General features: G+C 69.4%; 52 protein-coding genes and 2 pseudogenes (1 of these 54 cut by a window edge). 16 read left to right on the forward strand and 38 right to left on the reverse strand.

What is annotated here, in order from left to right; all coding sequences use genetic code 11:
- Positions 1-131: 131 nt before the first annotated feature.
- Positions 132-800: a GntR family transcriptional regulator gene (locus Q1A87_RS14165; RefSeq protein WP_299652447.1), complete on the reverse strand. Its 669-nt coding sequence runs from the start codon at positions 798-800 to the stop codon at positions 132-134.
- 154 nt (positions 801-954) lie between these two features.
- Between Q1A87_RS14165 and dctP the strand changes: the two genes are divergently transcribed.
- From dctP to Q1A87_RS14200, 7 genes and pseudogenes are all read left to right on the forward strand, one after another.
- Positions 955-1,938: a TRAP transporter substrate-binding protein DctP gene (dctP, locus tag Q1A87_RS14170; RefSeq protein ID WP_299652449.1), complete on the forward strand. Its 984-nt coding sequence runs from the start codon at positions 955-957 to the stop codon at positions 1,936-1,938.
- 60 nt (positions 1,939-1,998) lie between these two features.
- Positions 1,999-2,562: a TRAP transporter small permease subunit gene (locus Q1A87_RS14175; RefSeq protein WP_299652451.1), complete on the forward strand. Its 564-nt coding sequence runs from the start codon at positions 1,999-2,001 to the stop codon at positions 2,560-2,562.
- The gene (locus tag Q1A87_RS14180) at positions 2,562-3,881 is read left to right on the forward strand and encodes a TRAP transporter large permease (RefSeq protein ID WP_299652453.1); all 1,320 of its coding nucleotides are present in this window, start codon (positions 2,562-2,564) and stop codon (positions 3,879-3,881) included. Before Q1A87_RS14175 ends, Q1A87_RS14180 begins: the two co-directional genes overlap by 1 nt.
- A gap of 10 nt (positions 3,882-3,891) precedes the next feature.
- On the forward strand, positions 3,892-5,178 hold the full coding sequence (locus Q1A87_RS14185; RefSeq protein ID WP_299652455.1) for a malonyl-CoA decarboxylase: 1,287 nt from the start codon (positions 3,892-3,894) through the stop codon (positions 5,176-5,178).
- A complete protein-coding gene (locus Q1A87_RS14190) occupies positions 5,171-6,667 on the forward strand; it encodes a malonyl-CoA synthase (RefSeq protein WP_299652457.1) in 1,497 nt (498 codons plus the stop codon). The genes Q1A87_RS14185 and Q1A87_RS14190 overlap by 8 nt, the downstream gene beginning before the upstream one ends.
- Positions 6,668-6,834: 167 nt before the next feature.
- Entirely contained in the window at positions 6,835-8,214 is a 1,380-nt protein-coding gene (locus tag Q1A87_RS14195) for an ISNCY family transposase (RefSeq protein WP_299652459.1), read from the forward strand.
- 187 nt (positions 8,215-8,401) lie between these two features.
- Positions 8,402-8,524: pseudogene (locus Q1A87_RS14200) on the forward strand (helix-turn-helix domain-containing protein); the annotation flags it as partial.
- Between the two features lie 81 nt (positions 8,525-8,605).
- Here the strand turns inward: Q1A87_RS14200 and Q1A87_RS14205 are convergent.
- Positions 8,606-9,256 (reverse strand): annotated as a pseudogene (locus Q1A87_RS14205) (transposase); the annotation flags it as partial.
- 541 nt (positions 9,257-9,797) lie between these two features.
- Here Q1A87_RS14205 and Q1A87_RS14210 point away from each other — a divergent pair.
- Positions 9,798-11,810, forward strand: a complete 2,013-nt coding sequence (locus Q1A87_RS14210) for a methyl-accepting chemotaxis protein (protein ID WP_299652461.1) — start codon at positions 9,798-9,800, stop codon at positions 11,808-11,810.
- A gap of 521 nt (positions 11,811-12,331) precedes the next feature.
- Here Q1A87_RS14210 and Q1A87_RS14215 read toward each other — a convergent pair.
- The 11 genes from Q1A87_RS14215 to repA all read right to left on the reverse strand — a co-directional run bounded on the left by Q1A87_RS14215 (position 12,332) and on the right by repA (position 22,772).
- A complete protein-coding gene (locus tag Q1A87_RS14215) occupies positions 12,332-13,132 on the reverse strand; it encodes a pyridoxamine 5'-phosphate oxidase family protein (protein WP_299652463.1) in 801 nt (266 codons plus the stop codon).
- Positions 13,133-13,234: 102 nt separating this feature from the next.
- Positions 13,235-13,630 carry a type II toxin-antitoxin system VapC family toxin gene (locus tag Q1A87_RS14220; protein WP_299652465.1) on the reverse strand — a complete coding sequence of 132 codons (396 nt, stop codon included), beginning with the start codon at positions 13,628-13,630 and terminating at the stop codon, positions 13,235-13,237.
- Positions 13,630-13,944, reverse strand: coding sequence for an AbrB/MazE/SpoVT family DNA-binding domain-containing protein (locus tag Q1A87_RS14225; protein WP_363323005.1), 315 nt, complete (start codon positions 13,942-13,944; stop codon positions 13,630-13,632). The genes Q1A87_RS14220 and Q1A87_RS14225 overlap by 1 nt, the downstream gene beginning before the upstream one ends.
- A gap of 77 nt (positions 13,945-14,021) precedes the next feature.
- A complete protein-coding gene (locus tag Q1A87_RS14230) occupies positions 14,022-14,933 on the reverse strand; it encodes an SMP-30/gluconolactonase/LRE family protein (protein ID WP_299652468.1) in 912 nt (303 codons plus the stop codon).
- Between the two features lie 3 nt (positions 14,934-14,936).
- Positions 14,937-15,875: an ABC transporter permease gene (locus Q1A87_RS14235; RefSeq protein ID WP_299652470.1), complete on the reverse strand. Its 939-nt coding sequence runs from the start codon at positions 15,873-15,875 to the stop codon at positions 14,937-14,939.
- Positions 15,872-16,795, reverse strand: a complete 924-nt coding sequence (locus tag Q1A87_RS14240; protein WP_299652472.1) for an ABC transporter permease — start codon at positions 16,793-16,795, stop codon at positions 15,872-15,874. Before Q1A87_RS14240 ends, Q1A87_RS14235 begins: the two co-directional genes overlap by 4 nt.
- Positions 16,792-18,285: a sugar ABC transporter ATP-binding protein gene (locus Q1A87_RS14245; RefSeq protein ID WP_299652474.1), complete on the reverse strand. Its 1,494-nt coding sequence runs from the start codon at positions 18,283-18,285 to the stop codon at positions 16,792-16,794. Before Q1A87_RS14245 ends, Q1A87_RS14240 begins: the two co-directional genes overlap by 4 nt.
- Positions 18,286-18,287: 2 nt before the next feature.
- Positions 18,288-19,298 (reverse strand): ABC transporter substrate-binding protein, encoded by a 1,011-nt coding sequence (locus Q1A87_RS14250; protein ID WP_299652476.1) that lies wholly within the window; start codon positions 19,296-19,298, stop codon positions 18,288-18,290.
- A gap of 148 nt (positions 19,299-19,446) precedes the next feature.
- Complete coding sequence (gene repC / locus Q1A87_RS14255) at positions 19,447-20,382, reverse strand: replication initiation protein RepC (protein WP_299652478.1); 936 nt, start codon at positions 20,380-20,382, stop codon at positions 19,447-19,449.
- A 145-nt stretch (positions 20,383-20,527) separates the two neighbouring features.
- Positions 20,528-21,463, reverse strand: a complete 936-nt coding sequence (gene repB / locus Q1A87_RS14260; protein WP_299652480.1) for a plasmid partitioning protein RepB — start codon at positions 21,461-21,463, stop codon at positions 20,528-20,530.
- A 34-nt stretch (positions 21,464-21,497) separates the two neighbouring features.
- Complete coding sequence (gene repA / locus Q1A87_RS14265; protein WP_299652482.1) at positions 21,498-22,772, reverse strand: plasmid partitioning protein RepA; 1,275 nt, start codon at positions 22,770-22,772, stop codon at positions 21,498-21,500.
- A gap of 475 nt (positions 22,773-23,247) precedes the next feature.
- Between repA and Q1A87_RS14270 the strand changes: the two genes are divergently transcribed.
- Positions 23,248-23,616, forward strand: a complete 369-nt coding sequence (locus tag Q1A87_RS14270) for a hypothetical protein (RefSeq protein WP_299652484.1) — start codon at positions 23,248-23,250, stop codon at positions 23,614-23,616.
- Here Q1A87_RS14270 and Q1A87_RS24205 read toward each other — a convergent pair.
- Positions 23,576-24,121, reverse strand: a complete 546-nt coding sequence (locus tag Q1A87_RS24205) for a methyltransferase domain-containing protein (protein ID WP_363323006.1) — start codon at positions 24,119-24,121, stop codon at positions 23,576-23,578. The genes Q1A87_RS14270 and Q1A87_RS24205 overlap by 41 nt on opposite strands.
- 208 nt (positions 24,122-24,329) lie before the next feature.
- Positions 24,330-26,357 (reverse strand): vanadium-dependent haloperoxidase, encoded by a 2,028-nt coding sequence (locus Q1A87_RS14280; RefSeq protein WP_299652488.1) that lies wholly within the window; start codon positions 26,355-26,357, stop codon positions 24,330-24,332.
- A gap of 298 nt (positions 26,358-26,655) precedes the next feature.
- Here Q1A87_RS14280 and Q1A87_RS14285 point away from each other — a divergent pair, with 298 nt between their 5' ends.
- Complete coding sequence (locus tag Q1A87_RS14285; protein ID WP_299652490.1) at positions 26,656-27,555, forward strand: LysR family transcriptional regulator; 900 nt, start codon at positions 26,656-26,658, stop codon at positions 27,553-27,555.
- A gap of 79 nt (positions 27,556-27,634) precedes the next feature.
- On the opposite strand, the gene Q1A87_RS14290 is transcribed toward Q1A87_RS14285, so the two are convergent.
- From Q1A87_RS14290 to Q1A87_RS14320, 7 genes are read right to left on the reverse strand one after another with little or no spacing between them, the layout of a single operon-like run.
- Entirely contained in the window at positions 27,635-28,849 is a 1,215-nt protein-coding gene (locus tag Q1A87_RS14290; protein WP_299652492.1) for a hypothetical protein, read from the reverse strand.
- Entirely contained in the window at positions 28,843-29,496 is a 654-nt protein-coding gene (locus Q1A87_RS14295) for a hypothetical protein (RefSeq protein ID WP_299652494.1), read from the reverse strand. Before Q1A87_RS14295 ends, Q1A87_RS14290 begins: the two co-directional genes overlap by 7 nt.
- On the reverse strand, positions 29,493-30,428 hold the full coding sequence (locus Q1A87_RS14300) for a vWA domain-containing protein (protein WP_299652496.1): 936 nt from the start codon (positions 30,426-30,428) through the stop codon (positions 29,493-29,495). Before Q1A87_RS14300 ends, Q1A87_RS14295 begins: the two co-directional genes overlap by 4 nt.
- Positions 30,425-31,381 (reverse strand): VWA domain-containing protein, encoded by a 957-nt coding sequence (locus tag Q1A87_RS14305; RefSeq protein WP_299652498.1) that lies wholly within the window; start codon positions 31,379-31,381, stop codon positions 30,425-30,427. The genes Q1A87_RS14300 and Q1A87_RS14305 overlap by 4 nt, the downstream gene beginning before the upstream one ends.
- Positions 31,378-31,740: a hypothetical protein gene (locus Q1A87_RS14310; RefSeq protein ID WP_299652500.1), complete on the reverse strand. Its 363-nt coding sequence runs from the start codon at positions 31,738-31,740 to the stop codon at positions 31,378-31,380. The genes Q1A87_RS14305 and Q1A87_RS14310 overlap by 4 nt, the downstream gene beginning before the upstream one ends.
- Positions 31,737-32,585, reverse strand: a complete 849-nt coding sequence (locus Q1A87_RS14315; RefSeq protein WP_299652502.1) for a DUF58 domain-containing protein — start codon at positions 32,583-32,585, stop codon at positions 31,737-31,739. Before Q1A87_RS14315 ends, Q1A87_RS14310 begins: the two co-directional genes overlap by 4 nt.
- Complete coding sequence (locus Q1A87_RS14320) at positions 32,582-33,514, reverse strand: AAA family ATPase (RefSeq protein WP_299652556.1); 933 nt, start codon at positions 33,512-33,514, stop codon at positions 32,582-32,584. The genes Q1A87_RS14315 and Q1A87_RS14320 overlap by 4 nt, the downstream gene beginning before the upstream one ends.
- A gap of 196 nt (positions 33,515-33,710) precedes the next feature.
- On the opposite strand from Q1A87_RS14320, the gene Q1A87_RS14325 reads away from it, so the two are divergent.
- On the forward strand, positions 33,711-35,048 hold the full coding sequence (locus tag Q1A87_RS14325) for a sensor histidine kinase (protein WP_299652504.1): 1,338 nt from the start codon (positions 33,711-33,713) through the stop codon (positions 35,046-35,048).
- The gene (locus tag Q1A87_RS14330; RefSeq protein WP_299652506.1) at positions 35,045-35,695 is read left to right on the forward strand and encodes a response regulator transcription factor; all 651 of its coding nucleotides are present in this window, start codon (positions 35,045-35,047) and stop codon (positions 35,693-35,695) included. Before Q1A87_RS14325 ends, Q1A87_RS14330 begins: the two co-directional genes overlap by 4 nt.
- Positions 35,696-35,803: 108 nt before the next feature.
- On the opposite strand, the gene Q1A87_RS14335 is transcribed toward Q1A87_RS14330, so the two are convergent.
- Entirely contained in the window at positions 35,804-37,396 is a 1,593-nt protein-coding gene (locus tag Q1A87_RS14335; RefSeq protein WP_299652508.1) for a DHA2 family efflux MFS transporter permease subunit, read from the reverse strand.
- Between the two features lie 5 nt (positions 37,397-37,401).
- Positions 37,402-38,559 carry an HlyD family secretion protein gene (locus tag Q1A87_RS14340; RefSeq protein ID WP_299652510.1) on the reverse strand — a complete coding sequence of 386 codons (1,158 nt, stop codon included), beginning with the start codon at positions 38,557-38,559 and terminating at the stop codon, positions 37,402-37,404.
- 123 nt (positions 38,560-38,682) lie between these two features.
- Between Q1A87_RS14340 and Q1A87_RS14345 the strand changes: the two genes are divergently transcribed.
- Positions 38,683-39,342 (forward strand): TetR/AcrR family transcriptional regulator, encoded by a 660-nt coding sequence (locus Q1A87_RS14345; protein ID WP_299652512.1) that lies wholly within the window; start codon positions 38,683-38,685, stop codon positions 39,340-39,342.
- Between the two features lie 74 nt (positions 39,343-39,416).
- Here the strand turns inward: Q1A87_RS14345 and Q1A87_RS14350 are convergent, their stop codons facing one another.
- The 3 genes from Q1A87_RS14350 to Q1A87_RS14360 are packed head-to-tail and all read right to left on the reverse strand — an operon-like array spanning position 39,417 to position 42,870.
- Complete coding sequence (locus tag Q1A87_RS14350; RefSeq protein WP_299652514.1) at positions 39,417-39,749, reverse strand: hypothetical protein; 333 nt, start codon at positions 39,747-39,749, stop codon at positions 39,417-39,419.
- A complete protein-coding gene (gene ctaD / locus Q1A87_RS14355; RefSeq protein WP_299652516.1) occupies positions 39,746-42,226 on the reverse strand; it encodes a cytochrome c oxidase subunit I in 2,481 nt (826 codons plus the stop codon). The genes Q1A87_RS14350 and ctaD overlap by 4 nt, the downstream gene beginning before the upstream one ends.
- Complete coding sequence (locus Q1A87_RS14360; RefSeq protein ID WP_299652518.1) at positions 42,223-42,870, reverse strand: cytochrome B; 648 nt, start codon at positions 42,868-42,870, stop codon at positions 42,223-42,225. Before Q1A87_RS14360 ends, ctaD begins: the two co-directional genes overlap by 4 nt.
- 36 nt (positions 42,871-42,906) lie before the next feature.
- On the opposite strand from Q1A87_RS14360, the gene Q1A87_RS14365 reads away from it, so the two are divergent.
- Positions 42,907-43,422 carry a DUF2231 domain-containing protein gene (locus Q1A87_RS14365; protein ID WP_299652520.1) on the forward strand — a complete coding sequence of 172 codons (516 nt, stop codon included), beginning with the start codon at positions 42,907-42,909 and terminating at the stop codon, positions 43,420-43,422.
- Here Q1A87_RS14365 and Q1A87_RS14370 read toward each other — a convergent pair.
- Both Q1A87_RS14370 and Q1A87_RS14375 read right to left on the reverse strand, forming a co-directional pair.
- Positions 43,389-43,901, reverse strand: coding sequence for a CopD family protein (locus Q1A87_RS14370; RefSeq protein ID WP_299652522.1), 513 nt, complete (start codon positions 43,899-43,901; stop codon positions 43,389-43,391). The two genes, Q1A87_RS14365 and Q1A87_RS14370, sit on opposite strands and share 34 nt — an antisense overlap.
- Positions 43,898-44,596: a cytochrome c oxidase assembly protein gene (locus tag Q1A87_RS14375; RefSeq protein WP_299652524.1), complete on the reverse strand. Its 699-nt coding sequence runs from the start codon at positions 44,594-44,596 to the stop codon at positions 43,898-43,900. The genes Q1A87_RS14370 and Q1A87_RS14375 overlap by 4 nt, the downstream gene beginning before the upstream one ends.
- A 365-nt stretch (positions 44,597-44,961) precedes the next feature.
- Here Q1A87_RS14375 and Q1A87_RS14380 point away from each other — a divergent pair, with 365 nt between their 5' ends.
- A complete protein-coding gene (locus tag Q1A87_RS14380; protein ID WP_299652526.1) occupies positions 44,962-45,486 on the forward strand; it encodes a cell wall hydrolase in 525 nt (174 codons plus the stop codon).
- 197 nt (positions 45,487-45,683) lie between these two features.
- Here Q1A87_RS14380 and ugpC read toward each other — a convergent pair whose 3' ends face one another.
- From ugpC to Q1A87_RS14405, 5 genes are all read right to left on the reverse strand, one after another.
- Positions 45,684-46,769 (reverse strand): sn-glycerol-3-phosphate ABC transporter ATP-binding protein UgpC, encoded by a 1,086-nt coding sequence (gene ugpC / locus Q1A87_RS14385; RefSeq protein WP_299652528.1) that lies wholly within the window; start codon positions 46,767-46,769, stop codon positions 45,684-45,686.
- The gene (locus Q1A87_RS14390; protein WP_299652530.1) at positions 46,766-47,848 is read right to left on the reverse strand and encodes a Gfo/Idh/MocA family oxidoreductase; all 1,083 of its coding nucleotides are present in this window, start codon (positions 47,846-47,848) and stop codon (positions 46,766-46,768) included. The genes ugpC and Q1A87_RS14390 overlap by 4 nt, the downstream gene beginning before the upstream one ends.
- Positions 47,849-47,933: 85 nt before the next feature.
- Entirely contained in the window at positions 47,934-48,809 is an 876-nt protein-coding gene (locus tag Q1A87_RS14395) for a carbohydrate ABC transporter permease (RefSeq protein WP_299652532.1), read from the reverse strand.
- A complete protein-coding gene (locus Q1A87_RS14400) occupies positions 48,802-49,758 on the reverse strand; it encodes a sugar ABC transporter permease (RefSeq protein WP_299652534.1) in 957 nt (318 codons plus the stop codon). Before Q1A87_RS14400 ends, Q1A87_RS14395 begins: the two co-directional genes overlap by 8 nt.
- 34 nt (positions 49,759-49,792) lie before the next feature.
- Positions 49,793-51,079, reverse strand: a complete 1,287-nt coding sequence (locus Q1A87_RS14405) for an ABC transporter substrate-binding protein (protein ID WP_299652536.1) — start codon at positions 51,077-51,079, stop codon at positions 49,793-49,795.
- 233 nt (positions 51,080-51,312) lie between these two features.
- Here Q1A87_RS14405 and Q1A87_RS14410 point away from each other — a divergent pair, with 233 nt between their 5' ends.
- The gene (locus tag Q1A87_RS14410) at positions 51,313-52,563 is read left to right on the forward strand and encodes a Gfo/Idh/MocA family oxidoreductase (RefSeq protein ID WP_299652538.1); all 1,251 of its coding nucleotides are present in this window, start codon (positions 51,313-51,315) and stop codon (positions 52,561-52,563) included.
- Positions 52,564-52,582: 19 nt separating this feature from the next.
- On the opposite strand, the gene Q1A87_RS14415 is transcribed toward Q1A87_RS14410, so the two are convergent.
- The 4 genes in view from Q1A87_RS14415 to Q1A87_RS14430 are tightly spaced (each overlapping or abutting the next) and all read right to left on the reverse strand, a layout consistent with a single transcriptional unit that may run on beyond the window.
- The gene (locus Q1A87_RS14415) at positions 52,583-53,947 is read right to left on the reverse strand and encodes an FGGY-family carbohydrate kinase (RefSeq protein ID WP_299652540.1); all 1,365 of its coding nucleotides are present in this window, start codon (positions 53,945-53,947) and stop codon (positions 52,583-52,585) included.
- Positions 53,944-54,261: an L-rhamnose mutarotase gene (gene rhaM / locus Q1A87_RS14420; protein WP_363323007.1), complete on the reverse strand. Its 318-nt coding sequence runs from the start codon at positions 54,259-54,261 to the stop codon at positions 53,944-53,946. Before rhaM ends, Q1A87_RS14415 begins: the two co-directional genes overlap by 4 nt.
- Entirely contained in the window at positions 54,258-55,259 is a 1,002-nt protein-coding gene (locus Q1A87_RS14425; protein WP_299652542.1) for an ABC transporter permease, read from the reverse strand. The genes rhaM and Q1A87_RS14425 overlap by 4 nt, the downstream gene beginning before the upstream one ends.
- Positions 55,256-55,744, reverse strand: partial view of an ABC transporter permease gene (locus Q1A87_RS14430; protein WP_299652544.1) — the 3' portion only. The gene runs 486 nt beyond the window's last position; 489 of the gene's 975 nt are visible here — the last part of the coding sequence; its start codon lies beyond the right edge, outside the window — the gene reads right to left on this strand; the stop codon is at positions 55,256-55,258. The genes Q1A87_RS14425 and Q1A87_RS14430 overlap by 4 nt, the downstream gene beginning before the upstream one ends.

Below are 55,744 nucleotides of genomic sequence, written 5' to 3' on the forward strand. Positions count from 1 at the left end.
GGGCCGAGATCGAAGCCGTCGTCTGACCTCAACGGGGAAAGGGGACCGCACACCTCAAGCGCAATTGCGCAACAACGACTCGTCGAAGACATCACTTCGGTCGACAATCCATCTTCGACGAACGCCTCGTCTTACCATTCATTACGGTTGAGATGGACCACGAGACTGTGGAATTTCTCTCCTTGCACAGCAACATGGGCCCGCAAGAGCGTAGCGGCCCGGTCGCCGTCGCCCGACTCGATGGCGACAAGGATCGCCGCGTGTTCCGCCCGTGATTCCGCAGGGCGCCCGCGCAGGTGGAGTTGCATCTGCCGGAAGAACATCAGCCGTCGCTGAAGGCGCAATGCTTTCCCGACGAGGAACCTGTTGCCGGAAGCGTCGTAGATGGCTTGGTGAAAGGTCTCGTTCTCGGCGTAATACGCGTTCGGGTCTCCGGCAGGCAGCGCGTTGCCGCAGGCGGTATCGGCTTTGCGAATGGCCTCGACCTGTGACGCGTCGGCACGCCGCGCGGCCAAGCGGCCGCAGGACGCTTCGAGCTCTGCCATGACTTCGAACATCTCCAGGAGTTCGGCCGGTCCGGGCTGGCGCACGAACGTGCCGCGCCGAGGCATCTGAACAACCAGCCCCGTCAGGGCGAGCCGCCCTAGAGCTTCGCGTACGGGGGTGCGGGATACGCCGAACCGTGCCGAAAGCTCGTTCTCATCGAGCCGCACGCCGTTCTCGAATTCCCGCTTCAGAATGGCGATTTCCAGATCGGCCGCGATGCGGTGGGCAGTACTCTGGTCGCCGCGGCTCTGCATGGCGGCAAGATTAGTCTGCCTGTCACTTCCATACAAGCACCCGCCGCTTGCATGCAAAAACGTTGACAGGGCATGCGGTCGTCGTACAGCCTCGCCTCCAGGCCCGGTCACGGGTGGGGAACGCGCTCCGCAACGAGCGCGCAGGGAGGATATCATGAACACTTTAAAGCTGGGCGCGCTCGTCGTGACGGTCGCCGGGATCGGGACGACGGCCACTGCCGAGACGCTGCGTCTCTCGCATCAATGGTCCGAGAACGACGTACGTCATCAGGTGGCACAGGTGATCGCCGACGAGGTCGCCGCGGCCGATGTCGACCTCGACATCCAGATCTACCCCAACCAGACCCTGTTCAAGGCACGCGAGCAGTACACGCCCCTGTCGCGCGGGCAGGTCGACATGATCGTGCTCCCGCTCTCCTACGCGGGCGGACAGCAACCGGCCTACAATCTCACCCTGATGCCGGGACTGGTCCGGAATCTCGATCATGGCGACCGTCTCTCGCATTCGCCCTTCATGGAGCGGATGGAGGAGATCATGGCGGACGACGACGTGATGGTCCTCGTCCATGGTTATCTCGCGGGGGGCTTCGGGTCGAACCAGGGTTGCATCACCGCGCCCGCGGACGTGGAGGGCGTGACCATCCGGGCCGCCGGCAAGGCGTTCGAGCAGATGCTGGCCGGGGCCGGCGCGTCGATCTCCTCCATGGCGTCCTCTGAGATCTATCCGGCGCTGCAGACCGGGGTGCTCGATGCGGCGAACACCTCGTCGGAAAGCTTCGTCAGCTACCGGCTCTACGAACAGCTGGACTGCTACACCCCGGCCGGGGACACCGCGCTATGGTTCATGTACCAGCCCCTCCTGATGAACAAATCGACCTTCGAGGGACTTTCGGAGGAGCAGCAGGCCGCATTGACCGACGCCGCAACGAACGCCGAGGCCTTTTACCTCGAGGAAGGCAAGAAGGGCGACGAGACGGCCACCGAGACCTTCCGCGACGCGGGCGTCGAGATTGCCGAAATGACGCCGGAGGATTTCGATGCCTGGCTCGCCATCGCCCGCGAGACCTCGTTCCCGGCCTTCGTGGAGGAGACGCCCGACGGACAGGCGCTTCTCGATATGGCGTTGGAAGTCGAGTGAGATGCTGAAACTACGGACGACCCCGCCACGATGGCGGGGTTACCCGAACGGAGCATCGCCATGATCGACGCCCGTGCCGAGGCCGACGCACCGCTTGCAATCCGCGCGATCCACGCGGTCTCGACGATCTGCGGCGTGATCGCCGCGGCGATGATCCTGTTCGCCGTGCTGGTCACCTGCCAGATGATCTTCGTGCGGGGCGTGCTCGGCCAATCGACGATCTGGCAGACGGAGGCCGTGATCTACCTCGTGATCGGCGCCACGCTCCTGGGCCTGCCCTATGTCCAGCGCTTGCGGGGCCATGTGGGCGTCGACCTGATCCCCAGCCTCCTCGGCGAAGGCGCGCGCCGGGCTCTGGCGTTGTTCGTGCTCCTCGCCACGATTGCCATGGCTGGGGCCATGGTTTTCTACGGCTGGGAGATGTGGCATCTCGCCTGGTCGCGGAACTGGAAATCCGAATCCGTCTGGGCCTTCCCCCTGTGGATCCCCTATGCCGCGATGCCGCTCGGGTTCCTCCTGTTCCTTCTGCAACTCGCAGCCGATCTCTGGCTTGTGGTGACGGGGCGGGGACAGGTGCTCGCAACCACGGCGCACGGCGTGGACCTCGAGGAGATCGCGGACTGATGGACCCGCTCACCATCGGCGCGCTGGTCGCCGTCTCCACGATCGTCGTGCTCTTCTCCGGCGTCTCCGTCGCCACCGGGCTCCTGCTCGTCGCCACCGGCTTCCTGATCGCCTTCGACGGGATGCGCTCGCTCCCCGCTCTGCCCGAGCTCTTCTTCGCCGAGCTCAACAGCTTCGCGCTCCTGTCCATCCCCATGTTCATCATCATGGGGGCCTCGATCGCCTCCACGCGCGCGGGCGCCGATCTGTACGAGGCGCTGGAACGCTGGTTGACGCGGGTGCCGGGCGGGCTGGTGATCTCGAACCTCGGCGCCTGCGCCCTCTTCGCGGCGATGTCCGGTTCCTCCCCCGCGACATGTGCGGCCATCGGCAAGATGGGTATTCCCGAGATGCGGCGGCGCGGCTATCCCGATGGGGTGGCTGCAGGGTCCATCGCGGCGGGTGGCACGCTGGGCATCCTGATACCACCCTCCGTCACCATGATCGTCTACGGCATCGCGACCGAGACCTCGATCGGCCGCCTGTTCCTCGCGGGTGTCCTTCCGGGCATCCTGCTCGTGGGCCTCTTCATGGCCTGGTCGCTGTTCTCGACCTGGCGCTCGGGCAGCGCAGAGGTGCTGGCGGCGGGCAGCTACTCATGGCGCGAGCGGTTCTCGATCCTGCCCCGTGTGCTGCCCTTCCTCGCCATCATCGTCGGCGTTCTCTTCGCGCTCTACGGCGGCGTCGCCACCCCGTCGGAGACGGCGGCCGTCGGTGCGCTCCTCTGCGTCATCATCGCCGTGGTAATCTACCGGATGTGGAATCCCCGCGATCTCTGGTCCATTCTCAGGGACTCGACGCGCGAAAGCGTGATGATCCTGTTCATCATCGCCGCAGCCGGCGTGTTCTCCTACATGCTCTCCTCGCTCTTCATCACCCAGTCCATCGCCCAGTGGATCGCCGGGCTGGACGTGAACCGCTGGGTGCTGATGGGGATGATCAACGCCTTCCTTTTGGTCGCTGGGTTCTTCCTGCCGCCCGTCGCGGTGATCCTGATGGCGGCGCCGATCCTCTTGCCGGTCATCACGTCGGCCGGGTTCGACCCGATCTGGTTCGCGGTGATACTGACCATCAACATGGAGGTCGGCCTCATCTCGCCGCCCGTGGGGCTCAACCTCTACGTCATCAACGGCATCGCCCCGGACATTTCACTCAGGACGATCCTTCTGGGTTCGTTGCCCTACGTGCTTTGCATGTTCCTAGCCATCCTGCTCCTGTGCATCTTCCCCGGCCTCGCGACCTGGCTTCCGGAAGCGGTCATGGGGCCGGGGATCTATTGAGGACCGGGCCATGAGCCTCTTCGCCGACCTCCTCTCTAACCTCTTCGACCGGCGTCTGCCGGGCCTGCCCCGGCGCCTGGCCGATGCCGAGCGCCGCGACGCGCCGGAACTCGCGCGCGCCTTGATGAAGGCGCCGGGCGAGGACGCGCAGCGCCTTCTCGCGGCGCTGCTCCTCGAACGCTACGACCGGCTCGACGATGCGGAAAAGGTATCCATGTTCCTGCGTCTCGCGCGTGAACTCGACATCGACGCCGAGGCCGTACGCGATAAGCTCGACGCCTACGAGCGCACCCCCGACAAGGACAGCTACCGCGCCTTCGCCACCGCCGCCGAGCCGCGCCGACAGGAGCTGATCCGCCGGGTGAATCGCGTCACCGGCGCGACGGGGCGCATCGTCGCGATCCGTGCCGACCTCCTGCGGCTCGCACGCGGGACGACCGGCGAGGATGCCGACACGCTGGGCGCGCTCGACGAGGATTTCCGGCACCTGTTGTCGAGCTGGTTCAACCGGGGCTTCCTTGTTCTGCGTCCCATCAGCTGGGAGACACCGGCCAACATCCTGGAGAGGATCATTGCCTACGAAGCCGTGCACGAGATCGGATCGTGGGACGGCCTGCGCCGGCGTCTCCAGCCACCCGACCGGCGCTGCTTCGGCTTCTTCCACCCGGCCATGCCCGACGAGCCGCTGATCTTCGTGGAGGTGGCGCTGACGGTCGGCATCCCGGACTCGGTGCAGGCGATCCTCGCAGAAGACCGCGCCGAGATCGCCCCCGAGGACGCCGATACCGCCTGCTTCTACTCCATCTCCAACTGCCAGCCGGGGCTCGCGGGCATCTCCTTCGGCAACTCGCTGATCAAGCAGGTGGTCGCAGACCTTCAGGCCGCGCTGCCGGGACTCAAGACCTTCGTAACCCTGTCGCCGATCCCCTCGCTCATGGATTGGGCGAACGGCGAGGGTCGCGAGCGCGAGGCGCAGGACCCCAAGGCGCTGCGCCGCCTCGCCGCAGATTTTTTACTGAACGCCAAGGGCCGGAGCGGCCAGCCGCGCGACCCGGTGGCCCGCTTCCATCTGGGCAACGGCGCGCTCCTCCACGCGATCCATGCGAGCGCAGACATTTCGGAAAGGGGCATGACGCAGTCGGGCGGCGCGATGGTGAACTATCTCTACGACCTGTCTCGCATCGCCCGGAACCACGAGCGCTTCGCGGAGGCGGGTGAGATCGTCGCCAGCGGCCCGGTGCGCGGACTCCTGGCGGGAAGCGATCGGCAGAAAGGGCGGGGGGACGCGCATGCCTAATCACCTGTGGGCCGCATTGTTCGCGCGACACGAAGGCAGCGACGCGCCGTTCCTTCATCTGCCGGATGGCACGACATGGACGCATGGCGCCTACGTCGCCCGTGCCGCGCGCCTGGCGGCGGTGCTGACGGGCAAAGGCGTCGCGCCCGGCGACCGCGTGGCGGTGCAGGTGGCGAAATCTCCGGATGCCTTGGTCCTTTACGCCGCCTGCGTACGAGCCGGCATCGTGTTCCTACCGCTCAACACCGGCTATACGCCTTCCGAGCTCGACTACTTCGTCTCCGACGCCGACGCGGCGCTGCTCGTCTGCGACCCCGAGACGCTGGATGCGCTTCGACCCGTGGCCGAGGGAGCCGATGCGGGCATTGCCACGCTGGATGCCCTCGTCGCCGAAGCCGAGGGTGCCGAGGTCGCGCCAGTCACGGAACGTCGTGCCGACGATCTCGCGGCGATCCTCTACACGTCCGGGACGACGGGCCGTTCCAAGGGCGCGATGCTGACCCACGCCAATCTCGCCTCCAACGCGGAAGCCCTGTCGGACGCATGGCGGTTCACCGCCGAGGACACGCTGATCCACGCCCTTCCGATCTTTCATACGCACGGTCTCTTCGTCGCGACCAACGTGACCCTGATGGCTGGCGGTGCGCTCATCCTTCAGCCCAAGTTCGATCCGGAGGCGATCCTCGCCGCCATGCCCCGCGCGACCGTGCTGATGGGAGTGCCGACCTTCTACACCCGGCTTCTCGATCAGCCCGACCTTACACGTGATGCGACCCGGGGAATGCGTCTCTTCGTCTCGGGTTCCGCGCCGCTTCTCGCCGAGACTCACCGTCAGTTCGAGTCGCGCACCGGACACCGCATCCTCGAGCGATACGGCATGACCGAGACCAACATGAATGCTTCCAATCCCTATGAGGGCGAGCGGCGACCCGGAACGGTTGGCCCAGCGCTGCCGGGGGTAGAGATCCGCGTGGCCGATGCGGAGGGCCGCCCGGTGTCCGCGGGCGAGGTCGGCACCGTGGAGGTGCGCGGCCCCAACGTGTTCTGTGGCTACTGGCGGATGCCCGACAAGACCGCCGAGGAGATGCGCCCGGACGGGTTCTTCATCACCGGCGATCTCGGCACCCTGTCGGAAGACGGATATCTCGCCATCGTGGGGCGGGCCAAGGATCTCGTGATCTCGGGCGGCTACAACATCTATCCAAAGGAGATCGAGATGCTCCTGGACGAAATACCGGGCATTCTCGAATCCGCGGTGATCGGCGTACCGCACCCCGACATGGGCGAAGGTCTGGTCGGCGTCTTGGTCCCCGAACCCGGAGCCACAATCGACTCCGATGCAGTCATGCGCGCGCTCGACGGCCGCATCGCCCGTTTCAAGCAGCCGCGCCAGCTTGAAACTGTCGAAGAACTACCCCGCAACACCATGGGCAAGGTCCAGAAGGATGTCCTGCGAGGACGCTTCGAGAATGCCTTCAAAACAGATTGACCAGTTGTTTCTCCGCAAATCGCGTAGCACTTTGCGGATCTAACCGTGCATAACTAACATAAGAACGCTTCGGCTTGTCGGGACGTGTAGCCGCAAAGCTAAACTGTCACCCGTGAGCAAATCAGAAGTGTCACTCTGCCCTGTTTGGAACGGGGATGGTGGATGGCATGGGATGGGTGACGATGAGCGAGCGCGAGTTGCGGCGCGTGGAGGTTCTGGCTCAGCTGGATGATGGGCGGATCGATGCGACGTCGGCAGCGCACGTCTTGGCGGTGAGCCGGCGGCAGGTGTTCCGGCTCCTCAAACGGTTCCGCGAGGAAGGTCCTTCGGCGCTGGCTCATCGTGCTCGCGGCCGTGTGCCCAACAACCGGATCGGCGACGCGGTCCGCGAGGTGGCGCTGGACTTGGTCCGGGAGAAGTACTCGGATTTCGGCCCGACGCTGGCGGCAGAGACGCTGACGGAGCGGCACGACCTGCGGGTTTCGCGCGAGACGCTGCGGCGATGGATGGTTGAGGATGGACTGTGGCTGACGCGCAAGGAGCGCCGCCGCTTCCATAGGTCCCGCCTGCGCCGCGAGAGCTTGGGCGAACTTGTGCAGATTGACGGCTCCGACCACCGCTGGTTCGAGGACCGCGCACCGGCCTGCACGCTTCTGGTGTTCGTGGACGACGCGACGAGCCGGCTGATGGAGCTGCGCTTCGTGCCGTCCGAGACGACGTTCGCCTACTTCGCGGCGCTGGAGGGTTACCTCGCCGCGCATGGCCGTCCCGTGGCGTTCTACTCCGACAAGCACAGTGTGTTCCGCGTCGGGCGCCGCGCCCCGAAGACCGGTCACGGGATCACCCAGTTCGGCCGCGCGCTGGAGGAGCTGGGCGTCGAGATCATCTGCGCCGACAGCAGCCAGGCGAAGGGCCGCGTCGAGCGCGCGAACCGCACGCTGCAGGACCGACTGGTGAAGGAGCTCCGCTTGGAGGGGATCTCGGACATGGCGGCGGGCAATGCGTTCCTTCCGGGCTTCTTGGAGCGCTACAATCGCCGCTTCGCCAAGACACCCTACCGACCTGACGATCTGCATCGCCCCCTCAACGTCGGCCCGGACCGGTTGCGGGCGATCCTGTGCCTGCGCGAGCATCGCTATGTCGGTGCGCAGCTGTCGTTCCGCTTCGAGCGCAACCGGGTGATCCTCGACGAAACCGAGGTCACGCGCGGACTGGCAGGCAAGTATGTCGAGACGCTGGTCTTCCCCGACGGCGGATTCGAGGTCCGCTGGAACGGGATGGTCCTGTCCTACCGGGTGTTCTCCGAGGACCAGCAGCGCGTCACGCAGGCATCGATCGTGGCCAACAAGAACCTCTCCGCCGTGCTCGAGCACATCAAGGCCGAGCAAGAGAAGGCGAAGCCGACCAGACAGCCCGTGCAACGGACGCGCTACACACCGAACGGTCGGCGAAACGACGGCTGGAACTCGCTGGCGGCGCGCAAGAAGAAGGCGGATGCGACGACGAAAGCCGGCGCCCGCGGGGCCGGGCGAACCTCCGATCCTTGACGTCTCCGGTCCGCCCGGCCCCGCCCCCGAACGGCTCGCCTGACCCCCCTACTGGTGACGCTCCTGCTTTGCAGACCCAGTGACACTTCTGGATGGTTGCAACAGGACGGGTCTGTGGGCGCTACTTCCAACTGCGACTTTCCTTCGATGACAATGCTTTGTCAGATGGAAAGAGATGGAAATGGGCATGAGATACACGCAACTGAGCGTCGAGGAACGGCGGAAGATCGAGCGCTGGCGATCGGCGAAGATCTCCTGTGACGTGATGGCGCGCGTGTTGGGTCGGCACCGCAGCACGATCTTTCGCGAGCTTGGGCGCAATCATTTCCAGGACTACGATTTCCCGAAGGTCGCGGGATACTTCGCGATGGCGGCGCAACCCGGGCGCTGTTGGCCTGGCGTTGCGCCTGGGCGGGATGATCGTGTCGGCGCCGCGGGCGGCGATGGCGTCGCGGCAGGCCCGACCGTCACAGGCGCCGTCCACTGCCCGGCAGGGTCATGCGAAGCATGATCCCGAGAGGGGACGAGCAGGTGCAGCGGCCCGCCCGAGCCGCGGTAGGGCAACTGGACGGCCAGCGTCTTCTGGCGTCGACACAGCGTCGAGACAGCGTCGAGACTGAGGAGGATCAGCGAGCCTTCCAGTGGAAGGATCGCCCGACGAAGGGCACCGGCCGGTCGAGCCCCGCCAGTCGCAGCAGGCTCGCCACGAAGCCCGTCGTCTGCCTGAGCGGCAGGCCGAACAGAACCTTCACAGTCAGGCACGCCTGGATCGCGTTCGTCGGGGAAACGGTCCACTGGACCGTTTCCTGACCCTCCTCACCGCTGTAGACCGGCTGCGCGCCGCGCTTGCCGGACGGCGCCGCATGCCAAGGTCTCGAGGGGTCGAGGGGTCGAGGGGTCGAGGGGTCGAACCAACCTTTCGTGACATTGCTGCGCAATGCACTGTCGGTCAGCGGACGGTCAGCGACCCACGCTCCCGCAGCAAGGCATTGTAAGACGACCAGTTCAGGGTGAGGTAGCGGCTGGACGCGGGCTTGGACACGCCGCCCAGCTATGTCGCCGAACTCACGATGTGAATCCCGGGGCCGGCTTCGTGCAACAACGCCTCCGCCGACAACTGAGAGCGCACACGACGCGCGGGTTCGGTGTGACGCCATCTCAAGCCAGGGCGCCGAAACGCCACGGCATTCCTTCAGTCCAGTGACAGTCGCGCTTTCCTCCGCCCCGGTGCGATGCCCGGACCTTCGGCCGCCGGGGCGCCGAACTCGAGGTTCGTATCGCCATCCTTAACGGATAGACGATGCGCGGCACTCCAATTCGCCACACACCGGCCAACCGGCTGACGAGGGCGATAGCAGGATTTGGCCTCCCAAGCCTTGGCTCGACAAGGCTGCCCTCAGCTCGAACGCCACTCCGAGAGGCCATTCCGGCCGCACCCGATCATCTCCGGCGACAATTAACCGAAGTTTCCGAACAATTGCGCATCGCGGATTTCGGCAACAATTTCGCAAGACTCTCCCGCAATTGGTGCCGCGCAGATTCTTACCGGTAAAGCGGCCTTATTGAGGCGAAAGGAGTTCGAGGTGAAGATTTCAAAACTGATATTCGTGGCGTTCATTGCGGTCGGCATTTTCGCGGCCGGAAAGTTCGCCCTTTCCGTGAACAATTCGTGGCGGGACTATCGCACCGTCGCGCGCATGGCCGAAGCGAGCAAGGCGAACTCCGCCTGGGCGGCCGGGACGATCGCGCTGTCGCTCGAGCGCAGCGTCACGCAGGTCGCTCTCTCGCTCGACGAGCCGACCCCCGCCGAGTTCCGCCAGCTGATCGCGGCACAGCGTCAGGAAGCGGCGCGCCTGTTCGACGAGGCGATCGCGATCACCGCCGCCGCCCCGGCCTCCGCGGCGCAGTCGTCGTTCCTCGCCGATTCCGCCGCGTCCATCGACGCCGTCGCCGCGCTGCGAACCGAGATTGACGCGATGCTGGCCCTGCCGAAAGCGGAACGGAACGCCGTCCGCGCGAAGGCGCTGCCCTTCGAGCTGAAGGGCGAAATCTTGCAGATGAAGGCCGACGGCCTTCTCCTGACCCCGACCAACAGCGTCAGCTCGGACGTCTCGGCCGCGCTCGTCGGCGTGCAGGACCGGGCATGGGAGGTCCGCGAATTCGGCGGCCGGGCGCGCACCTACTTCGCCATCGCGACGCTGAACGGGACGCGGGTTCCCGAGGATTACCTCAACCTCATCGCGGCCGACGAGAAGCGCGCGGCGACGGCGTGGACGTCGCTCCTCAACCTCGCCACCGCGAGCGAGCTGCCGCAGCCGATCCTCGACCGCATCGAGATCGGCCGGACCCTCTACTTCGAGGACTACATCGCCCTGACCGAGACCCTGATGGAGATCTCGACGGCCGCGCCCGAAGGGGCGCCGTCCTATCCGCTGGGCTTCCCGGCCTTCTTCGAGCGCTCGAACGAGGCGCTGGACCACATGACGGCCCTGTCGAACCTGGCCGGTGCCGAGCTCGTCACCTACTGGGAAGACCGCCGCACGAACGCGCTGATCTTCCTCGTCGCCAACCTGGCGCTGCTGGCGGCGCTCGGCGGGGTGATCGCGTTCGCGCTGTCGCTGCTGCGCAAGCGTCTGGTCTCCCGCCTGGAGGCGACGACCGAGGCGCTGGAGGTGCTCTCGACCGGCAAGCTCGACGTCGAGATCGACACCCGGGACAACGACCTCGTCGAGGTGGCCCGTCTCGTGGCCGCGCTCGAGGTGTTCCGCGACAACATGCGCCGCACCGACCGCCTCCGCCAGACGCTTCAGAACGTGCTGTCGAACGCGCTGTCGAACGCGGAATCCGTGGCCCGCGCCGCGACCGACCTGCAGCATTCCTCGGCGCGCATCAGCAAGGGCGCGGAATCGCAGGCCGCCTCGGCGCAGCAGGCCAGCGCGGCGATCGAGCAGATGTCGACGAGCATCGGCCAGTCGGCGGTCAACGCGGGCGAGACCGACAAGATCGCGACCAAGGCCTCCGCCAAGGCGCAGGCCTCCGGCAAGGCCGTCGCCGGCGCCGTGAAGGCGGTGCAGGAGATCGTCCAGAAGATCGGCGTCGTCCAGGAGATCGCCCGGCAGACGGACCTTCTCGCGCTGAACGCCGCGGTCGAGGCGGCCCGTGCGGGGCAGCACGGCCGGGGCTTCGCCGTGGTGGCCGCCGAGGTCCGCAAGCTGGCGGAGCGCAGCCAGGTCGCGGCCGCGGAGATCTCCCGGCTCTCCTCGACGACCGTGGAGGCGGCGGGCCATGCGAGCGGCCAGATCGACGAACTCGTCCCCGAGATCCAGAAGACGGCCGATCTGGTCCAGGAGATCTCGGCCGCGGCGCGCGAGCAGAGCATCGGCGCGGAGCAGATCACGCGGTCGATCCACGAGCTCGACCACGTGATCCAGCAGAACGCCGCGACCTCCGACGAGGCGCGCGAGCTGGCTCAGGACCTCTCGGTCCAGGCCGACGAACTCAAGCGCACGATCGGCGAGTTCGACGAGGACGGCACGGCGGAGCCGGTCGAGGCGCCCGAACGCATGCCGGCCCCCGCCCTGCAACTGGCCGCCTGACGGGACGCCCCGCCCCGACGAAGCGGCCGTGACGACAGGTTCGGCCCCGGCGCCCCGGCCGCGAATACGCGGCCGGGGCTTCCGGTTTCCGCGAAATGACACACCGGTTTCCGTTCAGCCCAACTGACCTCGGGCCGGCATCTGACGCCATAAATCGCGCCGGGACCCCGATCGGGTCTCGGTCCGGGAATGCCCCGACCCGACACGCCCCGGTCCGATCGTCCGGCAAGCGCGACTTCCAGAGGATACTCCCCGGCGCCAGCGGTCCTGCAGGCGCGGATCGTTTTCGCAACGCGAGACAACCATTCAAGGTCGCGATCACCGCGACCATGCGGACGCTCCTGTTGCGCGCCAACACATTGCCGAAGGAAAACCGGCCCGGGGTGACGCAACCTAGGCTGGTCGTTCGCTATGGGATGTTCGAGCTCACGCAATGCAGGACGAAGCTACCGGTCGAAATCTCTGCACCCAAGTCTGCTATAAGAACTCGGAAATGCAGAACCGTTCCTGCGGAATAGCGTCTAATACATCGATTTTCGGTACTTTTCTTCCAAACCAGCGTCCAGCTCCTCCATTTCCTCGGGGTCAGCGGGAGCACCGGTCGTTTGGTCCAGAATGATGTTCATCAAGGACGGAACATCCTTTCTGTCCTGATGATGATCCTGCTGCCAGAGCTTTGACCTTCTGAAAGCCTTGGCGCAATGAATGAAAACCTCCTCGACATGAACCGCGATCGCAATGGTGGGGATCCTGTCGTTCACCGCCATCAACGACAGGATATCGGGATCACGCGTCAATTGTGCATGACCGTTCACCCGCATCGTATCGTCGAAACCGGGAACCATGAACAGCAGCCCAACATTCGGATTCGTGGTGATATTCGACAACGTATCGAGACGATTGTTACCGGGTCGGTCGGGAATCAGGAGTGTTCGGTCATCGAGGATCTTGACGAAGCCGCAAGGGTCGCCTCTCGGACTCACATCAGCGCGGCCATTTCCGGACTGGGTCCCGATACACACGAACGGAGACCGTTCTATGAATGACCGGGCGTGCTTGTCCACGTAATCGAGGCATTTCCGAACCGCGATCTCGTGGGTCGCCGGAAAGAGACGTCTGAGGTCTTCCTCGTCGCTGATTAGAAACTCGGATTTCAGTTTGGCTCCCGCCCCCGTGTTTTTGGCTTCGCTATTGTCGGTATCTGTCATCAGCCAATCTTTCGAATTCTCGAAACCATCGTTTCGGACCTTCTTTCTCACTGTCGAAAATGTCAATTTGGCCTCCGAGCCGCCGCGCGCCGCAGCCGGAACGAACGGCGGCATTCGGTTCGACGCCGCCGATCCGGACCTTCGGTGCGCGGAGGTCTCCGGTCCGGTCGGCCCGTCGCGGAGCCTCGGACCTTGCGCGTCAAGACGGACGCTGCCCTATCGGACGAGCTCGACCCGCACCGCCAGGGCCTCGGCCACCCGGGCCCAGGCCCGGTCCGCCGTCACGGCCGGAAGCCCCAGATGCCGGGCCAGGGCCAGGCAGGCCCGGTCGCCGTGGCTCAGACCGTGCGCCCGCGTCTGCGGGATCATCGCGCCCCCCTCCACGGCAAGGTCGACGGTCAGGTCGTGCAGCCCCTCGAGCGCGAGGTCGGTGACGGTGGCGGCCGCGACCTCGCGCGTGCCCCCGTCCCGCACGATCTTCGAGACCAGCTCCTGCACGTTGACCGTGGAGACCACCGCGCCGCGGTCGAGCCACTCGGCGGCGAGGTCGGCGCCCGGCTCGTCGAGCAGATAGGCCAGCAGCGCGGAGGTATCCGCCACGCAGGCGGGCATCAGAGGCCGGCTCCGTCCGCGGCGCCATCGTCGTCGCCTTCGCGGCGCGCCTCGGCGCGCCGCTCCGCGATCAGTTCGTCCACCACGCCGGATCGCGCGGCGTACAGGTCCTGCAGGCGCGCCCGGGCACGCGCGCGGGAGCGGGCCGCCGTGGTGATCTCGATCCGGTCGCCGTCCGACCGGACGACGACGCGGTCGCCCTTTCCCACCCCGAGCGCGCGGCGCAACTCCGCGGGCAGGATCATGCGACCGTTCTCCTGAAGGGGTATCCTGTAGCTCGGCACGACCCGGATCTCCGATTCCTGTCCAGTCACACGCTATATGACCCCGACCCGCGGCGAAAGCCATATCGCGGGGCAATGGACCGTGCTCCCGACAGATCGCGCCGGGATCAGCGCCCCGGCCACCCGCAGGCGGCGCTCTCCACGTAGACGGTATAGACGGACGTCGTCGCGGCGATGAACAGGCGGTTGCCGCGCGGCCCCCCGAAGGCGAGGTTCGCGACCACTTCCGGCACGCGGATACGCCCCAGCCGCACGCCCGCCGCGTCGAAGACCTGCACGCCGTCGCCCGCCGAGCACCAGATATGGCCGTGCCGATCCACCCGCAGCCCGTCGGGCAATCCGGCATCGACCGCGAACAGGTCGCGCCCCGGTCCGCAGCGCCCCGCCTCCACCGGGAACGCCCGGACGACGGGGGGAACGTCCGGATCGTGGCTCGAACCGCTTTCGGCCACGTAGAGCGTGCGCTCGTCCGGGGCGAAGGCCAACCCGTTCGGCTGCACGAACGCGTCGTCGATGACCCGGTCGAGACCGCCCTCGGGCCCCGCGCGGTAGACCCCGTTGCAGGGCTGCTCCCGCGCGGCCCGGTGGCCCTCGTAATCGCCGAGGATGCCGTAGGTCGGATCGGTGAACCAGATCGCGCCGTCCGACGACACGACGACATCGTTGGGGGAGTTCAGCCGCCGCCCCTCGTAGGCGTCGGCGATCACCGTGACCTGTCCATCGGCTTCGGTCCGCGTGACCGAGCGGGTGCCGTGGTGGCAGGACACCATACGCCCCTCCCGGTCGCGGGTATGGCCGTTGGCGAAGCCGGACCGGTCCCGGAAGACCGACACGTCGCCCTCCGGCGTGATCCGCAGGATGCGGTCGTTCGGGATGTCGGAGACGTGGAGGACGCCGAAGGCCGGGAACCAGACCGGCCCCTCGGCCCAGCGAAGGCCGGTCGCCAGCCGCTCAAGATGCGCATTCGGCTGGATCAGCGCGCGGAACCGGGAATCCTCGATCTCGTAGATGGGTTGCATGGCCTACCTCGCTGTCCGGGACCGGGTGCCGAGCGCCACGATGCCGACGATGATCACGCCGGTGAGCAGGAGACGCACCCCGGCCCCGAGACCGTAGGAATTGAGCATCGAGACGATCAGGAACAGGAACATGGCGCCCGCCGGCACGCCCGGCACGTTCGACCGTCCGCCGCCGATGGAGGAGCCGCCGATCACGACGACGGCGATGGAGGAGAGCAGGTATTCCTGCCCCATGTTGAGCGCCGCCCCGCCGGCGAAGCAGGCGAGGAGGAACCCCGTCACGCCCGCCAGCGCGGCGCTCAGCAGGTAGGTCGCGCAGCGCACGCGCTCCACCGCGATGCCCGCGAACCGCGCCGCCCGGAGGTTCTGGCCGATGGCCGTCACCTCCCGCCCGTAGCGCGCCCGTTCCAGCGCCACCCAGGCCAGGAGGCAGGCCGCCAGCGCGATGTAGGCGACGTTGGGCAACCCCAGCGTGCGGCCCAGCATCAGGTCCGACAGCAGGTCCGGCGGCTTGATCCGCAGGCCCCGGTTCGACCAGATCGCCAGCGACTGGTAGACGAAGGACGCCGCGAGCGTGGCGATGATGGGCGGGATCCGGAGCAGCAGGATCAGCGCGTAGTTGACGAGCCCCGCCCCGAGGCCGACGGCCAGCGCCACGGCGAGCCCCGGCAGCGCCAGGGCCCCTGCCCCGCCCATGAACTTCAGCGACAGCGTGGCCGCAAGCGTCATCGTGGCCGGGATCGACAGGTCGATGTTCCCCGGGCCGAGCGTGATGACGAACATCTGCCCCAGCCCCACCAGCACCGTGAAGGCCGAGAAGGTCAGCGCCGCGACGAGCAGTCCCGCGATCCCCTGCGACTGGCTGATCGCGGCGGTGGCCGCGAAGGCGGCGAACGCCGCGAGCCAGGCCCAGATCCACGGCCGGTCCAGCAGCGCGCTCATCGGGCCCGCCGCCCGAACAGGAGCCGCGCGGCCAGCACCGCGATCAGGATCACGCCCTGCGCGCCGATCTGCCAGTCGGGCGACAGGCGCAGGAACGACAGGAAGCTGCCGGCGAGCGTCAGCGTCAGCGCGCCGATCACCGCGCCCACGGGCGAGACCCGGCCGCCGGTGAACTCCCCGCCGCCCAGGATCACGCCGGCGATCGACAGGAGCGTGTAGCGCAGCGCGATATTGGCGTCGGCCGCCGTCGACAGCCCGACCAGCGCCATTCCCGACAGCACCGCGAAGAGGCCGGCGAGCCCGTAGGCCGCCGCGCGAAGCGCCACGGGCGACCACCCTGCCCGGCCGAGCGAGCGCGCATTGCCGCCGAGACCCCGCAGGAGCACGCCGAAGGACGAGCGCATCACGACGAGATGCGCCGCCAGCGCGATTGCCGCCGAGGCCAGCACCGCCATCGGCACGAGCGGCGGCTTCACCGTCATGACCGCGCGCAGCCAGCCCGGCGCGCTGCCCCCCGGCGACGGCAGCAGCAGGACGGCGAGCCCGCCCCAGGCGAAGGACATGCCGAGCGTGACCACGATCGCCGGCAGCCGCCGCGCCTCGATCAGCGCGCCGAGCGCCGCGTAGGCCAGGATCGCGGCGGCGAGCGCGGCATAGCCGAGGCCGGGCGCATCGACGACGAGCGTCGCGGTCACGCAGGCGACGAAGCTCACGAAGGCCCCCATCGACAGGTCGATGTCGCCCACCATGATGACGATCATCTGCGCGACCGTGGCGAGCGCCACCGGCACGGCAAGGTTGAAGAGCAGGTTCAGCCCCAGATAGCTCATCGCCCGCGGCTGCAGCCAGAACACCGCCGCCAGCAGGATCGCCAGCGACAGCACCGGCAGCAGGATGCGGATGTCGAGGCGGGGCGTCACGCCGTCGCCGCCATCTCGAAGGAGTTCGCCACGATGGCCTCCTCGGTGATCGCGTCCCCCGCCAGCTCGGTGCCGATCCGGCCGTTGCGATAGACGAAGACCCGGTCGCAGAGCCGGATCTCGTCCGTCTCGGTGGAGTACCACACAAAGGTGCGCCCGGCCTCGGCCTCCGCACGGATGATCTCGTAGACCTGCGCCTTGGTGCCGACATCGACGCCGCGCATGGGATCGTCCATGACGACGATCGGCGCCTCGGTGGCCAGCGCGCGCGCGAAGAGCACCTTCTGCTGGTTGCCGCCCGACAGCGACAGGATCGGCGCGGAGAGGTCCCCGGTGCGGATGCCGATCCGCGCCTGCCAGTCTTGGGCCAGCGCCGCCTCCGCCCCCCGGTCGATCGTTCCGCGCCGGACCAGTCCGCCGAGCCGGGCCGCGGAGACGTTGCGCCGGATCGACCAGAGCGGGAAGATCCCGTCGCGGGCCCGGTCGCCCGCCACGAAGACGGCGCGCGGCGCACGCCCCCTGCCCCAGTCCGAGGCCAGCGAGAGGTAGAGCCGCGACAACGCCGCCGCCTGCCCGTGACCGGCAAGCCCGGCAAGCCCGACGATCTCGCCCGCCCGCGCCGACAGGTCGTGACCGGGCCCGAGGATGTCGGGGCCCTCGGGCGCGACGCGGGCGGTGGCCGCGACCTCGGTCGCGACATGGCCCATTGCGGCGACGAGGCTGTCCTGGGTGAAGGCGCGCGCGGGCCGGTCCTCGGTGATGCGCCCGTCCTTCATCACCGCGATGCGGTCCGCGATCGCGAAGACCTCGGCCATCATGTGGCTAATGAAGATGACCGACCCGCCCGCCGCGCAGAAGGCGCGGACATGGGCGACGAGCTGCGCGGCGATCGACGCGTCGAGCGACGAGGTCGGCTCGTCCAGGATGACGAGCCGCGCGGGCTCGGCCCCCTCGGCGAAGCCCATCGCGATCTCGACCATTTGCCGCTCGGCCAGGGTCAGGTCGCCGACCGGCGCGCGGGTCGCGATCCCGTGCCCGGGAAAGATCGCGTCGAACGCCCCCCGCATCCGGTCGGCGGCCCGCTTGCGCCAGCCCCGCCCTGTCAGGTCGCGCTGCGCGATCCTGAGGTTCTCGAGCAGGGTGAGGTTCGGCGCCAGCGACAGCTCCTGGTGGACCGCCCGGATGCCCGCGCTCCGCCGCGCCTCGACACGGCGCGCGCCCGTTGGACCCTCCGCCCCGTCCCCGCCCTCGGGGCCGGGATAGACCACCCGTCCCTCGCTCGGCGCGAAGACCGCGTTGACCAGGTTGACCAGCGTGGACTTTCCGGCCCCGTTATGGCCGACCAGCGCCACGCATTCCCCCGGCCGGACCGCGAAGTCCAAGGGATGCAGCGCCCGGACCGCGCCGAAGGCCCGGCCCGCACCGTCGAGCCGGACGATCGGGGTCCGCCCGGGCGCCGCGCCCGGGGCGCGGGCCGTTCCGTCTCCCACGCTCAGGACGATGCGTCCGAGATCACCTGCTGGGCGGCCTCGAGGTCGTACTCGGTATTGGCGACGCCGCCCTCGGGCGTGGTCTCGAGCGCCTGATCCAGATCCGCCTGGTCGATGCGCAGGAACGGCACCGTCAGGTCCTTGGGCACCTCCGCCCCGTCGAGCACCTGCTGCGCCACCCAGAAGGCGAGCGTCGAGACGCCGGGCGCGATCGAGACCGACATGGTCTCGTAGCCGTTCGCGTCGCGCTGCTCCGCCCACCATTGCAGCTCGTCCTGCCGGTTGCCGAGCACGATGATCGGCATGTCGCGCCCCGCGGCCTCGAAGGCCTGCGCCGCGCCGTAGCCGTCGCCGCCCTGCGTCGCCACGCCGACGATCTCGGGCAGCGACGGCAGGATGCCGGCCACCGCCCGTTGCGCCACATCCTGCGCCCAGTCGCCGTTGACCGAGCCGGCGACGGAGAATTGCGGGTTCGCCGCCACTCCGTCATGGATGCCCCGCGAGATCGCGTCGTCGACGAAGACCCCGGCGAGGCCCCGGATCTCGAGCAGGTCCCCGCCATCGGGCAGACGTCCGGCGAGATAGTCGATCTGGTCGCTTCCCATCTGCTCGAAATCGACGGCGATCCGCCAGGCGCAGGGCTCCTCCACGATCCCGTCGAAGGAGACGACCACGATCCCCGCGTCGCAGGCTTCCATCACTGCACCGTTCAGCGCCGTGGGCGAGGCCGCGTTCAGCACGATCGCGTCGTAGCCCTGCAGGATCATGTTCTGGATCTGCGCCGCCTGCTCGGTGGCCTGGTTCTCGGCGGTCGTGAAGGCGTCGGCCGCGGCGACGACTCCGTCGGAGACGGCCTGCCCGGCCGTCGCCTCCCAGCTCTCCAGCATGGCCTGACGCCAGGAATTCCCGGCATAATTGTTCGACAGGGCGATGCGCTTGTCGGACGTGTCGGCCGACGCGGCGGCGCCGGTGACGAGTGCGATGGTCAAGGCGAGACAGGTCGCGGTTTTCATGTGTATCCTCCCAGATGCGATGCCGGGCCTTCTCGGGGCCGCGCATCGCGACGGATAGTGCCAGTCCGGGGGCAAAACTCAAGACGGGATCGGTGGTGCCGTCCCGACGGAGCCGGGCGGGCGACCCGGTTCCCCGGCCTGCCTGCATTCATGCCGGTCGCATCGCGCTTCGGTGGAGCGATGCCATCAGATCGAACCCCCCTGCCCCGGCACGTCGCGTCAAGGCCCGCAGATAACGGTCCGGGTGTCGCAGCCGCGCGATGCGAGGTCTGAGGTAGGCCAGCGCCACGACGGCCCAGACCAGGCCGTGCCTCTGCCTTGCATGGGTCCAGGCCGAATGGACCGACAACGCATGGGCGGCCCTTTCGCCCGCCTCTCGCAGTTCAGAGATGCTCGCAACCGTCAGATCGACCATCTGCGCGACCTCGGCGATCGCGGTCCGGGCGATCCTCTCCTGCGTCACGGTCTGATTGGATTCTGTCTTGGGTTCTGAGTCACATCCGATTTGGGCGGCAGCGACATCCGTTTCGGGCGGCAGCTCGGCTTCGAGATCGTGCAGGACCGTTTCCAGACGTTGCGGCGCGACCTTGCGGCGAAGGAGGCGTAGCAATTCCGCGCTTCGCTCCGCCGCCACCGTGATCTGCGCCAGAACCGTCCGGATCCGCGCCCGCAATGCGCGCAGGCGCTCCTGCACCTGCCGGGCCGCGATGGCGCGTTCCTGAATTTCCACCGCGCTGGCGAAGAACGGCGCCAGGTCGAACCCGTAGGCCAGATCCGCGCCAATGCGGTAGCGTTTGCCGTTGGGCGACGGCCGGCGACGGATCAGCCCCGCCTCCACGAGCCACGCGAGATGGCGGCGCAGCGTGCTCTCGGGCATGCCCATCAGCCGCTCGCCGAGCGTCCGGTTCGACGGAAAGACCGTCAGGCGCATCGTCTCGCCCTTTGGAAGAAATCCCAGCAGCGCGCGAAGCACGGCGAGGGTCCGGTCCTTCAGACCCCAATCCTCCCGCGCGGCAGCGAGGTCGTCGAGGAGCCGCCAGCGCAGTTCCGGCGCATGCGGACCCCTGCGCCCCGGGGCGTTCATTTCGTGTGTCATGATGCCATGAAGCCGCAGAAGACCGGCCGCCGGAACGCGGGTGCTTGACGGCAGTCAAGCGGTCCCCTAGCTTCAAGGTGTCAGACTTGGAGGCCTCTCGGGACGTACGTTTCGGGGGGCTTCTTCTTTTCGGCTATTCCTCCTTGCTCTGGTTGCTCTCTCCGTCCGTCCCGGCCTGGACCTGCCAGTCCCGGTGCAGGTCGTCCATCCGCGCGACGAGCCAGTCCGCGAAGGCTTGGTCCTGGTCGAGCGAAATCGTCGTGCCCCGCGTCGTTTGCCGGACGCTGCCCCATTCGGCGCGCTGCGCGGCCTTCCGGGGCGCGGGGCTGCGTGTCGTCGCCAGCGCGGCCTCGAACCGGGCGTCGCTGTCCGCATCGGCCTCCCGCGCCGCTTCGACCGCTGCGAGCGCGGCGTCCGCGTGTCCGGCCAGCGCCTTGGAGAAGGCTACCCAACGGTCCCTGCCCGTCCGTGGCGCGTCACCGATGGCCGCGATCAGTTCCGGCGGCACCCGGTCGGCGACGGTCAGCATCTTCGACACGACCGCCTCGTGCAGGTGCAGCGCGTCCTGGATCACCTTCCGCTCGAAGCCCATGTCGCGCATCTGCCGCGCAAAATTGGCGAGCTCGACGAAGGACAGGTTCTTGCGAGCCGTGTTCTCCTGCCCCTGCGCCACGATCAGTGACCGGTCTGGCAGATCGCGCACCATCGCCCGGACGGGGCGGCGCAACGCGCGCAGGGCGACGACGCGGCGGCGGCCATAGACGATCTCGTAGCGGCCCTCGACATTGGGCGAGTGCCGCAGCAGGACCGGCACCTGCTGACCGTATTCCTCGATCGAGCGCGTCAGGGCGGCCTGATCCGGGTCGTCGCCCAGACGGTCGGACAGGCCGGCCGCGTCGATCATGTCCGCCGGAACCTCGACCACGGCGTTCTCGCGCATCTGGGCGAAGCTGCGCCCGACCGCGCCGATCGCGCCGCTGGTGCGACGCGGCAGGGCCGATGCCTCGGCCTCCGTCTCCGGTGTCGACTTGACTGCGGTCAAGCCTTCCAGAAGGTTCTTTCGCGCCATTCCGGCACCTCCTTCGCATTCGGCTCCCGCCCGGTCACGACGGCACCTTCCGGCCCCAGGCCGCCTGGACGAGACCCTCGATTTCCGCATTCACCGCGTCGAGGCTTTCCCGCGCGCGCTCGTAGGTGGAGCGGGTGAACTGCGTCCGCTCCACCTCGTAGAGCGTCTGCTTGGTGATCCCCGCATCCGAGATAGCCGTGCTCTTGAGCACGGTGTTGTTCAAGACGTGGTCGCCGAAGATCGAGCGCATGAACCCGACCATCTGGTTCTGCGGCCCGTCGCCCGGCTCGTAGCGGGTCACGAGATAGCGCAGCCAGTCGTATTCCATGTTGCCGCCGGCCTCCGCCACTACGCCGAGCAGGTTCGACGTCATCAGCAGGAACTGGCACATCGACATCACGTCGAGCATCTGCGGGTGGATCGTCACCAGCACCGCCGTCGCCGCCGAGAGCGCGGCCATCGAGATGAAGCCGAGTTGCGGCGGACAGTCGATGATCACCGCGTCGTAATCGCCCTCCACCTGCGCGAGCGCGGCGGCGATGCGGGTGAAGAACGGGTTCTCGTCGCGGCGCACGATGGCCGCCGGGGTGTCGTGCTCGAAATCCATCAGGTCGAGATTGCCGGGGATCAGGTCGAGCCCGTCGAAATAGGTGGGCCGGATCACGTCCCGGATCGGTACCGGGTCGTCGTATCGGATCGCGTCGTAGAGTGTGCCCCCGTCGAGCAGGTCGAATTCCGGCTGGTAGCCGTGGAGCGCCGAGAGGCTGGCCTGCGGGTCGAGATCGACGGCAAGGACGCGGTAGCCGTCGAGCGCCATCTTCTGCGCCAGATGCGCCGACGTCGTGGTCTTGGCGGAACCGCCCTTGAAGTTGATGACGCAGATCACCTGGCAGTGATCCTCCGTCCCGTCGGCATGACGGCGCCGGCCGGGCAGGTAGCTGCCTGGGGCGCGCGTGCCGTCCTCGAGCATGACGCGCAGGGCCCGGATGTCGCTGGCCGTATAATAGCGCCGTCCGCCCGTGCGTACCTCGGGGTCGGGGCCCCGGCCGTCGAGATGCAGCTTGCGCAAGTAGGCGTCCTTCACGCCGAGCAGATCCGCCACCTCGCCGGAGGTGAAACGGCGCAACTCCTTGCGGGCGGTCGGCGGGAACAGGCGCGAGCGATGTTCCTGAAGCTGCGCGGACAGGGCGGCGGCATGGCGGCCGACGACCTGGTCGATCCGCTCGCCACCGCGCCGCGTCGTCCCGGTCGCATCCGTGTCGGATGCCGGTCGAGCCGCGCGCGCGGGCAGGGGGGTCGGGTCGCCCATGCCGTCCATCCTCTCGCCTCTGCTTCGTGCCGTTACGCTTCGAACCGTCGTTTCGGCTGTTTTGCGTAAGTAGGCACAGAGGGCCGGGATTCGGCAAGCGATTTCTCGGGCTCGCACGGACAGGGTCCCGCTGCCTTGACCGCAGTCAAGAGTATCGGGTCGCGGAGGAGCACGGTGCTATGGTCATATTGGTGATAAAAGCGATATCAGTGCCGGGGTCAGCCCGACAGGGGACGTTGCGGTTCGCTTCGAAGCGCATGTCGGGGCCGTTTCCCCGACATGGCCCGTGCCTCGCAGCACCGCGCACAGGGCAGCGTCTCTCCCGAGACGCAAACGGAGCTTGCCGTGAGCGACACCTGCCGTTCGTCTCTGCTGCGGCGAATGGCTGGAAGGAACCCTCCCATTATCCCTCACTGGTTTGGGCTCGAAACCAGCAGTATGGTGATACTCGCGCAGATTGAGCGGGGGACCATACATGGCTGTGAAATTCGCCGGCGGAAAAAACATCGCCATGAAGGTGCCGCCGCATCAGTACGATGCGACCGTGGCGTTCTACCGGGACCTTCTCGGGTTGGAACAGATTGGCGGTCCCGAAGGCCGCGCGGTCGGGTTCGTCTTCGGGTCCAACAATCTCTGGATCGACAAGGTGCCCTCCATGAGCCAAGCCGAGCAGTGGCTCGAGACTGTCACCGATGATACCGCCGAAGCCGCCAATATGCTCGCAGAGGCGAATGTTGTCCGCTGCGACGAGATCGAGGATCTGGGCGGTCTCGATGGCTACTGGATTTCCAGCCCGGCCGCCATCATCCACCTCGTCGATGCGCAGGACGGTTCCTGGGAATAGTCCGCTTCGTCTGCATCGGGTGGGCTCGACCGTCGCGCGGCGAACGACTGGTTCCAAAGCGGAGTCGCTGACCGCGCCCGGCCTGCCGAGGCTGAGCAGGCCGTAGGGTCGGAACGGATCCCGCGGCGGCAGCCCGGCATGGCAAGGGGCCGTCGATATCATGATGCGGAGGCAGGAATTGGCCTCGGCACCCGCGAAGACCATCGCGCAGAACCGTGCGCCCAGTTTCGGAGCGCCCCTTATTTTGCGGAGCGCGGCAAGAAGGTTCTGCAGGAACATCAGACCGCGCCGGCAGACGCGCGGCATCCGCGACATGAAACCGGACGTTGCCATGACCGGCCAGCGGGGGGTATCTCCGCGCAAGGTCGAGAATGGCGGGCGAGGGATCGGTGGCGCCGACGGCACCGGACGGACCGACCCGCTGCGCGAGGTCGCGCGTCTGATCACCGGCACCTTCAGCGACGTCCGGGACATGCTGGCCCGTCCGGATGCCGGCCATCCACATCGTCGCCTCCGTCGCCTCCGTCGGCTCACGCAGCCTCGGCAGGATCGTCGGGGTGTGGCGGTCCTTGCGTCGCGCAACCCGTGCGACGAGCGGCCGGTCGAGCCGGTTCGGGCGCTCTCGATGTCCAGTCCGGAAGCGCCAACGACCTTGCCTGTGGTCGTGGCGAACCCGTGGTTGAACGGCGGACCTTCTGCGATGCGGTGACCGGTCAGGCGGCGTAGCGGTCGAACCAGAGTTCGGGCGAGATCCGGCCCGCGCCGTCGGTCACCCGCACCGTCGCCGCGTCGCCGTTCGAGGCGATCCGCACCCGCTCCCCGTCGAAACTGGTGAAGCTCATCGAGACCGGCTCGTCGTAGAGAGCCATGTGGTCCTCCAGGATCGACGCGGCGATGCGTTCGCCGAGCCGCAGCGATTCGAAGTAGTCGGTGTAGTAGTGCACGCCGGCCATGTTGCGCGCGATGGCGATGTTCGCGGCCAGCTTGTCGAGCTCGCCCTCGATGGTCATGCCCGCGACCGGGCCGATATCGGCGCGCCGCGATCCGTTTCCGCCCATCCGCTCCGCGACGAACACCGCGTCGTGCGGCCAGGGCAGGGGCGTGCCGTTCGGGGCGTACATCTCGAAGAAGGCCTTGAGCACCGTGACGCAGGCGCCGGCCACCGTCGCGTGCCCCGCACCGTAGGCCGGATGGGTGGGCGAGCCCTCGGGGAAGGCCATCGGCAGCAGGAAGTTCTTGGCGTCGTCGATTTCGGGGAAGTCGTCCGGCAGGTCGGCGGTGGCCTTCGGCCGGATCGCGGGGTCCGGATTGGCCGTGGCGTCGTTCAGGGTGCCGTTCCGGGCCGCGACCGCGTCGAGGATGGCGGCGGGGATTTTCCCGCGCAGCCCGGCCAGCGTGGCGCGCAGCTCCTCGTTCTCGAACCGGGCGGGGTCGTTCTCGTGGAGCGTGAGGAGGGCGGCCAGCACTTCCGGCCGGGTCCGGCGATGGTGCATCCATTTCTGCCGCCAGACCGCCTTCAGCGCGCGCGTCGCCCCTTCGGTTACCAGCGACAGGATGTGCGGGCCGCCGAACGAGGCGAAGGCCGCGCGCGTGCGGCTCTTTGTTTCGGGCAGGCCGCGATCCTTGGTGAACTTGCCGTCGGCGAGCATCAGCAGGCAGGCGTTGAGATAGGCCTGATAGAGCGCGTCGTAATGCACGTAGGTCGCGATGTCGCGCGGGGTGACGAGGAACCGCCGGCGTTGGCGAAACATGTCGAGGCCGTTGAAATCCACCCCGTTCTGGCAATCGAGCCAAGCGGCCCAGGTGGTCAGGTAGTCGACGCCCTCCTGCGCCACGATCGAGCGCTGGTCGATCACCTGCGTCCCGTAGAGGACGAAGCCGTCCTCCCGCCCGATCTCGGCCCCCGTGCCGACGAAGCTCGACGCCGGGTCGGCCGCGTCCGACACCGCGCCGGCATCGTTCTTGAAGGTCGCACCCGTGTTGTCGTTGCCCATCAGCAGGAACTGCGACAGCGCCGGTCCCGTCTGCGCCCCGGTCGTCGAGCCGCGGAACAGGTCGGCGGACCCGCCGATCTGGCGGCGCGTGGCGTAGCGCCGGCGCTCCGGCTCGTTGGTCGGCTGGAAGCTGCCGTTGAACCACGGCATCGTCTTCAGGGCGTCGACGAGAACGTTCAGCCCGGTTGGCGCCGTGCCGGCGGCGATGTCGGCGAAGCTGGCGTCGCGGAGCAGGGCCATGACGTAGAGCTCGGCCATCTCGGCGGCCACTTCGTCGGAATCGGCGAGCGGCGCGGGCGCGATGGCGTAATCGCCCGCATCGGCGCCCTCCGTGTCGAAGACGTGCCCCGTGCACGGGCTGGTCAGCCGGCGATACCCGAGATGCTTGCCGGCACCGGGGTCGTCCCTGTCCGTCGTGGCGTAGCGGGGCGGGTTGGTGGCGCTTCCGTTCTTCGCCGACCGGTTGCCGCCGACGGGGAGGGTCTCGAGCGCGCCGTATTCCTGGGTGCAGAGCATGTGCACCATGTCGTTGTAGCTTTCGCGGTGAACCATCCCGTCGACGTCGTGCGGCAGGCCCTTGTGGTAGTTCAGCGCGTAGCCGAGATCGAACGCCACCTCCTCGCCATTGGGGATCGTGACGTTGCCGTGCCGCAGATCCGCGACGCGGTCGCGCGAGACGCGACGTGCGCGAACCTGGATGCGTCGGGCGTTGCAGTCGGGGACGGGGATGCCGATGGAGGTGGACATTGGAAACGACTCCGGAGGCGCCGAGGCGCAATTACATGGCCGCCTCCCGGATGGCGGGACGGCGGAACTCGTGAACGTGGTGTGTTCTTCACGCGTCCCCTGGCAAAATCGGGACGGTCTTCGACGCGGGGTGGTGGACTGGCGAACGGGCGCGATGACCCGTCCGAAAAGAAACAGGAATGATCCGAACTCGGGCGACAGAGGCGTCGTAAGGCGTGTGTGCCTGCATACAGCGAAATGGATCGGCCACGCAGTCTGCTCTCTTGCATAACCGGGCCGCGAAAATGCATACCCGTCCATGTTCGCCTGGGACGATCTCAAGGTCTTTCTCGCCGTCGCCCGCAACGGCAGCACGCTCGCGGCCGGACGCGCGCTGCGGATCAACCAGTCGACCGTGCAGCGCAGGCTCCTGGCCCTTGAGGATCGGCTCGGGCAGCGCCTCGTCGAGCGGCTGCCGTCCGGGTATCGCCTGACGGAGCTCGGGACGGCGATCCTTCCCTTCGCCGAGACGGTGGCGGCGGCAGCGCAGGGCTTCGAGGATCAGCTCGCGGAGCTTGCGCGCGATCGCCTCGGCATCATCCGCGTGACCTGCCCGGAGCCGATCGCGTTCCGGCTGAACCAGTCCGGGCTTCTCGACAGGTTCCACGCCGCCTATCCGGACCTGAAGGTCGAGTTCGTCCTGAGCGACCATTACGTCGACCTGCTGAAGGGCGAGGCGGACGTCGCGCTGCGCTCGGGCGACACGGATGCGAACGTGCTCGTCGGACGCAAGATCGCCGACTCGCTCTGGGCGATCTATGCCAGCCGTCAATATGTCGAGCGGCACGGCAGCCCGAGGGCGGTGTCCGAACTCGCCGAGCATCCCCTGATCGGCTTCGCGGAGAGCATGCGCGCGCATCGCATCTCGGTCTGGCTCCACGAGGTGGCGCCGGACGGGGCATACGCGGCCCACAATACCAGCGTTCTCGGGCTCATCTACGCGGCGAAGGCCGGCGTCGGCGTCGCGCCGCTGCCGATGTCGCTGGGCGATGCGGAGACCGATCTCGTCCGCCTGTTCGGCCCGATCCCGGCGCTGACGCGGCCGTGGCGCCTGCTCGCGCATCCCGATCAGCGCCGGACGCGACGGGTCTCGGCCTTCTTCACGTTCATCACGCAGGAGGCCGACACGATGAAGGCGATCCTGACGGGGCAGTCCTGAACCGAAGCGGCGGGCGACCGGCGGCAAACGTGTCGGATGCGGGCGAGGGAGCCGCCGGGCCGGATGGGGGAGGGCCCGGCTAATCGTCCCGATCGCGTGGCAGGGATCGACGTCTTCGCAACTCGCGCTTTACCTTGCGGAAGATCGGACCCAGATCGGGCGCGCGGCCGCCGCTGCCCGGACCGAACAGGAACGTGTCGACGGGGCGCAGGATCGGATGATCGCGATGTCGCGACGCGGGCGCCTGTTCGGCCAGCAGGCGCATCGCAAGCGACCGGAACGGCGCCGCCGCGCCCGTCCGGGCGTGGTGGCGAAGGCGCAGGAGGTCCATTCGCGCCCGCATCCATCGGCGCAGGCGGCCGCGATCCAGCGCGAGTGTCCGTTCGCGTCCCAACGCGAAGGCCAGCCCGGCCAGCAGTGCGGCGGCGAGGACGGTCAGGTGCGGGGCGCCCACGCCCGGACCCGCGCGCCAGCCTGTCCCGGCATTGTCGGCGAAGCTGGCATAGCCGATGGGCGCGGCGGGGATCGTCGCGTTCCGCGCCGCGCGCGCGGCCGTGTCGAACCACGGGATCGCGACCTCGGGCAGGACGCCCGGTTCGCCGGTGACGGGCCGCAGGGTCCAAGTCCAGACGATCGTCGTCACCGGACCTTGCGGCGTGACCTGGAGATCGCGCTGCTCGGGCGGAGTGAAGGTGATGAGCCAGGGTTCCCTGAGCGCGGGCTGTTCGGGCAGCATCTCCGGCGTGGCGCCGAGCGCGCGCAGCACGACCCGGCGCTCGACGCTCTGCCCGTCCGCCAGTCGGCCCGCCTCCGCGCTCCAGCTATCCGACAGTTCCAGCGCCCGGACGGGCAGCCAGTCGTCGCCCGCGCCCGCGGGCGCCGCGCGGACCTCGACGGTCACGGGGTCGGAGCGGACGATCCGCGTTTCGCGCGCGTTGTCCGGGTCGAGGATCTCGAGATTCTGCGCGACGGGAAGGATCTCGAGCGTGCCGGCCCGTCTGGGGTAGAGGGCGACGCGCCGTTCCATGACCCGGGCCGCCCGGCCGTCGATGCGCGCGTCGGTCCAGACATCCTGCCCGAGACGCAACCAGTCGAAATCGGTCATCGGGCGCAGCTTCAGCTCTTCGCGGGTGATGCGCGCGCGGTAGGTGCCGCGGATCGTGGCGAGGATCATCTCGCCCACGAACGGCGCCTCCGACCGGTCGTCGAGCACGAGTTCGAGCCGCATCGGATCGCCATCCTGCGCGACGGCCGGGCAGGCGAGCAGGAGCAGGAGGAGCGCGAGCCTCACCATCGGCCGGGCGCCTCCGGGTGGGCCTCGCCTGCGGCGCGGCGACGCTCCATCTCGGCGGCGAGCCGGCCCTTCAGATAGGCGCCCGGGGCGTCGGCGAGCGTGTCGAGCCACCGGGCATCGGCGGCGATCGTGCGCGCGTCGGTCACCGGGCGCTTGGTGCTGGCGCGGAAGGGGTCGCGCTCGGCTTCCTGGACCGGACGGGTGGGGTCGTCCGGATCGAAGGCAGCGTTCGCGATCCCCGCTTCGGAGAGGAGCGTCTCGATCCGGCCGTGGCCCATGGCCTCGCCAATGACGGGCTCGACCAGCGACGCCACGACGTCGCGGTTGTGCCGGGCCTCGGCATCGTAGCGGTCGGCGAAGAGCACCGCGTCGAAATAGGCGACCGACAGATCGTAATCGCCGGTCGCGGCGAGCGTCAGGCCACGGTCGTAGGTGGCGCCGCGGCCGATGGCGGCGAATGCCGCATCCGCGTCCGCGTAGCGCCCGATCTCGTAGAGCGCCGCGCCGCGGGACGCCTCGTCTCCGATGAGCGGCAGCGCGAGGGTGGGAAGGCCCGCCCACCAGATCAGCTTGCCCCAGGCTTCGGGACCCGCGGCGACGGCGCAGAGCGCGGCGATCGCGGCGGTGGCGAGAGTGACGCGGCTCATCCCGGACGTCTCCGCCGGAACAGCAGGCCGAGCGGCAGCAGGGCGAGCGCGACCATCCAGCGCCCGTGATCCTCGAAGCGGAGGCTGCGGCGCGCGGCGTCCGAGACGTCCGTGCCGCGCCGATCCGCGAGCGAGGCTTCGAGCCTCACGATGTCGGTCTCGTCCACGATCAGGCCGCCCCCGGCCTCGGCCAGGGCGCGCAGCGCGTCCCGCCGGGGCGGGGGCATGGCGTAGGGGGGCGTCTCGGGCGCGACGAAGACGGCCGAGATCCGCGCGCCCGCCGCTGCCATCTGCCGGGCGAGGTCGAGCGTGGCGGGACCGACGCCGCCGCCATCGGAGACGAACACCACGTCGGGCCGCTCGGCCGTCGCGTCGGCCAGGACCCGCCGTGCGAGCGCGAGCGCGCGGTCGGGACGGCTGCCGCCCACGGGCATGGTCGCGGCATCGACGACGCCGACATTGCTCTGCAACCCGGCCGGGTCCTCGGTGGGGACGCCGACGAGGAAGGCCTCGCCGGAATAGACGCCGAGCGCGACCGGCCGCGTGCCGTGGCTGTCGATCAGGCGCGAGACGGCGGCCTGCGCGTCGGGAAGGGCGCCGCTTTCGGTGATCGAGGGGGACAGGTCCAGGAGGATCATAACCGCATCGAGGTTGCGCAGGGCCGGCGCGTCCGGATCGCGCGTGGCGGGTCCGGCCAGCCCGAGGAGGACGAGCGTCGCGCCGGCCGCGAAGAGCCACGGGCCAAGATCGCGCTGCGTTTCCGTGACGTGGCCGCGGCGGCGCAGGACCGCCAGCAGGTCGGCGTCGATCACGCGCCGCCAGCGGGCCAACCCGTCCGCCCGCCGCGCGGCGAGGCCCGCGAGGAGCAGCGCGACCGGGATGCCGATCAGCCAGAGCGGACGCAAGAGGACGAGGCCGCCGAGCGCGGTCATGCCGTCTCCCGCAGGCGCGCGCCAAGCGCCAGAGCGAGCGGGAGCAGCGCCGCCGCGGCGAGCCAGGGCCAGAAGTCCCGCCAGGCGCGGATCGGCGGGGCGGCGGCAAGGCTCGGCTCGAGCCGGTCGATGGCGGCGGTCACGGCGCGCAAATCCGCCGTGTCGCGCACGCGGAACGTTTCCCCGCCGGCCGCCTCGGCGATCCGGCGCAGGGTTTCGCTGTCGACCGCGTCGCTTGCGTCGGGGTCGGTCTCGAGATCGGCGGCGCCAAGCGCGATGGTGTGAATCCGCAGCCCGAGCGTCTCGGCCGTCCGAGCCGCCGCGACCGGATCGACCGCGCCCGTCGTGTCCTGCCCGTCGGACAGGAGGATGATGACGCGACTCGCGGCGTCGCGGGTCCGCAACCGCCTGATCGCCAGGCCCAGCCCGTCCGCGATCGCGGTGGCCTTGCCGGAGACGCCGATCCGGGCCGTCTCGATCGCGCTCGCGACGGAGGCGACATCGTGGGTCAGCGCCGCGGCCACGTAGGCCCGGTCGCCGAAGACGACGAGGCCCACCCGGTCCCCCGTGCGGCCCCGGACGAAGCGTGCGCCGACGCGTTGCACGGCGGCGAGGCGGGACACCGTCTCCCCGTCGAGCGCGAAATCCTCCCGCTCCATCGAGCCGGAGAGGTCGAGCGCCAGCACGATGTCGCGGCCCGAGGCCGGGACCACGTCGAGCACCTGTTCCTGCCGCGGGCCGGTCAGGGCGAGGACGAGCAGAATCCAGGCGAGGGCCAGCAGGGCGTGCTGCGCCCGGCGATGGACGGGGGCCATGGCGACGGGGCGGAAGGATGCGGCGATGGCCGGCGGCAAGGCGAGCGCGCCCGTTCCGTGCGCCACGGGCGGGAGGAGCCGGTAGAGCAGAAGCGGCAGCGGCAGGAGCAGCGCGGCCCAGGGCGCGGCGAAGCTCATCGCCGGCGCGCGGCGTCGAGCACGGCGCGTTCGAGCTCGGTGGCGTCGATCGTCGCGCGAGGGTCGTAGAGCGCCGCGGACGGGCCCTCGGGCACGGTGCCGCCCTGCGCGCGCAGGAGCCGGGCGAGCCCCGCGATCCGCTCCCGGGGGTCGCCGGCGCGGAGTTCGGCGATGCTGGCCCGGGCGCGGTCGGCGGGGCGATGCCTTCGCACCGTGACGCGTCGCAGCAGCGATGCCAGCAGGAGTGCCACGACCAGCCCGAGGGCGATGGCGGCCAGCGCGTCCTGCAGGCCGAACCGGGCGAAGCTCTCGGGGATGCGGACGGGTGCGAGCCGGGCGACGAGGTCCTCGGGGTTCATGCCGGCGCCTCGGCCCCGACGGCCCCGGACGCGTTCACGATCCGCACGGGAACGCCGAGCCGGGCCAGTACCTCCCGCGCCGGGGACGGGCCGAAGCGGCCGCGGACCACGCGTCGTCCGAGCCGTGCGGTCAGGGTGCCCGGCGGCGGGGAGGTCTCGACCGCGTCCTGCACGAGCAGCACCTCGAACGGGCATTTCCGCATCAGCGCCGCGGCGGCGGGACCGAAGGCCGGCCCCGGATCGTCGAGACCGGTGGCGAGGCAGACCGACGCGCCGGGCGGTGCCTCTGCGACAATCCGGTCGAGGATCGTGGCGAGGTCGTCGTGGGCCGCCTCGGGCGCGGCGAGCGCGGCGGCATGGACCCGGCCGAGCGCACCGGCCACGCGGAGCATCGCCGTCTCGCGCGGGCGGGGGGCGAGCAACTCGGCCTCCGCGTTGCGCAGGATGATCGCGCCGACCCGCGCCCCGGCGCGCACCGCCCGCCAGCCTTCGAGCGCCAGCGCCTCGGCCGCCGCGACGGAGCGGAACCGGCCCCGCGTTCCCCAGAGCATCGGCGCGCGGAAATCCGCGACCAGCAGGAGCGTGCGCTCGACCTCCTCGTGACGGCGGCGGACCTGCGCGCGTCCGCTCCGCGCCGTCGCGGCGGGGTCGATCCAGCGCGGATCGTCGCCCTCCTGGAACGGCCGCAGATCGAAGAGGTCGCCGCCCTCGCCGCGCCGCGGACCGGACAGCCCGCCCGCGCGCCCATGCGCGGGGCCGGGGGTGGGGCCGGGCCCGACCCGCGCGGCGAGCGCCACGAGGCGGTCGGGATCGACTTCGGTGCCGGCGCCGTGGGGCCGCGTCACAGCGACTGCGTCCTGTCGAGGATGCCGGCGAGGATCGACCGCGAGGTCTCGCCGGCCGCCTGCGCCCGCCGGGTCGGCGCCATCCGGTGACAGAGCACGTCCGGCGCGAGCGCCGTCACGTCCTCGGGCAGGGCGAAATCCCGCCCGCGCAGCCAGGCCCGCGCCCGTGCCGCCGCGGCGAGGGCCAGCGTTCCGCGCGGGCTCACGGCGTGACGGATGCGGCCGGTCGTGTCGGTGTCGTCCGCCCGCGTCGCCATCACCAGCGCGACGACGTAGCGCCGCAGGGCCGGCGAGAGATGGACCGCCAGCACCTCCGCCTTCATCGCCGCGAGCGTGGCGTGGTCGAGGGACGGCGCCCGACGCCCGGCCTGCGCGCGCAACTCGCCCTCGACGAGATCGAGGATCGCCAGCTCGTCCGCCTCCCCCGGCAGGGCGAGCACGACATGCATCAAAAATCGGTCAAGCTGCGCCTCGGGGAGCGGGAACGTGCCCTCCTGCTCGATCGGGTTCTGCGTGGCGACGACCATGAAGGGCTCCGGCAGGGTCCGGGTCGTGCCGCCCGTGGTGACCTGACCCTCGCCCATCGCCTCGAGGAGCGCCGACTGCACCTTGGGCGGCGCGCGGTTGATCTCGTCGACGAGGACCAGATGGTGAAAGATCGGCCCGGGCGCGAAGTCCATCCGGCCGCTGTCGGGGCGGAACACCTGCAGGCCGGTGATGTCGGACGGCATCAGGTCGGGGGTGCACTGGATGCGCGCGAAGCTGCCCTCGATCCCGTCGGCGAGCCTGCGGACGGATCGCGTCTTGGCGAGGCCGGGCGCGCCTTCGAGCAGGACGTGCCCGCCGGTCAGGAGCGCGATCGTCAGCCGCTCGACAAGGGCGGAATGGCCGATCAGGCCCGCCTCCATGTCGGCCGCGAACGCGGCCATGCGTCCCGTGCCGCGCGCCGCCACCCGTTCCGCGCCCTCGTCCATATGGCCTCCCCGCCTCACTCCCGCGACCGGACCACAGAACCGGGCCGGTCCGGAAGCCTTTTCGCACCCCGCGCGGCAGGCCGGGCAATATGCCCGGGACAGGCGGGCGCGTTTGCCCGATCATGCGGGCCGATCGCTGTGGGAGAACGACATGAGTCTGCGGGTCCGGCTCGTCCTGATGCTCTGGCTGGTGACCGCGGTGGCGGGGCTCGCCACGCTCGTCCTTTCCGCGACCGACGCATACCGCACGGTGGCGCGCGACATGCACGGCACGCTGGCCCGGGCCGGCTACGTGCTCGAGCGGAACTACCGGATGGCGCCGCGCGCGAACGACCCGCTCCACGCCGAGCGGACCGCGATCGACCTGCTGGGCGTGATGGCGCCGGGAACCTGCCTTCGTTTCGAGCAGCGCGAGATCACGCAACGCCGTCTCTGCGCCGGCTGGCAGGTGTTCGGGCCGATCGCGCCCGCCGCGTTCCGCGAGGTGGTGACGCGGATGTTCGCCCTCCCGCCGCCCCTCGCGCGGTCCGGGTCGGCCTCGCAGGACGGGGACTTCACGCTGATCGTCACCTTCGATCCTGTCGCCGCGGCGACGCTGGCGTGGCAGCGCGTGCGGCTCGCGCTCTGGCAGACGGTGGCGATGGCGAGCGGCATCCTCGTGCTCGGAACCGTCGCGATCCTCTGGCGCCTCGGCCCGGTCGGCGGCATCGTCGCCGAGCTCGACCGCCTGGCGCGGGGGGATCTCCGCGCCCGGGTCGAGCCCGGCGGGGCGCGGGAGTTCCGGCAGATCGCGCGCGCGGTCAACCGCCTCGCCGCGCGGCTGCGCAGGGGGGCCGCAGAGAGCCGGGCGCTGACCCGCAAGCTGATCGAGGTCGAGGACGTGGAGCGCCGCCAGCTTGCCCGCGACCTGCACGACGAGTTCGGCCAGACCCTGACGGCGACCGGCGCGGTCGCCGCGTCGATCGCGTGCGCGGCGCCGCCCGACCGGCCCGACATCGCGCGTGACGCCGACGCGATCGGGGCGAACATCCGCAGCATGATGGCCTGCCTGCGGGACGCCTTCGCGCGGCTGCGTCCGCCCGACCTCCCCGAGATCGGTCTGGCGGCGAGCCTGCGCACCATGCTGTCCGGCTGGGAGACGCGGGGGGGCACGGCGCTGACGCTCGATTACCGGCTTGCCGGCGACGCGCTGCCCGACGCGGTCGCGCTGGACCTGTACCGGATCGTGCAGGAATGCGTGACGAACGCCATCCGGCACGGCAACCCCCGGCATGTCCGGGTGGCGTTCCGGCAGGTCGGCGACGCGGTCGAACTGGAGGTCGAGGACGACGGCGGCGGCCGGCTGAGTGACAGCGACGCGGGAAACGGCATCCTCGGCATCACCGAGCGGGTGGGCGCCATGGATGGCCGGCTTCACATGGACGAGACGCCGGCCGGCATCCGCGTCCGCGTCACCGTGCCGGCCCCGTCGGAAAGCCGGGCGGCATGAGCCGTCACGGCGTCATGATCGTCGACGATCACCCGGTCGTGCGGGACGGTTATCGCAGGCTCATCGAACTGCAACCCGGGCTCCGCGTCGTCGCCGAGGCCGGGGATGCGCGTGGCGCCTATGACGGGTTCCGGAATGCGCGGCCGGACGTCGTGGTGATGGACGTGACGCTGCCCGGGGCGAGCGGCATCGAGGCGATCCGTCATATCCGGCAATACGACGGCGCGGCCCGGATCGTCGTCTTCACCATGCATCAGGGCGCCGCCTTCGCGCTCAAGGCGATCGAGGCGGGCGCGGCGGGCTACGTGACCAAGAGCAGCGATCCGAAACATCTCGTCGAGGCGATCATGGGGGTTCTGGGGGGTCGCACGATCATCTCGCCCGACGTGATCGAGGCCATCGCCCGGGATCGCATCGCCGGGTCGCGGACCCGTCTTGCCGAACTCAGTCCGCGCCAGACGGAGATCCTGCGCCTTCTGGCGAGCGGCTGGCCCGAGGACCGGGTCGCCGACGCCCTTTCGGTCAGCCGGAAGACGGTGCGCAACAACCGCTACCAGATCAAGGGACTGCTCGCGCTCGAGACGGACGCGCAGATGGTCTGGTTCGCGATCGAGACCGGGCTCGTCCAGGCGCCGCGGGCGACCTGATCTTCGCCGGTCGCCGGTGTGGAGGCACGGAGGTCGGACCGTCCTGTCCTGTGTCGGGCGGGACGTGGCACTACGGCGCCCGGGACTACGATCGGGTCCGCCCGCGCCTCAGTGACCGCCACCCGCGCCAGCCTGCGCCGACGGCCGCATGAGGAGCGCGCCGAGGGCGAGGCTGGCGAAGATCGCGGTGATGATGAGGAAGATGTCGATGAACGACATCACCGTCGCCTGACCCTGCAGCCGCTGCGACATCTGCGCGAGCGCGGCGGTCGCCCCGTCGAGGCCGCGTGCCGTCAGGCCCTGCGCCATCGTGTCGAGCTGTCGCACCGCCTCGGCGTTGGTCCAGTTCACCGCCTCCGACAGACGCTCGTAATGGAGCGCGCTTCGGTCGGTGAGCAGCGTGTTGATGACCGCGAGACCGACCGCCCCGCCGAGGTTGCGGGTGAGGTTGTAGAGGCCCGAGGCGCCCTTCATCTTGTCGCGCGGCAGCGTGCCGAGCGCGAGGTTGTTGATCGGCACCATGCAGAGCATGAGCGACAGGCCCCTCAGGATCTGCGGCACCAGAAGCTCCCGGACGTCCCACTCGGCGGTCATCCCCGTCAGCATCCATGTCGAGAGCGCGAAGCCGAGGAACCCGACGAGCAGCATCACCCGCAGGTCGATCTTCGACGACAGGATGCCCGCGATCGGCGCGCCGGCGAACATGGCGAGGCCCGAGACGAAGACCGTCTCGCCGATCATCAGGCTGTCGTAGCCGCGGACCGATCCGAGATAGAGCGGGTAGAGATAGGTCAGCCCGTAGAGCCCGACGCCCATCACGAAGGAGAAGACCGACCCCACCGCGAAGTTGACGTCGCCGAAGGCCGAGAAATCCACGATCGGCTCGTCCCGGGTGAAGGCCCGCCAGAAGGTGACGACGCCGCCCGCGACCATGACCACGGCCAGCACGGCGACGGCGTGGTCGGCGAACCAGTCGTTCGACGGCCCCTCCTCGAGCACGTATTCGAGGCCGCCGAGGAACGCCGCGAGCGCCAGCAGGCCCCACCAGTCGAAGCGGTCGAAGAGCTTCCAGTTCGGGCGGTCGAAGTCGATCAGCGTCCAGGCCCCGATGGCGACGGCGATGCCGGGCACGACGTTGACGAGGAACAGCCAGTGCCAGGACAGCGCGTGGCTGAGATAGCCGCCGATCGTGGGGCCGACTGTCGGCGCGAGCGTCGCGATCAGGCCGATGAGCGGGGAGACGGTGCTGCGCCTGGCGGGCGGGAAGATGGTGAAGGCCGCGGCGAAGACCGAGGGGATCATGCCGCCGCCGAGGAAGCCCTGCAGCGCGCGCCACACGATCATCTCGCCGATCGAGCCGGAGGTGGCGCACATGAAGCTCGCCGCCGTGAACCCGCCCGCGGCGATGGTGAAGAGGACGCGCGTCGACATCATCCGGGCGAGGAACCCGGAAAGCGGGATCATCACGACCTCCGCGATCAGGTAGGAGGTCTGCACCCAGCTGATCTCGTCGGGCGAGGCGCCGAGGCCGGCCTGGATGTCGGGGAGCGAAGCGGAGACGATCTGGATGTCGAGGATCGCCATGAACATGCCGAACACCATCACCATGAAGGCGGCGACGCGGCGCGGCGTGAGTTCGGTCTCCGCGTCCTCGGCGGGCGCGGCGGCCCGGAGCCCCGATGCGGCGGCGGCGGCGGCCATCCGTCCTACTCCGCGGCGATCCGCGTGGCGTCCGGCTGGGGCGTCGTGCGGATGTCGATGGCGATCTCGGCGGAGAGGCCGGCGCGCAGCTGCCCGGTGGCGAGCGCGTCCTCGGGCAGGGCGATGCGGACGGGCACGCGCTGGACGATCTTGGTGAAGTTCCCGGTGGCGTTGTCGGCCGGCAACAGCGAGAACACCGCGCCCGTCGCCGGCGAGATCGAGGCGACCTCGCCCTCGAAGGTCTGGCCGGGCAGGGCGTCGAGGGTGAACTCGACGGACGCGCCGGGGCCGACGCCCGCGAGCTGCGTCTCCTTCAGGTTGGCCTCGATATAGAGGCTGCCGTCGGGGATGAGCGCGGCTAGCCGCGCGCCGGGCGCGACGAGGTCGCCGGGCTCCAACGTCATGTTCGCCACGATGCCGTCGGACGCGGCGCGCAGCACCGTCAGGTCGAGGTCGCGCTGCGCCTGCTCGGCGGCGAGGCGGAGCTCGTCGCGCTGCCCCTCCGCCTCGGCCCGCTCCGCGCGCAGCACGGCGACCTGCGCCTCGGCGCTGGCCACGGCGGCCTCGGCGCTGGCGACACCGGCGCGGGCCACGTCCTGCGCCTCGGTCGCGGCGTCGAGCTGGGCTTGGCTGGCGACGTCGTCGGCGGCGAGCTGGCGCACGCGCTCGAAATCTGTGTCCGCGGTGCGCTGCTGCGCGCGCGCCATGTCGAGCGCCGCCTCCGCCTGCCGCACGCCGGCCGTCGCGGCATTGATCTGCGCGTCGATGCGGGCGAGCGTCTCGCCCGCGGAGGCGACGCGACTCTCGGCCGTCGCCAGCGCGTTGCGGTAATCCCCGTCGTCGAGCCGGACGAGGACGTCGCCGGCGGAAACGTGGTCGTTCGAGCCGACCTCGACCGATGCGACGTAGCCCTGCACCCGGCTGCTCACCAGCGTCACGTCGGCGGTCACGTAGGCGTCGTCCGTGGTCTCGAGGAAGCGCCCGGTGGTCCAGTAGCCGTAGCCGAACCAGCCCGCCACGGCGAGCAGCAGCGCCGCCGCCGCAACCGCGACGAGGCGCTTGCGGGACCGCCCGGCCGGCGCCCCGGGCGGGGAGGCGGGCGTCTCCGCCGCCTGGGGTCCGGCCGCGGCGGTCTCGGGCGTGATGCGTTCGTGTCTCGACATGACGACGTTCCTGGAATCGATCGAACCATTCGGTTCGATGGGAGGTAGTCCGTGGGAACGCGTGCTTCAACCCTTTATCGAACCGACCGGTTCGATTATCTGGGGATCATCGAGGGAGGCAGCATGGACGGCAAAACGAGGGAGGAGGGGACACCGCGGGCCGCGCGTCATGCGGCCGGGCAGGACCCTGCGAAACGGCGCGCGATCCTCGCGGGCGCCAATAGCGTCTTCATGGAGAAGGGCTTCGACGCGGCGAGCGTCAACGACATCTGCCGCGCGGCAGGGGTCTCCAAGAGCACGCTCTACGTCTATTTCGCCAACAAGGAGGAGCTGTTCGAGGCGATGGTCGAGGCCGAGCGCAACCGTCTCTTCGAGGGCCTGACGGGGATCCTCGTCAGCGATCGCCCGCCCGCGGACGTGCTCGGCGCCTATGGATGCCGTCTCGCCGCGATCCTGTGCTCGGATCAGGTCGTCCGGGCGCAGCGCATCATCATCGGGATCGCCGAGCGGATGCCGGAGCTGGGCACCCGGTTCTTCGCCGGCGGGGCGATGCGCACGCAGGCCGATCTCGCCCGTTACTTCGAGCGTCAGGTCGCGGCCGGCCATCTGACCATTCCCGACCCGCCGCTCGCGGCGGCGCAGTTCGTCGAGCTCGCCACCGCCCGATTGTGGAAGCCGCGCCTCTTCGGCAAGGCCCCGGCGCCGCCAACGCACCGCGAGATCGAGGCGTCCGTGGCGGAAGCCCTCGTCCTGTTCCTCAAGGCCTACGGCCCCGATCACTGACATCGCCGGCGGGGCGTCACCCGGGGCCGCCGGAGGGCCGCGTCATGCCTCCGGGCCGGAAGACCGGCGATGGTTCAAACGATCTCCGCCGCACAGAGCGTCGTCGTCGCGACCGGCAGGAGCGACCAGAGCGACGCGACCAGACCGGTCCACCCGCCCAAGACGCTCACCCGCCGCACGAAGGGCGCGGACGCGCCGAAGCGGTCCGTGCGGAGCGTCCACAGGAGCGCGGCCTGCAGCAGGATCGTCAGGCCCCAGCCGCCGATCAGCAGGACGCGCAGCGGGGACGGGCCGCCCGCCGTGGCGTCCCATCCCTGCGCGCAGCCGAGGCCCTGCAGTCCGTAGATCGCGCTGAACGCGGCGAGCCAGAGGAGCGGGGCCGCGAGGATGCGCAGGACGTCGATCATGCCAGCAGCCCGGGAAGATGCGCGAGGACGAGGCTCGCCACCGCGACGAGCGCCGCGTAATCGGCCCAGAGGCGGACGATCCCGAACTCGGCGCGCCGCGCGGGCGAGGTGTGGCCGGCCCGCACCCGCATCGCGAGCAGGCCGACCATCAGCGCCAGCAGCGCCGCATGGAACAGCGCGTAGCCGCCCATCACCGTGAGCGTGGCGTCGTAGGCGTGGCCGGCCGGCGCCGGGACGCGCCAGAGGAACGCGACGAGCGCGCCGAGCAGGGCCAGCGTTCCCGCGGCGGCGAGGAGGAGGCCCGGCAGGGGCCGGCCGCCGCGATTGCCGCGGATCGCCACGCGCAGCCCGGTCGCCGCGACCGCCGCGCCGCCCGTGCCGAGGGCGAGCTCCGCCAGGGAGGCGGGAAGCCAGGCCGGGGGCGGCCATCCCGGCGCGACGGTCCACAGGAACGCGTAGCCGAAGAGGAGCGAGCCGTAGAGGGTCGCGTTCGCCGTGAGCAGGAAGACCGAGCCCCACCAGCCGGGCGAGCGGTCGGTCTCGCCGGCGAGGGGCAGGGAGAGGCCGTGCCCGGCCTCCTGCGGGCCGGCATCCGCGCGCGTGCCGAGTTGCCAGACCCAGAGACAGGCGAGCGCCGCGACGCCGGCGAGTGCCAGCGGCGTGATCCAGTAGACCTTGACGAGGAGCGACAGGAAGAAGAGCCCCGTCACCGCCGCCATGACGACGGGCAGCGCGGTGTTCGGCGGGAAGATCACCATGTAGTCGGGCCGGCCGCTGGCGATGTCGACGGTCAGCGTCTCGCGCCGGTCCTGCGCGGGCGATCCGAGATAGCCCTCGCCGCGCGCCAGCCGCAGGGCGAGATCCGGGTCCGTCGACAGCGGGTCGCGGTCCCCGACGCGGGGCAGGCTGGCGAAGTTGTAGGCCGGGGCGGGCAGGAGCATCGCCCATTCGAGCGTGCCGGCCCGCCAGGGGTTGCGGGACGTGCGGATCGCGATGGCCGCGTGCAGCACGACGTCGATCAGCACCAGCACCAGACCGATCGCCATGACGAAGCCGCTGATCGTGGAGACGAGGTTGATCGCGCTCCACCCGGTCTCCGCGTCGTAGGTCTCGATCCGGCGGCGCTGGCCCATCAGGCCGACCCAGTGCATCGCGAGGAAGGTGCCGTGGAAGCCCACGAAGATCAGGCCGAACGCGACCTCGCCCAGCTTGAAGAAGCGCCGCCGCCCGCTGAAATGCGGCAGCCAGTAATAGATGCCGGCCAGGACCGGAAAGACGAAGCCGCCGAACAGCACGTAGTGCAGGTGCGCGGTGACGAAGGCGGTGTCGTGGGCCTGCCAGTCGAAGGGCACGACGGCGACCATGACGCCGGTCAGCCCGCCCATCACGAAGGTCGCGAAGAAGCCCAGGATGTGCAGCATCGGCAGGCGGAGCTCGGGCCGGCCCTTCCAGAGCGTCCCGATCCAGGCGAAGATCTGCACCGCCGTCGGCACCGCCACCAGCGTCGAGGCCGCCGAGAAGAAGGCCAGCCCCATATGCGGGATGCCGGTGGTGAACATGTGGTGGACCCAGAGGCCGAAGCTCAGGAACGCGAGCGCCACGGCCGCGGCGACCACCCAGCCGTAGCCCAGAAGCGTGGTGCGGGCCATGACCGGCAGCACCGTCGAAACGATACCCGCCGCCGGCAGGAAGATGATGTAGACCTCGGGATGGCCGAAGAGCCAGAACAGGTGCTGCCAGAGGAGCGCGTCGCCGCCGAGCGCCACCTGGAAGAACGGCATGCCGAAGGCGCGCTCGAGCTCGAGCAGGATCGAGCCGAGGATGAGCGGCGGGAACCCGGTCAGGATCATCAGCGAGGTGACGAGCGCGTACCATGCGAAGATCGGCATCTTGTCGAGCGACATGCCCGGCGCGCGGTAGCGCAGGATCGAGACGGTGAACTCGACCGCCGCCGCGATGGCCGAGATCTCCACGAAGGTGATGCCGATGAGCCAGAAATCGGTGTTGATCCCCGGCGAATAGATGACGCTCGACAGGGGCGGATACATGAACCACCCGCTGTTCGGCGCGATCCCGAAGAGGAGCGAGACCAGCATCATCGACCCGCCGAACGCGTAGCACCAGTAGCCGTAGGCGGTGAGGCGCGGGAAGGCGAGGTCGCGGGTCCCGAGCAGCTTGGGCAGCAGATAGACCGCGAGCCCCTCGAAGGCGGGGATCGCGAACAGGAACATCATGATCGTTCCGTGCATCGTGAAGAGCTGGCTGTAGGTCTCCGCGCCCACGAAGGCCGAGTTCGCGGTGGCGAGCTGCGCCCGGATGAGCATGGCGAGCACGCCACCTACGGCGAAGTGGAAGAACGCGGTGCACAGGAACATCCGGCCCAGATCGGTGTGGTTCACCGTCGTGAACCAGCCGCGCCAGCCCGGATCGGAGGCCCAGATCCGCGTCAGTCGGCGGTGGCGTGCGAGCGTGTTCATGGGCGCTCCCCGCGCAGAAAGGCGTCCCAGGCCGCCGCGTCGTGGGCGTGGACCTCGAAGCGGTGACCGGCATAGCCCACGCCGCTGTATTCGGCGCTCAGGCCGGCATAGACGCCCGGGCGGTCGGCCTCCAGCCGGAGCACGTTCACATGACCCGGGATCGCGTCGAGCTTGCCGGCGAGCCGTGGCACCCAGAAGCTGTGGATCACGTCGCGCGTGGTCACGGCCACGTCCACCGGCCGGCCGGCGGGGATGTGCAGCACGCCCTCGGTCACGCGACCGTCGGCATCCGCGTAGCCGAAGGACCAGCTCCACCGTTCGCCCGCGGCCGAGACGCGCACGACGTCCGCGCCGGCCCGCGGCAGCAGACGCTCGCCCACCCAGAGCCCGTAGGCCAGCAGCGCAGCCAGGATCGAGAGCGGGAAGGCGAGGCCGAGCCCGTGGATCCACAGCCGCTCCTGCCGCGCCTCGTCGGTCGCGCCGCGCGGGCGGAAGGCGGCCCAGAGGAGCCCCGCCACGAGAACGCAGATCAGCCCCGACCCCGCCAGCATCACCCACCAGAGCGTCGCGATCGTCTGCGCGGCGGGCCCCGCCGGAGCGACGACGGAAAGCGCGTCGTTGCAACCCGCCAGTGCGACCGGCATTGATCCGAAGACGCATCCGCGCAGGAGACGCCGCCCATGCCCGAGCAGGTCCAGAACGCCGACGAGACGCTGATCGACCCGATCACCAGCCATCCCGGCTGGGATCAGACCGAGTCGAAGATCTCCATCCACGGACATCCGATCCACGCGATGACCGTCTCCTTCCCGGTCGCGCTGACCTTCTGCACCTTCGGGGCGGACCTGCTCTACTGGTGGACGGGCGATGCGTTCTGGGCGCGGGCCGGCATCTGGGCGGCGGGGACGGGGTTCCTGTTCGGGATGCTGGCCGGCTTCTCCGGGACGATGGAGCTTCTGTTCGTGTCGGGCATCCGGGCCCGCGCGGCGGCCTGGACGCATTTCATCATCGCGGTCCTGCTGCTGGCGCTTCTGGGCACGAACTGGGGCTATCGGCTCTACGGCTACGAGACGGCGGTGCTGCCCTACGGGCTGCTCCTGTCGAGCGTCTGCGTGCTCGTGGTGGCGGTCACCGGATGGCATGGCGGCAAGCTCGTCTTCGACTATCGGCTGGGAACTTCGAAGGGCAGCGACTGATCCATCGGGGTCGTCAGCCAGCCGGGGAAGCGGACCTGCCCGAAATCCGGTTTCGCCGTGACGAGGCCGATCACCGCGAGGATCGGGACCATCACCCCGAACGTCAGCGGCAACGGGTTCGGCGGGCGATGAGTGCCGGACGTCTCGGCCACGCGGACCAGGATGTTGCCGAGCCAGGCATGGAACGCGACCATCGCCCCGACGAAGACGAGCTTGAGGAACAGCCACGGCACGAACACCTCGCGCAGGAAGATGAGCCAGGTGCCCGAGATGACGGCGATCACGGCCGCGGGCGTCATCAGGAGCGTGAAGGTGAGATGGGTCGAGCGGCGGACGCGCGTGTAATCCGCCTGCGCGATGGCCGGGTCGTGCAGCGCCAGCATCAGCGGCAGCGCGATCAGCGCCGCGCACCAGAGGGACAAGGCGGTGATGTGCAGCGCCTTCAGATGCGGCACGAGGACGGAGAGCGTCTCGATCATGCCGGCGCCTGCCGGAGCGCGGTCCAGCCGCGCCGCGCCACGAGGAACGCCACGACCGCGTAGGGCAGGCCCGCCGGGACCCACATCAGGAGCCCGCCGAGCTGCTGATCGCCCAGCGGGGTGAGGCCCCAGGCGAAGGGAGCGAGCAGATGCGCCTCGTAGAGCGGCCGGGGCGCGAAGGTCAGGATCGCGCCGAGCATCCCCATCTGCGCGAAGCCCGCCACGATCAGCGTCATCGCCTCCACCGGGGCACGCCCGGATGCGAGGACGGCGCGCCAGAACCAGATCGCGGTGCCCAGAAGCGTCAGCTGCATCAGCCAGTAGATGCCCACATGCGAGAGCGCGAGGTCGTAGGCGGCGGGCCAGTGCCAGGCCCAGAGCGCGCCGCTCGACACGGCGAGGGCCAATGCGGGGGCGCCCGTCGCCCGCGGCCCCGTGGTCCGGGCGAGGAGCGGTGCGGCGACGGCCACGAGCAGGACGTGATGCACCACCCGGGCGGAGAAGAGCGCCGAGGACAGCGCGCAGAGCGGCGAGACGAAGGCGACGAAAAGAACGGCCACGGCCAGGCGCCCCGAAACCGACCGGCGAACGGCCACCAGAAGAAGCGCGAGGGCGGCGAGCAGGACGGGGTCGAGGTTCCAGCGCGTCCAGAGCTCCGCCGGCACCGGCGCTGCGCCGCAATAGATTTGGTTCATAACGTGTCCGTCGTACACTCGGGGGCTGTATGAGAAGGCACCGATCCCGCCGCGAGGTCCATTCCATTCTTTGCGATCGGGGCATGAAATGAAGCGTCGCGGCCTTCCGACGGCCCAATTCGACGCCCGACAGGCTTGGAACCCCACGCTTCCCGGCCGCGCGAGGGGTGGACGGCCCCGCCAGACCGGGCCCTCTTCTCTTCGGTCTCGTGCATCCGGACGCCGTTGCAGGACGTGTCGGGGGCGGAACAGCGCGCGGACGAGTTCGCCGGGCCGAATGCCGGGTCGGCGACTTCGACATGGACAGCGGCGCGAGATACTGCGAATCTGTCCCTCATGAATATTTCACGCACCCCGAGCCTGTCATGCGTCTGATCCGGCTCCTCCCGATCGCAGCCTGCGCTTCGCTGGCAAGCCTCGCCATCTGGGCGCTGAACCATGCGACGGCGCCTGCTGGCACGTCGACGCCAATGTTGTCCGGGTACGTCGCGGCGGCGGCGGCGGATCAGCCGCCATATCTTCCGGGGGCGCGGGCCTGTCTCGCAGAGGCCGTCTATTTCGAGACCCAGGGCACGTCGCTCAAGGCTGGCCAGGCGGTCGCGCATGTCGTGCTCAATCGTCGGGAGCACGACGAGTTTCCGCAAAGCGTCTGTGCCGTGGTGGGAGACGGTTGCCAGTTCTCCTATCAGTGCGACGGGAAGCCCGAGCGGATGGCCGATCCCGAGGAACGCGACAGGGCGTTCCGTGCGGCCGAGACGGTGCTCGAGGGGCAGGTCACGGACCCGACCGACGGCGCGCTCTACTTCCGGGCCGAGGATGCTGCGGCCGTGGACTGGTTCGAAACGCTGGACCGGACCGTGGAGATCGGCGGCAACATCTTCTACCGCTGAGTTTCCGGGTCTTCGACCCGAATGCAGGGCGGTTTGCAGCGCGGACGTTGCGACCCGACCGTCCGTCCGCGCCGGCTGTTCCGATGGCGTAGGTTCTTACATCCGGTAGCGCCCGCAACGGGCGCCTTGGTCTGCTCCGCTCTCAGGCTCGGCGTCGGCGGTCTGCAGGTCGCTTCCGTTCCGACGTCGCGGCGTGGTCAGAGCGTTCGGCCGTCCTCGGCGAAGACGTGGATATTCGCGGGGTCGAACCAGATTTCGATTTCGCGGGGCACGTCGTGCTGCCCGTTGACGGCGATGATGAGGCGCTGCTTTCCCGGCGTCTGCGCGTAGACGAGGGTCTGGCCCCCGAGGCTTTCCTGCAGGTTCGTGTGGATATCGGTCATCGTCTGCATCCCCGGCCGCGGGTCGAGGCGCATGTGCTCGGGGCGCAGGCCGATCGTCGTGGTCGACCCCTCGGTCAGACCGGGCACGGGCCGGGGGAGCGTCACCGTCTGGCCGTCGATGTCCAGGATCGGACGATCGCCGTCCCGGCCCGTGACCCGCGCGGTCAGGAAGTTCATGTGCGGCGAGCCGATGAAGCCCGCGACGAAGCGGTTGGCCGGCCTGTTGTAGAGGTCGAGCGGCGCGCCGACCTGCATGATGTGGCCGTCCTTCAGCACCACGATCTTGTCGGCCATCGTCATCGCCTCGACCTGATCGTGGGTGACGTAGATCATCGTGTTGCCGAGGTCGCGGTGCAGCTCCGCGATCTCGACCCGCATCTGCACCCGCAGCTCCGCGTCGAGGTTCGAGAGCGGCTCGTCGAACAGGAACACCTTGGGCTCACGCACGATGGCCCGCCCGATCGCCACGCGCTGTCGCTGGCCGCCCGAGAGCTGCTTCGGCTTGCGGTCGAGGAGCGGGGTGATCTGCAGGATGTTCGCCGCGTGCTCGACCTTCCGGCGGATCGTATCCTTCGCGGCGCCGGCCGTCTCCAGCCCGAAGGCGAGGTTCTTGTAGACCGACATGTGCGGGTAGAGCGCGTAGGACTGGAACACCATCGCCATGCCGCGCTCGGAGGCGGCGACGTCGTTCACGCGCCGCCCGTCGAGGAGGAGGTCGCCGCCCGAGATCGGTTCCAGCCCCGCGATCATCCGCAGGAGCGTGGACTTGCCGCAGCCGGAGGGGCCGACGAAGACCACGAACTCGCCGGGTTCGATCTGCAGGTCGATGCCGTGGATGACCTCGGCCGCCCCGTAGCGCTTGACGAAGTTCTGCAGTGCGATGGACGTTGCCTGACTCATGCCGCATTCCCTCGCGCCTGTTGCGGCCAGCCCGCCCGGCCCGGATCGGCGTCGGGCAGGGGCAGGGTGACCTCGCGGCCCGTCTCGGCCGACATGTAGAAGGCGGTCAGCAGCGCGATGGCGTCGCGCGCATCCGCGACCGAGACGGGCGGCGGCGCGCCGGTCTCGAGCGCGTGGTGGAAGGCGCGCATCTGGCCGGTGAAGCGGTTGCCGGGATCGGGCAGCGACGCGACGAGCGCGCCGATCTTCGCCCGGATCTCCGGGTCGCGGATGGTCATCTTCCAGGGCCCCTTGCCGACCGCGTAGGGCTCCCGCGTGGATTCGAAGGTGACGTTCTCGAAGGCGAGGAACAGGCGGGAATACTCGTCCTGGCTCGCCACGTTCGCGGTGAGCGCGCCGAGCGCGCCGGAGGCGAAACGCAGCGAGGCGGTGGCCGTGTCCTCGGTCTCGATGTCGTGGGCGCGGGTCGTCAGACGCCCGAACACCGCTTCCACCGGCCCCATCAGCCAGGTCATCATGTCGTGGATGTGGATGGCATGCGTGGTCATCGTGCCGCCGAGTTCGGTCTTCCACGTTCCCCGCCAGGGAATCGCGTAGTAGTCGGCGTCGCGGAACCAGAAGGTTTCCGCCGTCGCGGCGAGCGGCTTGCCGGCGAGGCCCGCATCCACGATGGCCCGCGCGGTCATCGCGCCGGCGCCGTAGCGGTACTGGAAGATCGGCATCAGGTGGCCGGGCGACCGCGCCTCCGCCTCCGCCATCGCGTCGATGTCGCGGAGCGAGCCGGCGAGCGGCTTCTCGCAGATGACGTGCTTGCCCGCGTCCAGTGCGGCCAGCACCTGCGGCAGGTGCAGCGCCGGCGGCGTGCAGATGTCGACGATGTCGATGTCGTCGCGCGCGAGAAGGGCGTCGAAATCCTTCGTCCCCTCCACCCCGTAGGCCGCGCGGGCGGCGTCGAGCCGCGTGTCGTCGAGGTCGCAGACGGCGGCGAGCTCGAACTGGTCGGGCAGCGCGGCCCATGCCTCGTCGATATGGCCGCGGCCCACGCCGAGGCCGATGGTTGCGACGCGATAGGTGCTCATGCCCGGAACTCCGCGATTTCCCGCGCGTCGCGCGCAGGTTGCTTGTTGTTGATGGCCGCCCCCGGGGCGGTCTCTCCGCGACCGGTCATTTCATCCCCGTCGTCGCGATGCCCTCGATCAGCAGGCGCTGGAAGAAGACGAAGAACAGGAAGACCGGCAGCAGCGACAGGATCGACATCGCGAACAGCGCCGACCAGTTCGAGGTGCCCGTCGAGTCGATGAAGCTGCGAAGGCCCAGCTGCACCGTGTACTGGCTCATCTCGTTAAGATAGATGAGCGGTCCGAAGAAGTCGTCCCAGGTCCACAGGAAGGTGAAGATCGCCGCCGTCGCCAGAACCGGCATGGAGAGCGGCAGGATGATCTTCCAGTAGATGCGGAACGGCGAGCAGCCATCCATGCGCGCCGCCTCGTCGAGCTCGCGCGGGATGCCGCGGAAGAACTGCACCATCAGGAAGATGAAGAACGCGTCCGTGGCGAGGAACTTCGGCACCACGAGCGGCAGGATGGTGTTCACCCAGCCCATGTTCAGGAACAGCACGTATTGGGGGATCAGCGTGACGTGGTAGGGCAGCATCAGCGTGCCCAGCATCAGCGCGAACCAGAAGTTCCGCATCGGGAAGGCGAGCCGTGCGAAGGCGAAGGCCGCGAGCGAGCAGGCGATCACGTTGCCCACGACCGACAGGATCGAGATGACGAGGCTGTTCCAGAAGAACTGTCCGAAGGAGACGCGGAGCGCGAACCAGCCCTCGGGATAGGCCTCGATGCGGACCTGCGAGGGCAGGAGCGAGGTGGAGTTGAAGATCTCCTGCGACGGGCGGAACGAGGCCGAGAGCATCCACAGGATCGGATAGAGCATCAGGAACGAGATGCCGACGAGGACGAGGTGGATGAGCACCGATTGCCAGACCGGCCGTCCGGGCGCTCGGGGCTCCTCCATGGGCGTGAGCGCGGCGTCAGTCATCGTAATGCACCCAATACCGAGCGGTCAGGAACGAGAAGGCGGTGAAGAAGGCGATGATGACGAGCAGGATCCAGGCCAGCGCCGAGGCATAGCCCATCCGGAAGTATCCGAACGCCTCCTGATAGAGATAGAGCGTGTAGAACAGCGTCGCATCGATCGGCCCGCCGGTGCCGCCGGAGATGATGAAGGCGGGGGTGAAGGCCTTGAACGCCTCGATCGTCTGCACGACCGCGTTGAAGAAGATCACCGGCGTCAGGAGCGGCAACGTGATGCGCCAGAACTGCCGGACCTTGGAGGCGCCGTCCATCTCCGCCGCCTCGTAGATGTCGCCCGGGATCTGGCGCAGGCCGGCGAGGAAGATGATCATCGGGCTGCCGAACTGCCAGATCGCCAGGATGACGAGCGTGTAGAGCGCCGTGTCGGGCGTCGAGATCCAGGACGGCCCGTCGATGCCGAACTGCCCCAGAATGCCGTTCACCAGCCCGTCGCCCGAAAAGAGCTGCCGCCACAGGATCGCGATGGCGACCGAGGTGCCCAGAAGCGAGGGCAGGTAGAAGATCGCGCGGTAGAGCGTCAGGCCCTTCAGCCCGCGGTTCAGCATGACCGCGATGCCGAGCGCGAAGGCGAGCTTCAGCGGCACCGACAGCAGCACGAAGGTCAGCGTCACCCGGACCGAGGCCGCGAATTTGGGGTCGTTGGTCGCGATCCGGGTGTAGTTGTCGAGACCCGTCCAGCGCGGGGCGCCGATCAGGTCGTAATCGGTGAAGCTCAGGTAGAGCGAATAGAGCGCCGGCCCCAGCGTGAGGACGAGGAAGCCCGCGAGCCACGGAAACAGGAATACGTAGGCCGCGCCCGCCGGCCCGATGCCGCGCACGAGCCGCTGTCGCAGCGTCGGGCGGACATTGGGCACGGGGCCGAGCCCGGACATGACGTCCGAGGTCTGTGGCATGGGATCGCTCCTCTGCTCGGGGCCGGCGCGGAGATCAGCGCGACAGGATCGACTGGGCTTCGCTCACCAGCTGCTCGGCGCCTTCCGCCGGGGTCTGCTGACCGAAGGCGACCTGCTCGCTCACGCGGATCAGGAGCGCCTCGACCTCGCCCGCGCCGGCCGGCGGCGGCGGCGGCAGCGGCCCGGCCAGATCGCCGAGGTTCTCGATGTATTCGAGCTGCGCCTGGTCCGCCTCGTTGAGCTTGGGCGCAAGCTCTTCGCGCGCGACGGTCGATTCCGGCACGCCGCGCTCGACCTCGAGGACCTCGACCGCTTCGGGGTTGGTCACGAAATAGTCGATGAAGGCCGCGGCGGCCTCCGGGTTCTCGGCGCTCGAGGAGACCGAGAAAAGCTGCGACGGCTTGCGGTAATGCCCGCCCGTCGCGCCCTCCTCGATCAGCGGCAGCGGGATCATGGTGATCGTCGAGTCGTTCAGCTCCCGGTAGCCGGTCAGCTGGTTGGAATGGGCGAAGCTGACCGGGGCCTGGCCCAGCGTGACCGCGGACGTCTCGATGGAGCGCTGGTAGAGCGCCTGCTGGTCGGGCGGTACGGTCACGCCCCGCTCGCGCAGGTCGGCCCACATCTCGAACCATTCGGTCGCGTCCTCGACGGTGAAGCCGAGCTCCCCGTCGTCGGTATAGAGCGGCGTGCCGCGCTGACGCAGCCAGTTCTCGAGCTGCGGCTCGTGGCCGGAGGCGTCGTGCATGCCGTATTCGTAATCGGTCGCCTCGACGACCTGCATCACCGCGTCGGCCATCGCATCGTAGGTCATCGCCCCGGTCGGCACTTCGAGGCCCGCGGCCTCGAACGCGTCGGCGTCGATCATCGTGGCGGAGGAGTTCGCGCCGAGGCTCACGCCGTAGAGCCCGTCATCGACCATGCCGCCCTGCAGGCTGGCCTCCTCGAACCCTTCGAGGGGTAGCGCGTCGTTGCGGTATTCGCTCAGATCCGCGAGCGCGCCGCGGCGGGCGTATTCGAAGATGTAGCGGTAATCCATCTGGATGACGTCGGGCGCGTTGCGGCCTGCGACCTGCGTGGCGAGACGGGTCCAGTAATCCGCCCATCCGACCGTCTCGCCCTCGATGGTGACGTTCGGGTTCTCGGCCATGTACTGGTCGGCAACGGCGTAGGTCCGCTCGGCCCGCGGGGTCGACCCCCACCAGAACAGGCGCAGGTTCGCATCTTCCTGAGCGGCGGCGATCGTCGGCGCGACGAGGCTCGACAGGGTCAGCGCGGCGGTTCCGGCAAGCAGCGCCCGGCGGTCCGGCTTCGTGTATGACACGCGTGGTTCCTCCCATTTGACGGCCCGCCATTCGGCGCGGCCGGTTGGTGTCAGCTCGCGGTTCCTCCCCCGCGACGCGAGTGCCGTCCCCGACCCCGCGACCCCATCCAAGCAGGCTCCGCGCCACGAATCAAGCCGTATGTTACCGATTGGTAGGAAACTCTGGTAATTTGCTGAACGGAGCGATTATGAATGCCTCGACGATCCGATTTCGCGACACGGGAGGAACGGGGATGGCGAAGACACGATACGTACTGGTGGGCGTCGGCAATCGGGGCACGACGATGTGGGGCGGCGACCTGCTCGAGGGCTGGGGCGACGTTCTCGAGCTCGTCGCGATCTGCGACCTGAACCGGATGCGGGCGGAGCGGGCCCGCGAGATGATCGGCTCCGCCGCGCCGATCTGGAGCGATCTCGCCGCCTGCCTCGCGGAGACGAAGCCCGACCTCGTCATCGTCTGCACCCGCGACGACAACCACGACGACATCGTGGTCGCCGCGCTGGAAGCCGGCGCCGACGTCATCACCGAGAAGCCGATGACGACGACGCCGGACAAGATCCACCGCATCCGCGAGGCGGAGGCGCGGACGGGGCGCAAGGTCGACGTGTCCTTCAACTACCGCTTCTCGCCCACCAACGGCCGCATCAAGGAATTGCTGGACGAGGGCGCGATCGGCACCGTCACCTCGGTCGACTTCCACTGGTATCTCGACAACAAGCACGGCGCCGACTACTTCCGCCGCTGGCACGGTTTCCGGGAGAATTCCGGCTCGCTCTTCGTGCACAAGGCGACGCACCATTTCGACCTGCTGAACTGGTTCCTCGACGCCGACCCGGAGACCGTCCTGGCCTTCGGGGAGCTGCGAAACTACGGCGCGAACGGGCCGTTCCGGTCGGACCGCTGCCACGGTTGTCCCCATGCCTCCGAATGCCGGTACTACTTCGACATGGAGGCCGACCCGTTCCTGTGGCCGCTCTACGGCGACCCGGCGGCGGAGGACGGCTACTTCCGCGATGCCTGCGTCTACCGGGCGGAGATCGACATCCCCGACACGATGGTGGCCTCGATCCGCTTCGACAACCGGACGCTCGTCTCCTACTCGCTGCACACCTACATGCCGGTCGAGGGGCACCACATCGCCTTCAACGGTACCGACGGGCGGATCGAGCTGCGACAGTTCGAGAAGCAGCCCTGGGATTCCCCGCCCTCCGACGAGATCAGGCTCATCCGGTCCTTCCCGAACGAGGCCGAGACGATCGAGGTCCCGCACGAGCCGGGCGGCCATTACGGCGGCGACAACCGGATGCGCGACATGATCTTCCGCAAGGGCAACGATCCGCTGCGGCAACGCGCGGGCTCCCGCGCCGGGGCGATGTCGGTGCTGACCGGGGTCGCCGCGTTGCGAAGCAGCGACGAGAAGCGCGAGGTCCGGATCGACGAGATCGCGCCGGACAATCTCGGGCCGCGGACGCCGCTGAGCTGAAGCGCGGGGGGCAGGGTGGTCAGCCATCCCGCCCCTCCACCCGGGCACGCCATCGTTCGGCATAGGCCCGCAGGGCGCGCCGGTCCGAACAGGTGATTGCGGGGCCGGCTGCGACGCGAGGCGCCGACGCGACCAGCATCGCGGCCCCCGCCGAAGTGCCGGTGGCCGAGCCGGACGCCTCCACCCGGTCGTGCAGGGCGGCGAGCATGTCGAGATAATCGGCGTTCCGCGCGAAGGGTCCCTCGACGACGACCGGTCCCGCCGCGCCGGCGAGCGTGAGGCAGGTATCGGTCATCAACGCGAGATACCAGGCGAGGGCGAGCGTCCGCGCGCCCTCGGTCGGAGGCTCGGCGGTGAAGCCCCCGTGCCGCGCGGGGAAAGGTCCGGTGCCCCGCTCGACGGCGGGCAGGCAATGGAGGCCGGAAAGGACCGCCGCGCGATCCTGCGGCGTGGGCGCCGTCCCGTCCCCGCGCAGACGCTCGTATTCGCGTCCGCCCATGAAGCGCGCGGAGGGGACGGGCTCGCCCCGGGCGGAGACGTTGACCAGCGTGTCGCGCGCCGGGTCGAGGTCCACCGGGCGCCCGCCGACCGCCATGACGACGACCCAGGTGCCGGTCGAGACGATCGCGAAGGGCGCGTCCCGCCCGAGGAGATGCGGGTAGAGGGAGGCGTTGCTGTCGTGGATGCCGCAGGCGACGGGCGTGTCGCGCCCGAGCCCGGTCCGCGCCGCGACCTTCGCCGAGACGGTGCCGAGGACGTCCGAGGAATGCCGCGCCGGCGCGAACCTGTCGGCGAGGCCGAGCCGCGCCGGCAGGGACGAGAACCGGCCCGCCCACGGGTTCCAGAGATCGGTGTGGCAGCCGAGCGAGCTGACATCCGTGGCGCGCGCGCCGGTCAGGCGGAAGCCCCAGTATTGCGGATAGGTCACGACATGGGCGACGCGCGCCGCGACCGAAGCATCCTCGGTCAGCATCCAGTGCAGCTGCGCCCCGAGATTGAGCCCGTTCGGCAGGCGCGGGGAGCCGGTCTCCGCGAAGGGCGGGCGGATCGCGTCGTAGGCGGCGGCGCTGGCCCCGGGTCCGTCGTGCTCGTAGTCCAGCATCGGCGCCGCGAGCCCGCCCTCCGCATCGAGGAGCACCGCCGCCGCGCCGTGGGTCGTCACCGAGATCGCGTCGATCCCGTGGGCGGCCTGCATCCCGGCAAGGCCATCGAGCAGGAAATTCCAGTGCCCGTCGAGGTCGAAATGCGGCCAGGGCGGGCCGGGGCGGACCGTGTTGGGGCGGGTTCGCACGTCGATCTCGGTCAGGTTCCCGGCCTCGACCAGAGCGAGCTTCGCGTTGGTCTTGCCGATGTCGATGACGGCGATGTGGCGTGGCGCGGTCATTCCAGGTGGAACACCGTCTCGAGATCGCGGACGACGGGGGAAGCGTCGGGGTTCGTCTCCATGATGTCGGCCATGTGGTCCCACCAGCGCCGCATCACCGGATGGTCCGGCAGCGCGTCCATGCCGTGATCGTCGCGCCGCCAGAGCACCGCGAAGAGGGTCGAGGTCCCCCGGTCGAGATGGATCGAATAATCGCTGACCCCCGCCTCGTGCAGCAGCGCCGCGAGTTCCGGCCAGATCGCGTCGTGGCGGCGTCTGTACTCGGCCTCCTGCCCCGGCAGGAGCTTCATCGCGAAGGCATGTTTCTCGCTCACGCGGCCCTCCCGGTGCGGATCAGGCGGTAGAGGCGCGGCAGCGCGATCACCGCGATGAGGAGCGCGCCGGTGAAGATCGACATGACGATCCCCGGCACGTTGAGGAGCCCCAGCCCGAAGGTCGCCATCCCGATGATGAGCGCCGCCAGCACCACGCCGAGGATCGAGCCCGCGCCGCCCAGGATCGACACGCCGCCGAGCACGACCATCGTGACGACCTCCAGTTCCCAGGCGAAGGCGATGGAGGGGCGGGTGGAGCCCAGCCGCGCGGTCAGGCAGATCGCCGCGACCCCCGACATCACGCCGGTCAGCACGAAGAGGATCATCTTCACCCGCGCGACGCGGATGCCCGAGAAGGTCGCCGCCGTCGGGTTGTTGCCGATGGCGTAGATTTGCCGACCGAAATTGGTCGTGTGCAGCACGATTGCATAGATCCCGGCCAGAGCCGCGAAGAGTACGAGCTCGAAGGAGATCACCCAGAACACGTAGCCGCGCCCGAACCATGCGAAGTCCGACGGGTAGCCGTTGAACGCCTGATCGCCCAGCACGATGTAGCTGATCCCCCGGAACAGGCTCATCGTGCCGATGGTGACGACGATGGAGGGCAGGCCCAGCCGGGTGACGAGAAGCCCGTTGAAGAGCCCGCAGACGAGGCCCACGCCGAGGCCGATCGCGACGAGACCCACCGCGCCGACGTCGAATTGCAGCGCCCAGCCCATCGCGGTGGAGGCCAGCGCGATGATCCCCGCGACGCTCAGGTCGATCTCCCCCGCGACGATGAGGAGCGCCATGGCGAAGGCGATCATCGCCTTCTCGGTAATGTTGAAGGTCGCGTCCGAGAGGTTCCAGGGGTCGAGGAAGTAGGGGCTGGCCTGCGTGTTGGCGACGAAGATCAGCACCGCGATCACGCCGAGAAGCAGCTCCCAGCTCCGCAGCACGCGCGCGCCCCGCCGCGAACCGCGATCGGGCAGGTGGCGGGCCTCGGCGGTCAGGCTCATCGCGTGGCCTCCGGCTTCAGGATCACGCGGCCGGGCTGGCGGCGGGCGTTGAAGCCGACGGCGACGATGATCGCGGCGCCCGAGATCGCCATCTGCCAGAAGGGCGAGATGCCGGCGACCGGCAGCGCGTTCTTGATCGTGCCGAGGAACAGCGCGCCCAGCACCGCGCCCGTGACCGTGCCAAGGCCCCCGGCGATCGAGATCCCGCCGATCACGCAGGCCGCGACGATGTCGAGCTCGAACCCGCCGGCGACGTCCGTGTAGGCCACCGCGTAGCGCGAGACCCAGAGATAGCCGCACAGCCCGGCCAGCCCGCCGGAGATGACGAAGGCCCAGAACCGCGTCCGGCCGACGTCGATGCCGGTATAGATTGCCGCGCCCGGATTGCCGCCGACGGCGTAGAAGGCCCGGCCGAGCGCGGTGCGGTTCACGCCCACGGCGAAGGCCGCGACGATGGCGACGCCGGTCCAGCCGAGAAGCGGCAG

The organism is uncultured Jannaschia sp. (assembly GCF_947494055.1).
Classification (GTDB): domain Bacteria; phylum Pseudomonadota; class Alphaproteobacteria; order Rhodobacterales; family Rhodobacteraceae; genus Jannaschia.

Coding starts and splice junctions, on each gene's coding strand:
- ugpC (WP_299652528.1), bottom strand. CDS start 46,769: ATGAGTCAGGCAACGTCCATCGCACTGCAGAACTTCGTCAAGCGCTAC.
- repA (WP_299652482.1), bottom strand. CDS start 22,772: ATGGGCGACCCGACCCCCCTGCCCGCGCGCGCGGCTCGACCGGCATCC.
- Q1A87_RS14330 (WP_299652506.1), top strand. CDS start 35,045: ATGAGCCGTCACGGCGTCATGATCGTCGACGATCACCCGGTCGTGCGG.
- Q1A87_RS14345 (WP_299652512.1), top strand. CDS start 38,683: ATGGACGGCAAAACGAGGGAGGAGGGGACACCGCGGGCCGCGCGTCAT.
- Q1A87_RS14335 (WP_299652508.1), bottom strand. CDS start 37,396: ATGGCCGCCGCCGCCGCCGCATCGGGGCTCCGGGCCGCCGCGCCCGCC.
- Q1A87_RS14390 (WP_299652530.1), bottom strand. CDS start 47,848: ATGAGCACCTATCGCGTCGCAACCATCGGCCTCGGCGTGGGCCGCGGC.
- Q1A87_RS14175 (WP_299652451.1), top strand. CDS start 1,999: ATGATCGACGCCCGTGCCGAGGCCGACGCACCGCTTGCAATCCGCGCG.
- Q1A87_RS14310 (WP_299652500.1), bottom strand. CDS start 31,740: ATGAACCCCGAGGACCTCGTCGCCCGGCTCGCACCCGTCCGCATCCCC.
- Q1A87_RS14395 (WP_299652532.1), bottom strand. CDS start 48,809: ATGACTGACGCCGCGCTCACGCCCATGGAGGAGCCCCGAGCGCCCGGA.
- Q1A87_RS14195 (WP_299652459.1), top strand. CDS start 6,835: ATGGGATGGGTGACGATGAGCGAGCGCGAGTTGCGGCGCGTGGAGGTT.
- Q1A87_RS14410 (WP_299652538.1), top strand. CDS start 51,313: ATGGCGAAGACACGATACGTACTGGTGGGCGTCGGCAATCGGGGCACG.
- Q1A87_RS14165 (WP_299652447.1), bottom strand. CDS start 800: ATGCAGAGCCGCGGCGACCAGAGTACTGCCCACCGCATCGCGGCCGAT.
- Q1A87_RS14230 (WP_299652468.1), bottom strand. CDS start 14,933: ATGCAACCCATCTACGAGATCGAGGATTCCCGGTTCCGCGCGCTGATC.
- Q1A87_RS14215 (WP_299652463.1), bottom strand. CDS start 13,132: ATGCCGCCGTTCGTTCCGGCTGCGGCGCGCGGCGGCTCGGAGGCCAAA.
- Q1A87_RS14285 (WP_299652490.1), top strand. CDS start 26,656: ATGTTCGCCTGGGACGATCTCAAGGTCTTTCTCGCCGTCGCCCGCAAC.
- Q1A87_RS14400 (WP_299652534.1), bottom strand. CDS start 49,758: ATGCCACAGACCTCGGACGTCATGTCCGGGCTCGGCCCCGTGCCCAAT.
- Q1A87_RS14305 (WP_299652498.1), bottom strand. CDS start 31,381: ATGAGCTTCGCCGCGCCCTGGGCCGCGCTGCTCCTGCCGCTGCCGCTT.
- Q1A87_RS14280 (WP_299652488.1), bottom strand. CDS start 26,357: ATGTCCACCTCCATCGGCATCCCCGTCCCCGACTGCAACGCCCGACGC.
- repC (WP_299652478.1), bottom strand. CDS start 20,382: ATGAACGCCCCGGGGCGCAGGGGTCCGCATGCGCCGGAACTGCGCTGG.
- Q1A87_RS14415 (WP_299652540.1), bottom strand. CDS start 53,947: ATGACCGCGCCACGCCACATCGCCGTCATCGACATCGGCAAGACCAAC.
- Q1A87_RS14220 (WP_299652465.1), bottom strand. CDS start 13,630: ATGCCCGCCTGCGTGGCGGATACCTCCGCGCTGCTGGCCTATCTGCTC.
- Q1A87_RS14325 (WP_299652504.1), top strand. CDS start 33,711: ATGAGTCTGCGGGTCCGGCTCGTCCTGATGCTCTGGCTGGTGACCGCG.
- Q1A87_RS14370 (WP_299652522.1), bottom strand. CDS start 43,901: ATGATCGAGACGCTCTCCGTCCTCGTGCCGCATCTGAAGGCGCTGCAC.
- Q1A87_RS14360 (WP_299652518.1), bottom strand. CDS start 42,870: ATGCCGGTCGCACTGGCGGGTTGCAACGACGCGCTTTCCGTCGTCGCT.
- Q1A87_RS14180 (WP_299652453.1), top strand. CDS start 2,562: ATGGACCCGCTCACCATCGGCGCGCTGGTCGCCGTCTCCACGATCGTC.
- Q1A87_RS24205 (WP_363323006.1), bottom strand. CDS start 24,121: ATGTGGATGGCCGGCATCCGGACGGGCCAGCATGTCCCGGACGTCGCT.
- Q1A87_RS14235 (WP_299652470.1), bottom strand. CDS start 15,875: ATGAGCGCGCTGCTGGACCGGCCGTGGATCTGGGCCTGGCTCGCGGCG.
- Q1A87_RS14320 (WP_299652556.1), bottom strand. CDS start 33,514: ATGGCCGCGTTCGCGGCCGACATGGAGGCGGGCCTGATCGGCCATTCC.
- Q1A87_RS14425 (WP_299652542.1), bottom strand. CDS start 55,259: ATGAGCCTGACCGCCGAGGCCCGCCACCTGCCCGATCGCGGTTCGCGG.
- Q1A87_RS14270 (WP_299652484.1), top strand. CDS start 23,248: ATGGCTGTGAAATTCGCCGGCGGAAAAAACATCGCCATGAAGGTGCCG.
- ctaD (WP_299652516.1), bottom strand. CDS start 42,226: ATGAACACGCTCGCACGCCACCGCCGACTGACGCGGATCTGGGCCTCC.
- Q1A87_RS14190 (WP_299652457.1), top strand. CDS start 5,171: ATGCCTAATCACCTGTGGGCCGCATTGTTCGCGCGACACGAAGGCAGC.
- dctP (WP_299652449.1), top strand. CDS start 955: ATGAACACTTTAAAGCTGGGCGCGCTCGTCGTGACGGTCGCCGGGATC.
- repB (WP_299652480.1), bottom strand. CDS start 21,463: ATGGCGCGAAAGAACCTTCTGGAAGGCTTGACCGCAGTCAAGTCGACA.
- Q1A87_RS14250 (WP_299652476.1), bottom strand. CDS start 19,298: ATGAAAACCGCGACCTGTCTCGCCTTGACCATCGCACTCGTCACCGGC.
- Q1A87_RS14380 (WP_299652526.1), top strand. CDS start 44,962: ATGCGTCTGATCCGGCTCCTCCCGATCGCAGCCTGCGCTTCGCTGGCA.
- Q1A87_RS14375 (WP_299652524.1), bottom strand. CDS start 44,596: ATGAACCAAATCTATTGCGGCGCAGCGCCGGTGCCGGCGGAGCTCTGG.
- Q1A87_RS14350 (WP_299652514.1), bottom strand. CDS start 39,749: ATGATCGACGTCCTGCGCATCCTCGCGGCCCCGCTCCTCTGGCTCGCC.
- Q1A87_RS14290 (WP_299652492.1), bottom strand. CDS start 28,849: ATGGTGAGGCTCGCGCTCCTCCTGCTCCTGCTCGCCTGCCCGGCCGTC.
- Q1A87_RS14295 (WP_299652494.1), bottom strand. CDS start 29,496: ATGAGCCGCGTCACTCTCGCCACCGCCGCGATCGCCGCGCTCTGCGCC.
- Q1A87_RS14340 (WP_299652510.1), bottom strand. CDS start 38,559: ATGTCGAGACACGAACGCATCACGCCCGAGACCGCCGCGGCCGGACCC.
- Q1A87_RS14365 (WP_299652520.1), top strand. CDS start 42,907: ATGCCCGAGCAGGTCCAGAACGCCGACGAGACGCTGATCGACCCGATC.
- Q1A87_RS14300 (WP_299652496.1), bottom strand. CDS start 30,428: ATGACCGCGCTCGGCGGCCTCGTCCTCTTGCGTCCGCTCTGGCTGATC.
- Q1A87_RS14185 (WP_299652455.1), top strand. CDS start 3,892: ATGAGCCTCTTCGCCGACCTCCTCTCTAACCTCTTCGACCGGCGTCTG.